The following is a 56,511-nucleotide window of genomic DNA, read 5'->3' as shown; positions in this document are numbered from 1 at the left end:
TGGGACTTCGCGCAGGCCGGCGGCCGCGTGGATCTGGGACGCGTCATCGTCGAGGGATTCGTCGACTTCGACTACGAGATCACCCAGCTCACCGTCCGCGCGGTCGATGAGAACGGCGCCGACGAGTCCTTCTTCTGCGAGCCCATCGGCCACCTCCAGAAGTCCGGCGACTACGTCGAGTCGTGGCAGCCGCAGCCCATGTCGCCGGCCGCCCTGGACGCTGCACGCGAGGTCGCCCGCACGGTCACCGCGGCCCTCGGCGGCCGCGGCATCTTCGGCGTCGAGCTCTTCGTGAAGGGCGACGACGTGTACTTCTCCGAGGTCAGCCCCCGACCGCACGACACGGGCCTGGTCACGCTCGGCACCCAGCGGCTGTCCGAGTTCGAGCTGCACGCCCGCGCCATCCTCGGCCTCCCGGTGGACACCACCCTGCTCACACCCGGCGCGTCCGCGGTGATCTACGGCGGTCTCGACGAGGTGGGCATCGCCTTCGAGGGTGTCGAGCAGGCGCTGCGCGTTCCGGAGACCGACATCCGCCTGTTCGGCAAGCCGGAGAGCTTCGCGAAACGCCGGATGGGTGTCGCCGTGTCGACCGGCCCGGACGTCGAGACCGCGCGGCAGCGCGCACGCGACGCTGCGAGCCGCGTGCGTCCGGTCTCGGCACGGTGACCGCCGGCGCCGAGGTCCTCGTCGGACTGGTCGTCCTGATCGGCCTGATCGGGATCGTCGTCCCGGTGCTCCCCGGTGTGGTCCTGATCTTCGCCGCGATCGGCGTCTGGGCCTTCGTCGTCGGCACCGCATCGGCGTGGACGGTGTTCGGCATCGCGACGGCGCTGCTGGTGGCATCGGGCGTCGTCAAGTACCTGTGGCCCGGTCGCCGGCTGAAGTCCGCCGGAGTACCCACCCGTTCCATCGTCGCGGGCGGCGTCGTCGGCATCATCGGGTTCTTCGTCGTCCCGGTCGTCGGGCTCTTCCTCGGATTCCCGCTCGGGGTGTACGCGGCGGAGCTGCCACGGGCGCGCACGTCGGGATCCGCCTGGCAGTCGACGGTCCACGCCACCAAGGCGGTGGGCCTGTCCATCCTCGTCGAGCTGTTCGGCGCGCTCATGGCGGCCGGCGTGTGGCTCGGCGCCGTCATCCTGCTGCAGTAGAGCCGAGGGCCTAGCGCTCCCGGTACCAGGCCCTTGCGTTCCTGAACAGCACTTTCTGGAGATCGCCGCCGACTGCCTCGGTCACCAGGTCGATGTCGGAGGGGACGAAGCGTCGCGGGGAGCGGGTGCCGGGCAGGTCGGTCCCGAACATCAGTGCCTCGGGGTTGACGGCATGGATTCTCCTCATCGCCTCCACCGGGTCGTGGCCGATGCGGCCGAAACCCGCCGCCTTGACGCGTGCTCCTCGGTCGACGAGATCGAGGAGGTACGGCATGGCGTCCTCGGCCATGCCGAGGTAGTCGATGCTGATGGCCGGCAGTTTGGACAGGACCGGTTCCAGGGACAGCAACAATCCGGCGTCCGCGTAGAACTCGGCGTGCCAACCGGCGATCTCGTGCGCGCGAACAGCCTGCTCGGTGAGGGTCGACACGTCGGTGTCGCCGCGCCGCAGGTTGAATCTGAGCGCTCGGACGCCGGCGTCGTCGAGCGCCTCGATGTCGTCGTCCTCGGCGTCCCACGGCAGGTGCGTGACGCCCACCCAGCCGTCGCCGAGTTCAGCCAGAGCGGCGAGCAGGAAGCTCTGATCGCTGCCCTGGAACGAGCCGGCGACGACGGCGCCGCCCACGACCCCCAGCCCGTCGGTCTCCTCGCGATAGTCGTCGGCGGTGAACACGGGGGGTTCGTAACCGCCGTTCGACACGAGAGGGAACCGCGGGTCGATGATGTGGACGTGGCTGTCGAACACGTCTGTCAGGATGCCTCATGATGTGATGAGGCGTACGTCACATTCGATCATCCGTCTCGTCGTGCGAGGAGCTACACATGAAGGCAGAGCCGACCGTGGTCCTGGAGGGCTACACCTACTTCGAGTGCCCACGGTGGCGGGAGGGCCGCATCTGGGTCTCCGACTTCTACACCCACCAGGTGCTGTCGGCGAACGAGGACGGCAGCGACGTCCGAGTGGAGGCCGAGGTGCCGCATCAGCCGTCCGGCCTCGGGTGGCTTCCCGACGGTCGGCTCCTGGTCGTCTCGATGCGGGACCAGACCGTCCTGCGGCGCGAGGAGAACGGCGACCTCGTGGTGCACGCGGACCTGTCCGCGCACGCGACCGGCAACGCCAATGACATGCACGTCGACGCCGAGGGGCGCGCCTACGTCGGGCACTTCGGTTTCGACCTCATGAACATGGCGCCGATCGAGACGGCGTCCCTGCTGCGGGTCGAGCCCGACGGCAGTGTGCACGAGGACGCCACCGATCTGCACTTCCCGAACGGCATGGCCGTCACCGCAGGCGGCGATCTCCTCGTCGACGAGACGCTCGGCAACCGGATCAGCGCCTTCGCGATCGGCGACGACGGAGTCCTCGGACCGCGCCGAGACTGGGCCGTGCTGGGCCCGATGCCCGAGTCGACGGACATGGCCGAGGGCATCGGCCAGGTGGTGGTGGCGCCGGACGGCTGCGCTCTGGCTCAGGACGGCACCCTGTGGGCGGCCGACGCTCTCGGGCAGCGCATCGTGCAGATTCGCGAGGGCGAGGGTGTGGTCGACGAGCTGACCTTCGACACCGGGGTGTTCGCGTGCGGATTCGGCGGCGGCGACGGCCGCACCCTGTTCGTCTGCGCCGCACCCGATTTCAACGAGCACGCCCGTAAGGACGAGCGTGAGGGGCGGCTGCTGTCCGTCCGGATCTGACACGCACGAAGCCCCGAGGACGTCCTCGGGGCTTCGGTGCGTCGTCAGGTGCGGACGGGTCAGGCCTTGTCGGGCTCGCTGGCGCGCAGCATGTCCTCGCGCTCGACGACCTTGACGCGCTCGCGGCCCTGCGGCTCGCCGAGGCTGCGCTCGTGAGCGTCGAGGCGGTACCAGCCGTCCCACGTGGTGAACGGGACCTTCTTCTCCTCGAGGAACGCGACGACGGCGTCCTCGGACGGGTCGGTGGCACCCGCGAACGACGGGGCGTCGGCGAGGAGGTTCGCGACGGTCTCGTTGGCGTCGCCCTTGGTGTGGCCGATGAGGCCGACGGGTCCGCGCTTGATCCAGCCGGTGACGTACGTGGCGTCGACCGGGGTGCCGTCGTTGTTCTTCACGCGGCCGGCCTCGTTGGGGATGGTGCCCGCGAGGTCGTCGAAGGGGAGATCGGCGATGTTCTGCGACAGGTAGCCCACCGCGCGGTAGACGGCCTGGACGTCCCAGTCGGTGTAGTTGCCGGTGCCCTTGACGTTGCCGGTGCCGTCGAGCTCGGTGCGCTCGGTGCGCAGTCCGACGACCTTGCCGTCCTGGCCGAGCACCTCGTGCGGCGACTCGAAGAAGTGCAGGAACAGCTTGTGCGGGCGGTCGCCCGCATCGCGGATCGCCCAGTCCTGCAGCGTGTTCGCGACCATGTCGACCTGCTTGGACTCGCGCCGTGCCTTCTCCGAGCCCTCGTCGTAGTCGATGTCCTCGGGAGCGACGATGACCTCGATGTTGGGGGAGTGGTCCAGCTCGCGGAGCTCGAGCGGCGTGAACTTCGCCTGGGCGGGGCCGCGGCGGCCGAACACGTGCACCTCGACGGCCTTGTTCGCCTTCAGGCCCTCGTAGACGTTCGCGGGGATCTCGGTGGGCAGCAGCTCGTCGCCCGTCTTGGCCAGTACGCGGGCCACGTCGAGCGCGACGTTGCCGACGCCCAGGACAGCGACCTTCTCGGCGTCGAGGGGCCAGGTGCGCGGTACGTCGGGGTGACCGTCGTACCAGGAGACGAAGTCGGCTGCGCCGTAGCTGCCGTCGAGGTCGATGCCGGGGATGTTCAGCGCGCGGTCCGCGTTGGCGCCGGTGGAGAAGATGACGGCGTCGTAGAAGCGGCGCATCGTCTCGAGGTCGATGTCGGTGCCGTAGTCGATGTTGCCGAGAAGGCGGACCTGCGGCTTGTCGAGCACCTTGTGCAGCGCGGTGATGATGCCCTTGATGCGCGGGTGATCCGGTGCGACGCCGTAGCGGATCAGACCGAACGGAGCGGGCATGCGCTCGAAGAGGTCGATGCTCACGCCGGGTCCGGAGACGTTGTGGTCCGACTTCATCAACGCGTCGGCGGCGTAGATGCCGGCCGGGCCTGCACCCACGATGGCCACTCGGAGCGGGCGGGTCTGGTCAGTCATCAGCGTGGATCTACCTAACATCGTCGTCGGCCGGGCGCCCATCGAGCTCGGAGCGGGCGTCGTGGCCGCAGGGAGGCGGACACCCCAGCATAAGTGACGAGGCGGCGCCTCCGGTGCGCCAGGTGGCCGTGACGTGTGCACAGAGAACTGGGTGAACATCGGGATTCGACCGAGTGATGCGGCGCACAGTCGGGCATGGATCGCGGACCGCCCGGGCTTGCGTCAGAGGACAGCTCGACAGTCAGAATCTTCGAAAGGCCGATCGACGTGACCGAACTCAGCCCCGAATCACCCCTGCTCCAGCCGCTCGAACTCGGCGACATCCACACCCGCAACCGTGTCTTCATGGCGCCGCTCACGCGTAGCCGCAGTGGTGACGACGGTGTGCCCGGTGACCTCGTCGTCGAGTACTACCGCCAGCGTGCGGGTGCCGGCCTCATCGTGTCCGAGGGAACCCAGCCCTCCGCCGTCGGCAAGGGCTACACCAACACCCCCGGTCTGCACACCGACGAGCAGCAGGCCGGCTGGGCGAAGATCGCGGACGCGGTGCACGGTGAGGGCGGCAAGATCGTCGTCCAGCTGATGCACGCGGGTCGCGTGTCCCACCCCGACAACTCGGGTCTCGAGGCCATCGCGCCGTCCGCCATCGCGCCCGGCATCGAGATGTTCACCAAGGGTGGGTCCAAGGAGATCCCCGCGCCGCGCGAGATCGCCGCGGACGAGATCGCCCGCGTGGTCGACGTGTTCGTCGACGCCTCGACCCGCGCCATCGAGGCCGGTCTCGACGGTGTCGAGCTGCACGCCGCCAACGGCTACCTGCTCCACCAGTTCCTGGCGGACGGCGCGAACCACCGCACCGACTCCTACGGCGGCAGCCCCGAGAACCGTGCGCGTCTCGTCGTGGAGATCGTGCGCGCCGTCTCCGCCGCCATCGGCGCGGGCCGGGTCGGCATCCGCATCTCGCCCGGAGGCACCGCGAGCGGCATCACCGAGGACGACACGACGGGTGCCTACGAGGCGCTGCTGTCACAGATCGACGGTCTCGGCCTGTCGTACCTGCACGTGCTCATCGACGCCGAGGATCCGTTCCTGGGCAAGCTGCGTTCGGCCTGGAGCGGCCCGTTCGTGCTCAACACCGGCTTCGCCGCGGTGACCACTCGCGACAAGGCCGAGAAGCTGGTGTCCGACGAGATCACCGACGCCGTCACGGTGGGCCGGCCGTTCATCGCCAACCCCGACCTGGTGACCCGGTGGACCCACGACACCGAGCTCAACACCCCGGACGAGAGCACCTTCTACGGCGGCGGCGCCGAGGGCTACATCGATTACCCGTCGCTCGAGGGCTGAGCTGCACCGAGCTGACATGATCGGAGCATGAGCTCCGAAGAGGATCCGAGACCCACCACCGCAGCGCCCTTCATCGCGGCCGCTGCGGTGGTGGTCGTCGTGGCGGTGATCATCGCGATCCTGTCGCTGACCGGGTCGCCCGACGAGAACGTCAGCGACAACCAGCGCGTCGGGACCGTCGTCGCCGCCTACGTCGAGGCCGTGAAGGCCGGCGACACCGCCGCCGTCACCGCACTGCAGTGCCCCGGCATCACCGATGCGCCGCTGGCCGACGCGGGCACCGAGGTGGATCTCGAGAACATCGAGGAGGTGCGGGTCAAGGGTGACGCCGCCGAGGCCGACGTGCGCGTCAGCCTCGACGGAAGCGAGCAGAGCCTCACCTGGAACGCGGTGCGGTCCGGCGACGACTGGCTGCTCTGCAGTCCCTGACGAGCCCTACTCGGCCGCGTCCTTGCTCGCCGTGCGTTCCGACGCCTGAGCTGCGAGACCGCCCTGGGTGCGCAGCGGAACCTCCTTGTAGAACAGGTTGATCACGAAGGCGAGCGCCAGGACGAACCCGGCCACGACGAAGACCGAGTCCATAGCGTCCGAGAATCCGATCTGGAACGGCGCCGCCACCGCGTCGGGCAGCTTCTGGATGAAGGACGTGTCGTCGAGGATGCCGCCGGCGGCCGATCCGTTGCCCTGCGCGAGCCCCTGTGCGAGGCCGGACACCGCGGGGTCGGTGCTGGAGGCGGCCTGGCCCACCGCATCGCGGAACTCGGGGGTCTCCGCGGCGGAGCGCAGAGCCGACGCGATGGCGTCGGTCACGCGCGAGAAGAGCAGGGACAGGAACACGGCGACGCCGATGGTTCCGCCGATCTGCCGGAAGAACGTGGCCGACGAGGTGGAGACGCCCATGTCCTGCGGCGGAAGCGCGTTCTGGATCGCGAGGGTGAGCGGCTGCATCAGATTGCCCAGGCCGAACCCGAAGCCGAACATCGCGACCATGATCATCCACAGCGGGGTGTCGTACCGGATGAACGAGAACGCGAACATGCAGACGGTCATGAGAGTCGTGCCGATGATGGGATACGGACGGTAGTGGCCGGTTCGGGAGATCATCTGGCCGGAGAAGACGGACGCGACCATGATGCCCAGCACCAGTGGGAGCATCTGGAACCCGGCGAGCGTCGGCGACGAGCCCTTGACCACCTGCAGGTACTGGGGGAGCAGCGTGATGCCGCCGAACATCGCGGCACCGGTGATGACCGAGAGCACGAGTCCGACGCTGAACGTCGAGTTGCGGAAGAAACGCATCGGGATGAGTGCGTTCGTCGTCATTCTGATCTCGATGGCGATGAAGGCCGCGATGCCGAGGACACCGATGGCGTAGCAGATCATGGCCCTGCCGGAGCCCCATCCCCACGTCCGTCCCTGCTCGGCGATGATCAGCAGGGGCACCAGTCCGACGGCCAGCGCCGCGGCGCCGCCCCAGTCGACGACCGCGCTGCCGTGTCGGCGCGGCAGATTCAGCACCTTGGCGACGACGAACAGAGCGACGATGCCGATGGGCACGTTGACGAAGAACACCCAGCGCCAGCCGGTGATGTTCAGGATCTCGGACTGGCCCGACAGCACGCCGCCGATGACCGGACCGAGCACGCTGGACGTGCCGAACACGGCGAGGAAGTAGCCCTGGTACTTCGCTCGCTCCCGCGGCGGGACGATGTCGCCGACGATGGTCAGTGCGAGCGAGAACAGACCGCCGGCGCCGAGGCCCTGGAACGCACGGAAGGCCGCGAGTTGGTACATCGAGGTGGCGAACCCGCACAGCGCCGATCCGATGACGAAGATGGTGATCGCGGTCAGGAAGAACTGCTTGCGCCCGTAGATGTCCGAGAGCTTCCCGTACAGCGGCGTGGAGATGGTGGCCGTGATCAGGTACGCGGTGGTGACCCATGCCTGGACGGAGAAGCCCTGCAGGTCGTCCGCGATGGTGCGGATGGACGTCGAGACGATCGTCTGGTCGAGCGCGGCCAGGAACATGCCGAGCATCAGACCGGAGATGATCGTCATGATCTGGCGGTGGGTGAACTGCCCCGTGTCGCCGCTCGTGTCCGGCTGTGGTGAGCCGGCGCCCGTGGCAGGGCGCAGTGTGTCGTCCGTCATCGGCTCATCTTGCCCCCTCGAGGCCGTACGCTGCGACTATCGGACATATCGGGCCGAGTCGACCATGTGAGAAACTGGTGTCGTGAGCTACGCAGGAGACATCACGCCCGAGCAGGCCTGGGAACTTCTCAGCACCGATCCGGAGGCCTCGCTCGTCGACGTCCGCACCCACGCCGAGTGGAGCTACGTGGGTGTCCCGGACATCTCGTCGCTGGACAAGCCGACGGCCTTCGTCGAGTGGGTCGGCTACCCGGACGGCGCGAGGAACGAGAACTTCGTCGACGAGGTCCGTGCCGCCGGGATCGAACGAGGCCCCGTGGTCTTCCTGTGTCGCTCCGGGCAACGGTCCATCGGTGCTGCCGAGGCCGCGACCGCTGCGGGGCTCGGACCCGCCTACAACGTGCTCGACGGCTTCGAGGGCGCGACCGACGCCGAGGGTCACCGCGGCAGCGCCGGGTGGCGCGCCGTCGGACTGCCCTGGCGGCAGAAGTGATCCCCACCGGCGGCGGGTTCTCCAAGCCCCTGCCCGACGGGGTCGGGCAGGGAACCCTCGGTGTCCGCGGCGGTCTGAACCGCTCGGGGTTCGAGGAGAACGCCGAGGCCCTCTATCTCAGTTCGGGTTTCGTGTACGAGAGCGCCGAGGCCGCCGAGCAGGCGTTCACCGGCGACATCGACCACTTCGTCTACTCGCGCTACGGCAACCCCACCGTGACGATGTTCGAGGAGCGGCTGCGGTTGCTCGACGGCGCCGAGGCGGCCTTCGGCACCTCGAGCGGTATGTCCGCGGTCTTCACCGCGCTCGGCGCACTGCTGAAGGCCGGTGACCGACTCGTCGCGGCGCGCAGCCTGTTCGGCTCGTGCTTCGTGGTGTGCAACGAGATCCTGCCGCGGTGGGGAGTCGAGACCGTGTTCGTCGACGGCGACGACCTCGACCAGTGGGAAGAGGCGCTCGCCGTGCCCACCACCGCGGTGTTCTTCGAGACGCCGTCCAACCCGATGCAGTCGCTCGTCGACGTCCGGCGCGTGACCGAGATGGCGCACGCGGCCGGCGCGAAGGTGGTGCTGGACAACGTCTTCGCGACGCCCGTGCTGCAGCGCAGCTTCGACCTCGGCGCCGACGTGGTGGTGTACTCGGGGACCAAGCACATCGACGGACAGGGGCGCGTGCTCGGGGGCGCGATCCTGGGATCGAAGGAGTACATCGACGGTCCGGTGCAGACGCTCATGCGTCACACCGGGCCCGCGCTCAGCCCGTTCAACGCCTGGACGCTGCTGAAGGGTCTCGAGACGATGCCGCTCCGCGTGCGGCACATGAACGCCTCGGCTCTCGCCGTCGCGGAGTTCCTCGAGGCGCAGCCGGGTATCGCATGGGTGAAGTACCCGTACCTGCCGTCGCACCCGCAGCACGACCTCGCGGTCTCGCAGATGAGTGGCGGCGGCACCGTCGTCACGTTCGAGCTCGAGGGCGGCAAGGCGCGCGCCTTCGAGTTCCTGAACGCGCTACGAATCATCGATATCTCGAACAATCTGGGTGACGCGAAGTCGATGACGACGCACCCCGCCACCACCACCCACCGGGCCATGGGCCCGGAAGGGCGTGCAGCCGTGGGAATCACGGACGGAGTCGTGCGTATCTCCGTCGGTCTGGAGGACCTCGAGGATCTGCTCGGCGATCTGGCGGGAGCGCTCGCTCGGTAGAGCCGAGTGCATCATCGGCCGGCTTCGGTGCGCTGAGCCGCGGTATCCGCGGCTCCGCGCACCCGGTCGAGGTCAGAGCCCGAAGGGCCTGAGCACCGTCGCGAACTTGGCCGTCGTCTCGTCCAGCTCGGCGCTCGCGTCCGAGTCCGCGACGATGCCGCCACCCGCCGTCGCGACCCCGCTGAGGCCGTCGGCGGCGATGTCCAGACAGCGAATGGCCACCATCCACTCACCGTCGCCCGACGCGTCGCACCACCCCACCGTGCCGGCGTAGAAGTCGCGGTTGCGGCCGGACTCCAGCAGATCGATGGTCTGGAGCGCCAGGTCGGTAGGGCTGCCCGCGACGGCGGGTGTCGGGTGCAGTGCGAGCGCGAGATCCAGTGCGGTGGTGGCGGGGTCGGCCAGAGTCGCGGTGATCGGGGTCGCGAGATGCCAGACGGCCGGCGTGCTGGTGAGGGTGGGGCCGTCGGGCACGGACACCTCCGAGCACAGCGGGGCCAGTGCCTCCGCGATCGCGTCGACGACGAAGCGGTGCTCGGCCAGGTTCTTGGCGCTGGCGAGGAGGTCGGCGCCCGCCTGCTCGTCAGCTACCGGATCCTGGTGCCGTGCAGCAGTTCCGGCGAACGGTCGGCAGATCACCTCGGTGCCGGTGCGTCGCACGAGGAGTTCCGGGCTCGAGCCCACCAGATGGCGGCCGAAGTACGGACCACCCGCCGCGGTGAGATCGACGGCGAAACCGTTGTGCATCGGATTCGCCTCGATGAGCGTGTCCGCGAACGCCGTCGGTGACAGCGGGGCGTCGAACACCAGCGTGATCGACCGCGCGAGCACCACTTTGCGTAGCGCTGATCCGGGATGGTTCAGCACCGTCAGGGCGCGCTGCACCCGCGCGACGTGCTTGTCGGGCGGCGGGTTCTGAGAGGCGATCACGGCTCCGGGGAGTGTGACCGGCTCCGGTGTGCGTGGCTCGTCGCGCCGGTCGAACGTCGCAGGCTCCACGAGCGCACACCGCGTGGATGCGTCGAAACCGATGGCCCCCACGAGAACCCGCGCGGACCCGTCCTCGAGGGCCTCGCGCGCGTCGTCGATGTGGTCGAACGCCTGCCGAGTGCCCGTCGCCTCGACGCTGCGGTCGGGTCGGGAGTAGACGAATCTCATCCGAACGGGTTCGCGGTGTGCCCGATGAGATCGGCGACCGACTCGATGACCCGGGTGGGCCGGAACGGGTACATCTCGACGCTCGCCGGGGTGGAGATACCGGTGAGCACGAGGATGGTCTGGAGACCGGCCTCGAGCCCGGACACGATGTCGGTGTCCATGCGGTCGCCGATCATCAGCGTGTTCTCCGAGTGCGCGCCGATGGCCCGCAGAGCGGACCGCATCATCAGCGCGTTCGGCTTGCCCACGTAGTACGGCTCGCGTCCGGTCGCGCGCGTGATGAGCGCGGCGACGGATCCGGTCGCGGGCAGCGATCCGTCGCGTGACGGGCCCGTCGCGTCGGGATTGGTGGCGATGAAGCGCGCGCCGCGTTCGACCAGCCTGATGGCGGTGGTGATGGCCTCGAAGGAGTACGTGCGCGTCTCGCCGAGCACCACGTAGTCGGGATCGATGTCGGTGATGATGTAGCCGATGTCGTGCAGGGCCGTCGTCAGGCCGGACTCCCCGACCACGTACGCGGTGCCGTTCGGTCGCTGGTTCCCCAGGAAGGTGGCGGTGGCCAGTGCCGACGTCCAGATCGACTCCTCGGGGATCTCGAGGCCGGTCCGGCGCAGGCGTGCCTGCAGATCGCGACGGGTGCGGATCGAGTTGTTCGTCAGGACGATGAACGGGGTGTTCGTGTCCTGGAGTTCCTTCAGGAAACGGTCCGCTCCGGGGACGAGGTGCTCCTCGTGCACCAGGACACCGTCCATGTCCATCAGGTACGTCCACGGGGGCGTCCCCGTCGCGGACGGAGCATCGGCAGGTCGCACGGCGTCGTCAGGACTCACTCTGTCGGGGCTCACGACACCATTCTGCCCCTCCGGAATCGTCGCGACCACAACGCGCCGCGGCGTCGGAGCCGACCCTTACAGTGGCCTGGTGCAGTGCGACGACCGAGTTCCGGTGATCCCGACCCTCCCCGACGCGCATCCACTGGACGATCCCATCCGATCGTCCCTCGTCGGCGCCCACTCACGATTCGCCGAATGGCGGGGCCGCATCGCGCGCTACCACTCCGAGGTGGCCGGATTCTTCGGTCACCCCGAGGACATGACGGCGCAGGACTGGGCCGATCTCGGCGCCCTGCTCCCGGTGGGTGAACAGGCCGCACTGCGGGGCGACGGCATCACCCCGCCCGACGGGTGGCGCGTTCTCGACCGCATCGGGCTGCTGCAGTTCGACGGATCCGCGCTGATGGTCGAGCCGGAACCGGCCGCGCAGGTGCTCACCGCCGACGACGTGCCGGAGATGCTCGATCTCGTGCACCGCACCCGGCCCGGCCCGTTCCGCTCGCGGACCATCGAGATGGGCACGTACCTGGGTGTCCGGGACGGGTCGCGACTCGTCGCCATGGCCGGGGAACGCATGCATCCCGACGGCTGGACCGAGATCAGCGCCGTGTGCACCGACCCCGATCACCGAGGGCAGGGCCTGGCCACCCGCCTGATCCGCGCTGTCGGGTACGGCATCCGGGAGCGGGGCGAGGTGCCGTTCCTGCACACGAGTGTGACCAACACCGGAGCCGTCGCGCTGTACGACACCCTCGGATTCGTCCTGCGTCGACAGACCACGCTCACCATCGCGGAGGTCGCCTGATGGTCGACATCCGCATTCTCGAGTCGCGGTCGGACCTGCTGGAATCGCAGCGTGTCTTCCGCGCCGCGATGGTGGGACTGCCCACGCTGCAGGTCACCGAGGACGAGATCGCGAGTCTGCGCGAGCCCGGTCGGACCTACGGTGCCTTCGACGGCGATCGTCTCGTCGGGACCACCGATTCGGCCCGCGGAACTCTGACGCTGCCGGGCGGTGCTCGGGTCCCCCATCTCGCCGTCACCCACGTCGGGGTGTTGCCGACCCACACCCGCCGCGGCGTCGTGTCCGCTCTGCTGCGGCGTCAGCTGCGGGACGCGCGCGATGCCGGTGGCGTGGTCGCCTCGCTTCGCGCATCCGAGGCGGTGATCTACGGCCGCTACGGCTACGGCGTCGCCACCTCGTCCGTGTCCGCGGAAGTCGTGACGGCCCGTGCGTCGGTGCGGGACGAGGCCGTGTCCAGCGGCACCGTCCGCCTCGTCGAGGACGGGGACGTGTTCGATGTGCAGGCCGGCATCGTCGCCGCGCACCCGTCGAGTCGACCGGGCACCATCACCCGACTGCCCGTCTGGTGGAACGCGTCGAGGTTGCGCGGGCGGACCGACACGGGTCCGGTGTGGAACGCGGTGCACTCCACCGGCGGGGTCGACGACGGATACGTCCGGTACCGCCCGCGCGACCCGCGGACGTGGTGGTCCGGGAACGACCGTCGGGTGGTCGTCGAAGACTTCCATGCGCCCGACGACGCGGTGTTCGCCGATCTGGTCCGCTTCCTCCTGCGGCTCGACCTCGTCGACCGCATCACGTTTCCCGCTCTGCCCGTCGACACCGTGCTGCCACTGCTGATGCACGATCGCCGATCCGTACGGCTCGATCGCACCGAGGACGAGACCTGGCTGCGCATCCTCGACGTGTCCGCGGCTCTGTCCGCGCGCACGTACGGGGCTGGGGACCCCGTGACCATCGCCGTGCAGGACCCGGACCTGCCGGAGAACGCCGGGACCTACGCCGTCGCGCCGGACGGCGTACGGGTGGTCGACGCGGCGCCGGATCTGACGGTGCACGTCCGAGATCTGGCATCGGTGCTGCTCGGCGGGACGTCGTGGTCCGCTCTGGTGACCGCGGGCCTGGCGCAGGGCGAGCCCGCGGCGGCCGATGCGTTGTTCCGGACCGCGTCGGCGCCCTTCGCCGGGGTCGGATTCTGACGCACATTCCCCTCCGATCTCTGCGATTCCAACCCGTGTGCCGGGTGGTTGCCCGATCAGTGGTCGTTCTGCTCCTCTCGACGGGGAACCGCGCGGAATCCCGCCGAGAAGTTGTGCGAGGGGAGCAGAAGCACCAGGTGGCATCAGCCGCTGACGAACATTCCACCCCGGACAATGGGAACGCACCCGCTCCGGTCCACTTCCGCGGCGACTGCGACATCGTCGCCGAAGCCGATTGCCTCGAGTTCTCGACCGGAGCTGCAGTCTCGCAACGCTGTCGCTGCATCACCGCGGATCGACAGCCACGCCGCCCGTGCTGACAGTGCCTCGGGCGAAGGCGAGTCCAGGCCGCGCTCTTCGTCGAGGGCCGCGAGCACCGCCCCCGCACCCCAGAAGTCCTCGATCGCCGGACGCAGCGACCCGTCGGGCCACTTCTCACCCGCCGCGACGACGGCAACCGTGGCATCCGGTGGTGTCGTCCGGGCGATCCATCGAGCAACCGCGGTCGCCGTGCGAAGGGACGCAGCGATCACCACGGGGGCGGCAGTCAAGGCCTCGGCAATGGTCGATCCGTTGGGGGAGGGAAGGACCAGACGTTGCGGCACCGGGTCGGCCGAACGAATCGACGATGCGGACAACGTGATTCGGCCGGGGCCCGACTGCGAGCGAGGGACGGCTACTGCTGCGCCGAAGCGTCGGGCGACCGCTTCGGCGTCACTCCACCGATGTGGCACCACCTGGATACCTCGGTCGATCGCGACACTGACCGTCGTGGTGAACGACAGCACGTCGACGACCACAGCGATGTCCGCGTCGGCGGCCATGGCGTGGGCGCCGCGCAGTCCCCACTCGAGACGTTCGCGGTATGCGTGCTGGCGATGTGCGGGGTTCACGGCTGTTCGGCCAGTTCGGTTCCGCGCAGCTCGTACGACTTCACGGCCCAGTAGATGCCGAAGGTCGACACGGCCACGGCTTCGACGACCAGCACCGCCAACGCGCCTTGGCGGAGAACGAGGACCAGTGCCAGCGCCGAGACAGGAGCGACGACCACGATCACGGCCACCGCCCGGTAGACCATGCGATAGCGGCGGATGCGGGCAGCAGAGTCCCGAGACGTGTCGAGAGTGTCATCGGCGCACCACCATACGGACGCGGCGAAGCTGATGAAGAAGCCGACGGCCGCTGCGGCATGGACCGCCATGCGGAGCCCGAAGTCGCTCTCGCCCGGCGGATCCGTGGGAACCAGCGCAACCGCGACGAGAAGCGAACCGGCCACGTTCAGCAGTCCGTTCTCCAGCGGGCCGTACCCGCGGTAGCAGATCAGCGTGATCCCGGTTCCGACGAGCACGCCGACGAACACGTCGCGCGCGGGGCTGTAGTAGTACTCGCTCATGGACCCGAGGACAGGCAGATCACCGTCGAGAATCGACCATCCGACAAGGATGATCGGCAGTCCGACCGCGAGGACGGACATCGCCGCGCGAAGGGCGAAGTAGGTGCCGACGATGTGTCGAGCCAAGGCGTCGGTGGGGTCGTTCGCGGCGGGGAGCCTGCTCATAGGACGACTCTAACGATCGTGTCGGAGGCTTGGTCTACCTTCGGGTGGACTCAGGGATCCGGGGGGAATTCATGATCGAATATGCAGTGCTCGAACCACCGACGGTGGCCGAGATACGCCAATTCGCAACGCGATTGAGCCTTGTCGACGACTACGAGACGGCCGCATCGGATATCGACGCCGTGAGGGCTCTGGAAGAGTTGAAGTCGGTGGGGGCTGCGGCGCAGGCTTCGGTGACCGATCATGTCTCAGCGGTGATTCGTTCCGATCGCCGCGACCGTGGGGTGGCGCAGAACAAGTGGGACGCCGGCATCGCGTCGCAGGTGGGTCTTGCGCGCCGTGAATCTCATCATCGAGGCGGCACCTATCTCGGCCTGGCGCGGGCGGTGGTGCAGGAGATGCCGCACACCCATGCCTTGATGCGCAGAGGCCTGCTGAACGAGTATCGAGCGATGCTCCTGGTGCGGGAGACCGCACATCTATCGGCGGAGGATCGGCGGGAAGTCGACCGACGTCTGTGTGCCGAGGCGGCAACCCTGGACGGGAAGGGAGACCTGCATATCGTCGCGATGGCCTCCGCCGTCGCACAGGAGTTGGATGCGGCGTCGGTGGTGAAGCGCAATGCTCGGGCGAAGTCTCAACGCCGGGTGAGTGTGCGGCCCGCACCCGAGTTCATGGCGTACGTGAATGCTCTGATGCCGATGGATCAGGCGGTGTGCGTCTACGCGACGCTCCGACGAGACGCCGACGCGATGGTGGGGTCCGGCCTGGCGGGAGATCGAACCAGGGACCAGGTCATGGCCGACCTGCTGTTCGAGCGCGTGACCGGAGCCTCCGCGGCACAGGGCGCCCCCGTGGCCGTGCAGATGGTCATGTCCGACGAAACTCTGCTCGCGGGCGGCGACGAGGCTGCCTACGTTCCCGGCTACGGCACCGTTCCTGCGGCGTCGGCCCGCAGACTCGTGGCGGACAGCGTGGACACCGGCGGGGCCGGGGCGACCTTGCGGCGCGTGTATGCGAACCCGACGACAGCTCACCTGACGGCGATGGAGTCCAGTGCGCGGACGTTCCCCGCAGGGCTGGCGTCATACATCGACATCCGGGACCGGACGTGCAGGACGCCGTGGTGCGATGCGCCGATCCGTCACCACGACCACATCACCCCACACCGGTTCGGTGGACCGACCACCGCCGACAACGGCATGGGCCTCTGCGCTGCCTGCAACTACGCCAAGGAAGCGGACGGATGGGAGACGACGAGGATCCGAGAGGATGTCGCCGGCCTGCACATCGTCCGCTTCCGCACCGCAACAGGCCACACGTACGACTCCGAGGCGCCGGCATCCCCGCGCCCGATGTCATCGTCGTCCGTCGAAGTTCGGCTCGACGACCTCATGACCGAGAGGCGGGCAGGATAGGTGTCGTCAGGTCGCGACGAGTGCGCACAGGGTTGCGCGCACGACGATTCGAACGTCGTTACTGATAGACATGACAGGAGTCGGATCCCTACCGGCTACGAGACAGGAGTTCGGTGTGGCACAGGAACTGAAGCTGGGATACAAGGCGTCGGCCGAGCAGTTCGGTCCACGTGAGCTCGTCGAGATCGCGGTGCAGGCGGAGTCGTCGGGCATGGATTCGGCGACCGTGAGCGACCACTTCCAGCCCTGGCGCCACGAGGGCGGCCACGCCCCGTTCTCGCTCGCGTGGATGACGGCCGTCGGCGAGCGCACGAAGACCCTGCAGCTGGGCACGTCGGTCATGACTCCGACGTTCCGCTACAACCCCGCCGTGATCGCCCAGGCGTTCGCGACGATGGCGTGCCTGTACCCGAACCGGATCATGCTGGGCGTCGGCACCGGTGAGGCCCTGAACGAGATCGCGACCGGATTCGACGGCGAATGGCCAGAGTTCAAGGAGCGGTTCGCGCGCCTGCGTGAGGCGGTGTCGCTGATGCGCGAGCTGTGGCTCGGAGATCGCGTCGACTTCGAGGGCGAGTACTACAAGACCAAGGGCGCCTCGATCTACGACGTTCCCGACGGTGGGGTCCCGGTGTACATCGCCGCCGGTGGCCCGGTGGTCGCGCGCTATGCCGGACGCAGCGGCGACGGCTTCATCTGCACGTCCGGCAAGGGCATGGAGCTCTACACCGACAAACTGATCCCCGCGGTGGCCGAGGGTGCGGAGAAGATGAACCGGTCCGTGGGCGACATCGACCACATGATCGAGATCAAGATCTCGTACGACACGGATCCCGATGCGGCACTGGAGAACACCCGGTTCTGGGCTCCGCTGTCACTGACGCCGGAGCAGAAGCACTCCATCGACGATCCGATCGAGATGGAGAAGGCCGCGGACGAGCTGCCGATCGAGCAGGTGGCCAAGCGGTGGATCGTCGCGTCCGATCCCGACGAGGCCGTCGAGAAGGTGAAGCCGTACGTCGACGCCGGTCTCAACCACCTGGTGTTCCATGCGCCGGGCCACGATCAGCGTCGGTTCCTGGAGCTGTTCAAGACCGATCTCGAACCCCGTCTGCGCCGACTGGGCTGACCGCTCGCGCGAGGATGCGGTGCAGGTGCGCCGCATCCTCGGTGCTCAGGTGCTGTAGGGATGGCGGTGGCGGATCGCTGATGTCGCCGACACGCTCCATGACCGCGCGGCCGTCGTCCGTGACCGTGACGCGCTTGCTGCGTCGATCGGCTTCCACCGTGCGCTGGACGTAGCCGCGCTTCTCCAGATCGTTGACGCACACCGTCGTCGCCGGGGCGTCCATCGCCGCGGCCGACGCCAGTTCGGTCATGGTGAGCGACCCCGACATCAGGCGGCGTAGTACGCGTACGCGGCTGAACGGCATGTCGACCTCGGCCGCCACCCGTCGGCGCCACGTGTCGCGGTTCTCGAAGACCAGCGAGGTCATCGCGGCCCAGGCCTCCTCGATCGGCCGGCTCCGGCCGTCAGGCACGAGCGGGCTCCGGTGTCCGGAACAGTGCGGCAACGTCGTCCGCGGTGCGCGTGGCCCGCCTGCTCGCGCTGACCAGACCCAGGCCCGCGACGATCACACCGATGGCGGCCAGAGCCCACCAGACCGTGTGGGTGGAGGCGGCGAACCCCGCGTCGATTCCGGCCGCGGCACCCGCGGTGGTGAGGCTCCCGCAGAGCGCGACGCCGATACTGACGCCGATCTGGCGGCTGGTCGACGCGACCGCCGACGCCGCACCCGCGCGATCGCGGGGCATCCCGCCGACGGCCGCGTTGGTGATGGGGGCGTTGACCAGCCCGAAGCCGACACCGAAGATCGCGAACATGACGAGCAGCGCGCTGACAGGGGTGGTGGCGGAGAGGCGGGTGAGGGTCAGACCGGCGACGGCGATGACCACACCGGCGACGGTCATCGAGGGGCGGGCACCCCACCGCGCCACCATCCGCCCGGACAGCGGCGAGCAGATCAGCGTGGCGAGTGCCAGCGGCAGGAAGGACGCACCCGTGCCGATCGCGCTGAAGCCGCGCACCTCCTGCAGGTACAGCGACATGAGGAACAGGAACGCCCCGTATCCGCCGAAGGCGCACACGGCGACGATCGTCGCCGACGAGAACGGGATGCTGCGGAAGAAGCGCAGATCGATGAACGGGTCGACGCGCCTGTTCTCGTAAAGGACGAACGCGACGAACGAGGCGGCGGACAGGGCGAAGACGGCGAGGGTGACGGGCGACGACCATCCGAGCGAGGGACCCTCGATGAGGCCGAACACGAGGGCGGCCAGCATGACGACACCGAGCAGCTGACCGACCGGGTCGAACGCGCGCACGACCGGGGATCGCGACTCGGGGACGAACACGGCGGCCAGGACGAAGGCCGCGAGGCAGACCGGGATGTTGATCCAGAAGACGGACCGCCACCCGGAGATCTCGATCAACAGTCCGCCGAGCATGGGTCCGAGGGCCATGGAGATGCCGACTACGGCGCCCCACATACCGATCGCCCGGGCACGCTCGGCCTTGCCGGTGAACACCTGCGTGATGATCGACATGGCGACGGGGTTGAGCATCGACCCACCGATCGCCTGGACCATCCGCGCGAGGATGAGGATCGGCGCGGTGGGGGCCAGGCTGCAGAGCAGCGAGCCGACGGCGAAGCTGACGAGTCCGATCTGAAAGATCCGGCGCCGCCCCACGCGGTCCGCCGTCGTGCCGGACAGCAGCAGCAGGCTCGCGAGCACCAGTGTGTAGACGTCGATGGTCCACTGGAGTTGGGACACGGACGCGCCGAGTTCGGTGCGGATGGCGGGCAGCGCGACGTTCACGATGGTGGCGTCCATCGAGACGATGAGCAGGCTGAGGCAACACGTGGCCAGCACGATCATCTTGTGACGCTGGTCGAGACCGCGTGACGAGACAGTTGTGGACACACAAGCATTATGCTTGCGTAGGCTAAGAAAGTGCAGAGTTGTTCCCGAGATCACAGCGCGACCGCGGGACATCGTCTCGGACGCCCGCGGCGGCGTGCCCATTAGGCTGAGACCATGGTCGCCGCGCCCGCAGACACGCCCAGCTCGCCCGTCTCCAGCATCTACATCGCGTCGCCCGAGGGTGACACCGGCAAGTCGACCATCGCGTTGGGGCTGTTGCGCATGCTCGGTGCCTCGACGGCTCGGGTCGGTGTGTTCCGGCCGATCGCTCGATCGTCGTCCGAGACCGACTACATCCTCGAACTCATGATCGACCACACCACCGCGGACACCACGTACGAGCAGTCGCTGGGCGTCACCTACGACGAGGTGCACGCGGATCCCGACGCCGCGCTCGCCGAGATCGTGCGCCGCTACCACGACGTCGCGTCCCAGTGCGATGCCGTGGTGATCGTGGGCAGCGACTACACCGACATCGCCAGTCCCAGCGAACTGGGATTCAACGCGCGCGTCGCCGTGAACCTGGGTGCACCGGTACTCCTCGCGCTGCGTGGCTCCGAACGCACGCCCGAGGAGATCGCCCACCTCGCCGACGTGTGCCGATCGGAACTGTCGACGCACCGCGCCCATCTGGCCGGCATCGTCGCCAATCGGTGCGATCCCGACGCGTTGGACGACGTCATCGCGCACCTCTCGACCGAGGACGTGCCGGCGTGGGCTCTGCCCGAGGTACCACTGTTGGTCGCACCGACCATGGACGAGCTGCTGCACGCGATGAAGGGCGAGCTCTACAGCGGCGATGCCGAACTGCTGCAACGGGAGGCCCTGCGCGTGATGGTCGGCGGCATGACGGCCGAGCACATTCTCGAGCGACTCACCGAGGGAGTCGTCGTCATCGCCCCGGCCGATCGCTCCGACGTCGTGCTCGCGCTCGTCAACGCCCACGAGGCCGAGGGATTCCCGTCGCTGGCCGGCATCGTCATGAACGGCGGGCTGACACCACATCCCATGATCGCCAAGCTCATCGAGGGTCTGCAGCCCCGACTTCCGATCCTCACCACCGACCTCGGAACCTTCGACACCGCGAGTGTGGCCGCATCGACCCGTGGGCGGGTGGCCGTCGGATCGCAACGCAAGGTCGACACGGCGCTGGCGCTCATGGAGCGCCACGTCGACGCCGCCGAGATCCTGGGGCGCCTCGACGTCGCGATGCCGTCGGTGGTGACGCCGCAGATGTTCGAGTATCAGCTCATCGACCGGGCCCGCGCCGACCGCAAGCACATCGTGTTGCCCGAGGGGTCGGACGACCGGATCCTGCGCGCGGCCGGACGACTGCTGCAACGGCAGGTGGCCGACCTGACCATTCTCGGTGACGAGGCGGCGATCACGCGCCGGGCCGGGGAGCTGGGGGTGGACCTGTCCGAGGCCACCGTGCTGGATCCGACGGACTCGGAGTACACCGACGACTTCGTCTCCGAGTATGTCGAGCTGCGCAAGCACAAGGGCATGACCGAGGACAAGGCCCGCGAGATCATGTCCGACATCTCGTACTTCGGAACGATGATGGTACACAAGGGTATTGCCGACGGCATGGTCTCGGGCGCCGCACACACCACGGCGCACACCATCAAGCCGTCCTTCGAGATCATCAAGACCATGGACGGGGTCTCGACGGTGTCGAGCATCTTCCTGATGTGTCTCGCGGACAAGGTGCTCGCCTACGGCGACTGCGCCGTGGTTCCCGACCCCACGTCGGAACAGCTCGCCGACATCGCCGTCTCGTCCGCGGCCACCGCGTCGATGTTCGGCATCGAGCCGCGCGTGGCGATGCTGAGCTACTCCACAGGGGATTCCGGATCGGGTGCCGACGTGGACAAGGTTCGGACAGCGACCGACCTCGTCCGTGACCGGGCGCCGGATCTGTTGGTGGAGGGGCCGATCCAGTACGACGCGGCCATCGACCCGTCGGTGGCCAAGTCCAAGCTGCCCGACTCCGAGGTGGCGGGCCGGGCGACCGTGTTCGTCTTTCCCGATCTCAACACCGGCAACAACACGTACAAGGCGGTGCAGCGCAGCGCCAACGCCGTGGCGGTGGGACCGGTCCTGCAGGGACTGCGCAAGCCCGTCAACGATCTCAGTCGAGGAGCCCTGGTGCAGGACATCGTGAACACCGTGGCGATCACCGCCATCCAGGCCCAGTCCGGTACCGACGGTCTCGAGGTCGCGAAGTGAGCACGGTGCTGGTCGTCAACTCGGGATCGTCGTCGGTGAAGTTCCAGGTGGTGGACCCCGACTCGGGACACAGTGTCCTGCAGGGCATCGTCGAGCGCATCGGTGACGCCGACGGGCGCGTGGCCGTCACCCGCGGCGACGACACGACGGAGAAGACGACCGACATCCCCGATCACGTCACGGGGCTCCGGCTGGCGTTCGAGATGATGACCGACGCGGGACTGCCCCTCGCGGAGGCGGGCATCACGGCGGTGGGGCACCGAGTGGTGCACGGCGGCACCGTCTTCAGCGAGCCGACTCTCATCGACGATTCGGTCGTGGCGACCATCGACGAACTCAGTGCGCTGGCACCCCTGCACAATCCGGCCAACCTGCGCGGGATCGAGGTGGCGCGCCGGGAGCTGCCCGACGTGCCGCAGGTCGCCGTGTTCGACACGGCGTTCTTCCACACCCTCCCCGCCGCGGCCTCGACGTACGCCATCGATGCGGCCACCGCCGCGAAACACGACATCAAGCGCTACGGCATGCACGGCACGTCCCACGAGTACGTGAGTGGCCGCGTGGCGGAGTACCTGGGACGGTCGCCGTCGGACGTGAACCAGATCGTGCTGCATCTCGGGAACGGCGCCTCGGCATCGGCCGTGCGCGGCGGCGTCGCGGTGGACACGTCCATGGGCCTCACCCCGCTCGAGGGTCTCGTGATGGGAACCCGCAGCGGCGACATCGATCCCGGCATCGTGATGCACCTGCGGCGCAGTGCCGACATGGACGTCGACGCCATCGACGAACTGCTCAACCGCCGCTCCGGTATCAAGGGCCTGAGCGGTGTCACCGACTTCCGTGAGCTCCGGCGCCTCATCGACGACGGTGACGAGGCCGCGGCCCTGGCCTTCGACGTGTACGTCCATCGCCTGCGGCGCTACCTCGGCGCGTACATGATCGAGCTGGGCCACGTGGACGTCGTCACGTTCACCGCCGGCGTGGGCGAGAATTCGGCCGAGGTGCGCGCAGCGGCCCTGGCGGACCTCGAGATGTACGGGATCGAGCTGGACGAGGAGCGCAACACCGAGCGCGGCAAGGGAATCCGGGTCATCTCGACGGACGATTCCCCGGTGACGGTGTTGGTGGTGCCCACCAACGAGGAATTGGCCATCGCCCGCGCCGCGGTGGCCCTGATCGGCTGATCAGAAGAGGGACTTGGGCCGGACCGCGTTGGCCAGGTCCACCAGGGCGAAGCGGTGCGAGCGGGTGCGCGCGGTCCGGGCGAGGGATCGCAGAGCGGTCTCGGCGCCCGTCCGCAGGCCGTCCCGTGTGAAGGGCACGCCGAGCAGCGGCACCGTCGACTCGGGCGTGTGCCCGGACTCCATCCACTCGAGCGCGGTGCCCAGGACGACCGTCCGCAGTTGCAGCGCACGGGGTTCGCGCGCCGGCAGCGCCTCGACGCGCCGCGCCGCCTCGTAGAGCGCACCCTCGTCCATGTCGGCGGCGGACCCCGAGAGCAGTGTCAGCACCCCGGTCATGCGTGCCATCGAGTAGTGCCGTGACGTGGCGGGCACCAGGTCGAGAGTCATGATGGCGTCGAGCAGCGCACCGCGTTCCGCGAGCCGCCGGGCGAGACCGAACGCGGCGCTGACGATGGTGCGATCGGTCCGCCACACCGTGGTGTACATCGTCTCGGCCAGCGCGCACCACGTGTCGTGGCCGTCGTCGGAGGTCTGTTGCGCCAGCAGTTCCGCCGTCGCCGCGAGCGCGAGCTTGGGTGCGACCTCGCCGGGCATCGCGGAGAGCACCGAGTCGAACTTGTCGGCGGCGTCGACGAAGTTGCGGCACAGCAGCGCGATGGTGCCGCGGTGCCAGTCGACGCGCCAGTTGCCCGTCACGTCGTCCAGCCTGCGCATCACCTCCGCGGCCGAATCGCCCTCGCTCAGATCGAGATACGCGCGGGCCTCGGTCAGCACCGCTTCCACGGACCCGACCGAGTCGTCGCCCACGGTGCGATCGAGGCCGTTTTCCCGGGCGAGGCGCAGCGAGTCGAGCGTCTGGTGCGGTTCGCTGTGCACGGCCGCGGCGATGAGTTGTGCGCTCGGGTCCGACGTGTCGATCAGGGGGACGGGAAGCGCGGCCACCACGTCGCGTGGATCCAGCCTGGCCACGCGGTGCCGTCCGTCGATGTACACATCGGTGACGGCGACCTGCTCGTCGGTGCCGAAGGTGGTGCGCTGCGGGCTGAACACCGATGACAGCGACGGGTGGCTGTCCCCCGTCTGCTGCGAGAGGATCTCGCGCAGAACACCACTGAGCTGACTCGCGGCCTCGTCGGCGCTGCGGAACCGGGTGAGCGGGTCGGCGGCCGTCGCGCGTCGGAGCAGCCGGGCGAAGAACTGGTACTCCTGCAGAACGGGAGCGTCCTCGGGGATGCCGTCGACGTACCGCCCGTGCTCCGAGGCGATGTCGAGCGTCAGGACCGCGAGAGTGCGCCCCACGGTGAAGATGTCGGAGGCCACCGTGGGTCCGGTCCGCACGATCTCCGGCGCCTGGTACCCGGCCGTGCCGTACAGATAGCCGTAGTCCTCGAGCTGGCTCACCGCGCCCAGGTCGATCAGCTTGATCTGGTCCTGTGTCACCATGACGTTCTCGGGTTTGAGATCGTTGTACGCCAGGCCGATGGAGTGCAGGTAGGCCAGCGCGGGCATCACCTCGAGGAGATAGGCGATGGCCTCCTGCACAGGCAGTTTGGTGCGCGCCGGGTTGTCGGTCATGATCTGGCGCAGCGTGCGGCCGCCGACGTACTCCATGACGATGTACCCCGTCGACGACGGCGTCTCCCGGGAGCCGGGCGCGAGGGGGCGGGGATGCTCCACGAAGTTGTAGATCTTGACGATGCCGGGGTGGGTCACCTCGGCGAGGAACTGGCGTTCCGCCATCGCCACCGCGTGCGCCTCGGCGTTGCCGAAGTGCAGCAGGCCCTTGAGCACGACCCATCGATCGCTCACGTTGCGGTCGATGGCGAGGTAGATCCACCCGAGTCCGCCGTGCGCGATGCAACCCTGCACCTCGTACTGACCGGCCACCATCTCGCCGGGTTCGAGCAGCGGGGAGAAGTCGAAATGCGTTCCGCATCTGTCGCAGTCACCCGACGGATGAGCGGGTCGGCCGTCGACGCTACGTCCGACGGGGGCGTTGCACTTCCAGCAGAACCGCTTGCTCTCCGGGACGCGGGGGTCCGACATGACCGCGGTCGCGGGATCGACCTCCGGAATGCGTGGCAGTTCCACCAGCCCACCCCCGAGGCGGCGGCGCTTTCCGGTCCGCACACGGCGGCTCGGCCGGGAGGTGCGCCCGGTGGTGTCCTCGCGCAGCGCGGCCCGCGTGGCATCGTCGTCCTCGGGGCGCACCGAGGCCCTCGTCGCGCCGGAGTCCTGTTCGCGCAGTGCGGCGCGGGTCGCGTCGGGATCCTCGTCGCGCAACGAGGCCCGGGTCGCCTCGAGATCGGGTTCGGTACTCATGATCAACCGTTGTAGGAGGGGAAGGGCGCGCCGGGAGACGGGCCGAGGACGGACAACCACTGGGTGTAGATGCGGTTCCAGGTGCCGTCGCCGCGAATGCGTTCGAGCGTCTTGTTGATGACGCGCACGAGGTCGTCGTGACCCAGCGTCACGCCGATCCCGTACGGCTCGGCGGCGATGGAGAACCCGACGATCTCCAGATACGGATCCTGGGCGGCGAGTCCGGCGAGGATCGCGTCGTCGGTACTGACGGCGTCGACACCGCCCTGCTGCAGCACCACGAGACAGTCCGCCCAGCTGGGCACGCTGACGATCTGTGCACTGGGTTGCAGACGTTGGATGCGCAGCAGTGACGTGGTTCCCGCCGCGGCGCACACGCGCCGACCGCCGAGGTCGCCGACGCCCGTGATACCCGAGCCCTTGACGGCCAGGACCCGTTGGTCCGCTTGGTAGTACACGGTGGAGAAGGTCACCCGCTCGCGCCGGGCACACGTGATGGTCATGGTCTTGACGACGATGTCGACCTCGCCCTCGGCCAGGGCGTCGATCCGCTCGGCGGAGGCGAGGATGCGGTACTCCAGCCGGTCCGGGTCCCCGAACAGATCCCGGGCGACCTCGCGGGCGATGTCGACGTCGAAGCCGACGATCTCACCGCTCACGGGATCGCGGAAGCTGAACAGATTGCTGCCGGTGTCCAGCCCGACGACGAGGCGCCCGCGGGCGCGGATCGCGTCGACGTTCGGAGCGGGCACGGGTGCGCCGTCGGGAGCCGCGTAATTGGGCCGCAGGCTCGCGCGGGGGTCGCCGCAGTCCTCCGCCGGTGGCATCGGTGCGCCCGGGGTGACGCCGGTGGCCCCGTCGGGCAGCGGTTCGGCGACGGTGGCGCGGTCCGGCGCCTCCGGCACCGGCGTGGTGTCCGCGCAGCCGGTCAGGACGAGGAGGAGCGCGGCAGCGATCACGGCCGCGCGGCGGGCCGTCCGTCCCGACGCGCCGCGCATCACAGGTACTCCCGGATACGCGACCACATACCGCCCACGACGGCGAGCACGGCCAGGCCGCACACGATGCCGGTGCCCACGGTGAGGCCGGCCAGCACGCCCGACGCACGCTGGACGTCGTCTCGCAGAGACGCGCGGGACGCCTCGATCTCCTCGACGAGGGCCGAGTCGAGCCGACCGAACACGTCGCTGGAGTCGCCGGCAGCCGTTCCGGTGGCGATGGTGACGGCCGTGTCGAAGTCGCCGCCGTCCAGCGACGCGTTCATCCGATCGTGCGAGGTGGTCCAGAGCGACACCAGCGCGCGGGCGTCGTCCATCCGGGGGCTGTGCGTGTCGTCGTCGTGCGCGAGCGTGCCGAGGGTGTCGGCGAGGCCGGACACCGCGTCGGAGTACGACTTCTCGTAGTCGGCGAAGCCGCCGCGTCGCGTCATGCCGATGGTCTCGTCGGCGCGCGCCTGCTGGGCGAGGATCCGGCTGGTGGTGAGCAGGTCCAGCGGCTCGGCACCGCGCACCAGAGCGCGGTCGGTGGCGGTCGAGGAGATGAGTCCCGCGACGAGCATCCAGCCGAGCAGCAGGACGACGCCCACCGTGGCTCCCGCGAAACCGACGTTGACGGTGCGCTTGGTCTTCCGGCTCAGGAACATCTGCGCGCCGACGAGCACGAGCACGGTGATGCCCAGCACGACGAACGCCGACCAGGGCGGCGTCGCGAACTGGCGCTGCGCATCCGACACGTCACCGGACTTCTCCGCGTGCAGTTCCTCGGCCCACGGCAGGATCGTGTTCTGCATGAGGGTGGACGCCTCGGCCAGATAGGCGGAACCCACCGGGTTGCCGACGCGGTTGTTCGTCCGCGCGGTCTCGATGATGCCGGCGTACAGCGGCAGATTCGTGGAGATCGTCGCGAGAAGTTGCCGCGACGTCGCGTCGTCGCTCGCGAGTCCGGTGGACGCGCGGACCACCTCGCCGGCCGCCGCTCCGAGCGAGTCGGTGTACCGACCGCGAACGTCGCCGGGTTCCAGGCCGCCCGAGAGGAAGGCCGTCGCCGCCGTCGCGTCCGCGACCGACAGCTGCACGTACAGGTTCTGCGCCGCATCGGACAGCGGTTCGGTACGCGCGAGCAGCAGTTCGAGGGTGCGCTGGCGGTCGGACACCGACAGCGTCGTCACGAGAGCGGTGGTCACGAGCGTCGCGACGACCAGCAGACCCACTGCCAACAGGCGGACGGGAGTGGAACGGAGGAACTCCGACCGTTCGGAGCGGGTGTCGACGGGCGCGCGCAGAGTCAGCGCACTCGTCTGCTGTGACACCTCGACCCCTTCCCGCGCGATCGGTCGCCCTCATGTCCGGATTCGAGCATAGGCCCACCGTGGTCCGAGCACAGGCGACGCGAGGAGCAATAGGGTGGGGGAATGCGGACGGTGGACCATGCGCGGTGACGGGGACGGCTGGGTGTTCAGCAGCGACGGGAGCCGGCACTGGGGACGACACGGTGCGGCCGGTCTGCTGTTGCGGGCTCCGACCGAGTCGGCAGGCTCCGTGGTGCTGCTTCAGCACCGTGCGGCCTGGAGTCATCAGGGCGGGACGTGGGCATTGCCCGGTGGTGCCAGGGACAGTCACGAGAGCGCCGTCCACGCGGCCGTGCGCGAGGCCGGCGAGGAGGCGGGCATCACCGACGACCTGCTGACCGTGCGGGACGAGCACGTCACCAAGGTCGAGGACTCGGGATGGTCCTACACCACCGTGATCGCCGACGCGGAGCACGAGCTCGACACGGTTCCCAACGGTGAGAGCACCGAATTGCGGTGGGTCGCCGAGCACGAGGTGGACCTGCTGCCGCTGCACCCCGCCTTCGCGGAGAGCTGGCCGTCGTTGCGCACCGTGCCCGTCCGCGCGGTCCTGGCCGCCGACGCCCCCGACGAACTCCCGGCGCGCACCGTGCGGCTCGCCGTCGGCAGCTTCGGGTGGATCGTCGACACCGTGCGGGCCGAGAACGTGGACGCGGCGCTCGCAGCCGTCCGGAACGACACCGAACTGCGCATCGTCGTCGTGACGGCCGACGACGCGGTGCGCTCGGCAGTTCCCGCCGACGTCATCGTCCTGTCGCCGGCCGGACTCTGACGGTCAGACCGACGGCAGCAGATCGAGCAGTCGACGGGCCGCCGCCTCGGGGTCGCGAGCCTGCGTGACGGCCCGCACCACCGCGATGCGGGACGCGCCCGCCTCGAGCGCCTGCGTGACGTTGTTCTCCTCGACCCCGCCGATGACGAACCACGGCCGGGTGGGATGCGACTCGGCGACCTCGCGCACGACGTCCAGGCCCGCGGCCGACCGATTGGGCTTGGTGGGAGTGGCCCACACCGGACCGGTGGCGAAGTAGTCGACGCCGTCCTCGATGTCGGCGAGCGTGGCCTGCGCCCGGTTCTGGGTGGAGCGCCCGATGACGACGTCCGGGCCCACGATGCGGCGCGCGTAGTGCACCGGCAGATCGTTCTGGCCGAGGTGCAGCACGTCGGCGCCCGAGGCGAGCGCGAGATCGGCGCGATCGTTGACGGCCATCAGCGCGCCGTGGCGACGGCAGGCGGCGGAGATGACGGCGAGAGCGGCGAGCTCCTCCTTCGCCTCGATGGCGCCGTACTTCTTCTCCCCGGCCGACCCCTTGTCGCGGAGCTGCACGATGTCGACGCCCCCGGACAGCGCCGCGTCCACGAACTTGGCCAGGTCGCCGGTGTCGCGGCGGGCGTCGGTGCAGAGATACAGCCGGGCGGTGGCGAGCCGCTCGCGGGCGGTGATCCTCGAAGTCGTCACGAGTGTGAATGTAGTACCACCTGTACTGCGGGGAGGCCGGAGGCCGGTCGGGTCATCAGCCGGCAAGGCCGGAGGCCGGTCGGGTCATCAGCCGGTTAGTGTGAAGGGGAACGAACACGGGAGTCCCGGCCGGGGCTGAGAGTGGGCGAGAGCGCCCAGACCGTAACCACCTGACCCGGGTCATGCCGGCGGAGGAAGTGAGTTTCATGCAGCGATCCGTCTCCGTCGTGGGCGGCGGGGTGATCGGCCTCTTCTGCGCCCGCGCCGCCGCGGCGGCGGGATGGTCCGTCACCCTGCACGACCCGACGTTCGGGGCGCGCGCTGTCGGCGACGGCGCCGCCAGTTGGGTGGCGGGCGGCATGCTCGCTCCGCTGTCCGAGGGCTGGCCCGGCGAACACGCACTCCTGGCACTCGGTTCCGCGTCGCTGCGGCGGTGGCACGATCCGGTGCTGCGTGCTGACCTCGCGGGTCGAGGCGTCGTCGTGTCGAGTGGGTCGTTGACCGTCGCGTTCGACTCGGCCGACGCGGCGGACCTGCGCACCGTCGCCGACTGGGTGGGTGCGCAGGGCCACGATCTCGAGATCCTCTCGCGCAGCGAGGTGCGCACTCTGGAGCCGTCGCTGTCTCCGCGCGTTCGTCTGGGCCTGTCGGCGCCGGGGGAGTTGTCGGTGGACAACCGGGCGTTGGTGCTCGCGTTGGAGTCCGCGGTCCGCGACCGGGGAGTGCAGATCATACGTGCTCCCGTCACCGACCTCGATGCGCTCACCACCGATCGTGTGGTGGTCGCCGCGGGGTGGTCGACGTCCCGTCTGCTGCCGGGCGTCCCGGTGCGGCCGGTGAAGGGCGAGATCCTGCGCCTGCGTGCGCGCTCCGGCTCGGCGAGCGCGCCGACGCGGACCGTCCGCGCGAGCGTCAACGGTCGCGCGGTGTACCTGGTACCCCGCGGCGACGGACTGGTGGTCGGTGCGACGCAGTACGAGCACGGCGACGACACCGCCGTGACCGTCGCCGGCGTGCGCGATCTCCTGGCGGACGCCGAGGCCGTGTTCCCTGCCGTCGGTGACTACGAGTTGGCGGAGACGGCGGCGGGTCTGCGACCGGGGAGCCCGGACAACATCCCCGTGGTCGGGCGGCTGGACGACCGTGTGGTCGTCGCCGCCGGCCACGGTCGCAACGGGGTGCTGCTCGCGCCCGTCACGGCGGACGCCGTGGTGGCAGAACTGGAGGGCGAGCCGTTGGCGGAAGCGGCATGCGCTCTCCCCGAACGGTTTCCGAGTCTCACGCGAACTCGGGCACGGTAGGAGACGAACATGATCGCAGTGGGTGTCACCGTCAACGGTGCGGATCACGACCTCGAGCCCGGCACGACGGTGCAGGACATGCTGACCCAGCTGGGTCTTCCCGAGAAGGGTATCGCCGTGGCGGTGGACGGAATCGTGCTGCCGCGCTCGCGGTGGGGCGAGGACGTGGGCCGCGGCTGGACCATCGAGGTGCTGACGGCGGTGCAGGGTGGCTGATCAGCTGACCATCGCCGACCGCACCTTCTCCTCCCGCCTGATCATGGGGACGGGGGGCGCGGCCAATCTCGCGGTGCTGGAGGAGGCCCTCGTCGCATCGGGGACGGAACTCACCACCGTGGCTCTGCGCCGCGTCGACGCCGCCGGCGGCACCGGGGTGCTCGATCTCCTCACGCGCCTCGGCATCGCCCTGCTGCCCAACACGGCGGGATGTCGCGGCGCCGCCGAGTCGGTGCTCACCGCGCAGTTGGCACGAGAGGCGTTGGAGACGAACTGGATCAAGCTCGAGGTGATCGCCGACGAGCGGACCCTCCTGCCCGACGCCATCGAGCTGGTGCGCGCCGCGGAGCAGCTCGTGGACGATGATTTCGTGGTGTTGCCCTACACCACCGACGATCCGGTGCTCGCGCGTCGCCTCGAGGACGTGGGGTGTGCCGCGGTAATGCCGCTCGGATCGCCCATCGGCACGGGTCTGGGCATCGCGAATCCGCACAACATCGAGATGATCACCTCGGCTGCGGGGGTTCCCGTGGTGCTCGACGCCGGGATCGGTACGGCGAGCGACGCGGCACTCGCCATGGAGCTGGGGTGCTCGGCGGTGCTGCTCGCCACCGCGGTGACACGCGCTCGCGATCCGCGAATGATGGCCTCCGCCATGGCCGATGCGGTGCGCGGCGGACGATCGGCGGCGCTGGCGGGCCGGATCCCGAAGCGGTTCTGGGCGCAGGCATCCTCGCCCGACGTCGACTGACCACCACCGGGGGCGGCTCAGGGTCGCGTCATCCCTTCGGATGACCCGGGTCGAGACCCGGGAGCGATGTGGTCGGTGGTTCTGCTCGGGCATCCTGATGCACATGATCGAAGTGACAGGTTTGACCAAACAGTTCGGCGCGAAGAAAGCCGTGGACGATCTCTCCTTCACGGTGCGCCCGGGTATCGTGACGGGCTTCCTCGGCCCCAACGGTGCCGGCAAGTCCACCACGATGCGGATGATCCTCGGACTCGATCAGCCCACGTCCGGCACGGCACTCATCGAGGGCCGGCCCTACCGCGAGCTGAAGAATCCCATTCGCACCGTCGGCGCTCTGCTCGACGCGAAGTGGGTGCACCCCAACAGATCCGCTCGCGCTCATCTGCAGTGGATGGCGGCCTCCAACGGCATTGCCACGTCCCGCGTCGACGAGGTGCTCCGCCTCGTCGGCCTGTCCGAGGTGGCCAAGCAGAAGGCCGGTGGGTTCTCGCTCGGCATGTCGCAGCGACTCGGTCTGGCCGGTGCGCTGCTCGGTGACCCGAAGGTCCTGATGTTCGACGAGCCGGTCAACGGACTCGATCCCGAGGGCATCGTCTGGATCCGCAAGTTCATGCAGCGACTCGCCGCCGAGGGGCGGACCGTGCTGGTGTCCTCGCACCTGCTCTCCGAGATGGCGCTCACCGCAGAACAACTGATCGTCATCGGCCGTGGCCGGCTCATCTCGGACTCGTCCGTGCAGGAGTTCGTCGACCGCGCCTCGGAGGCGTCGGTCCGCGTCCGCAGCCCCCAGCTCGACGCCCTGCGCAGCGCGCTCACGTCGGCAGGTCTGACGGTCAAGGAGCCCAGCAGTCTCGATCAGGTGCATCCGACTCTCGTGGTGGCCGAGTCCACCACGGAGGCGATCGGCGAGATCGCCGCGCGCAACAACATCGTCCTGCACGAGCTGGCGTCCCAGCACGGTTCGCTCGAGGACGCGTTCATGAAACTCACCGGCGACGACGTGCAGTACCACGGCGCCGGTACCGACAACGACGTGAGCGGGCAGGCCGGAGGCCGGTCGGATTCAATGGGAGGGGCACTGCGATGAGTGTGCTTGCAGCGGAACGAATCAAACTCACCTCGACGAAGTCGCCGTGGTGGTGCACCGCCATCATCGTGGCGCTCGGGCTGGGCATCGGGGCCGTCATCGGCATCACGGCCAAGTCGACGGTCACCACCGTGCAGAACGACATCGCCGCCGGAAACGACCCCGGCTTCGAGCCGTACCTGCCGACCCTCGCTGACGCGGTCGCCGGCGTCAGCGGATTCGGCGTTCTCGTACTCATGATCCTCGCGGCGCTGTCGATCACCAGCGAGTACCGCTTCGGCATCATCCGGACCACGTTCCAGGCCATCCCCAGCCGCGCCTCGGTACTCGGCGTGAAGGCACTGCTCATCGGCGTCTTCGGCGCGGTGTTGTCCCTGGTGCTCACGCTGGGCGCGTTCTACATCGCGAAGGCGACGGCCGGTCCCGATGCGGGCGCCGCGCTGGTGCTCGAGGGTTCGGATGCGTGGCGCGCCGTCTACGGTGTCCCGATCTACGCCTTCCTGTGCGTCGTCCTCGCCGTGGGAGTCGGTGCGCTGCTGCGACAGTCGGCCGCCGCGATCGCGCTTCTGCTCCTGTGGCCGCTGCTGATCGAGTCGTTGTTCAACCTGTTCGGCAGCATCGGGCGCGACATCATGCCCTTCCTCCCGTTCATGAACGCGAACAACTTCCTCGGCTCGCCCGGCGGAGTGGAGTATCACTGGGGACCGTGGGGCAGCCTGGCCTACTTCGCAGCCTTCGTCGCCGTCGTGTTCGGCGCCGCAGTGGTGGTGGTGAACAAGCGAGACGCGTGACCGCTCTGCCGTTAGGGTGACGTTCATGCGGACGACACGATCGACCCTGTCCCTCGCGATCTGTGCGGCGGGAGTGCTCGCCCTGTCGTCCTGCTCCTCCGGCTCGTCCGGTGAGGGAGCCACCCCGTCCGAGGAACCCGTGGCTGCACCGGTCACGGGTTCCTCGCTGTCCGAGGGCGTCACCCTCGATGCGGTGGTGGGCCACCTGCAGGAGCTCTCCGACATCGCCGACGCCCACGACGGGAATCGCGCTGCCGGCACCGCCGGGTACGACGCGAGCGTCGACTACGTGGCCGGCAAGCTCCGGGACGCCGGCTTCGACGTCGAGACGCCCGAGTTCTCGTTCGACAGTTACACCCTCGACTCGGTGGCACTGCGCGCCGCCGACCGCGACGTTCCGGTCAGTGCGTTCACCTACTCCCCGGCCACGGCCGCCGGCGGGGTCTCCGGTCCGATCGTGGCGGCCCCCGCCGACGACTCACCCGGCTGCGAGGCCACCGACTACGACGGCCTCACGCTGACCGGCGCGGTCGCTCTGGTCCCGCGCGGGGTGTGCTCCTTCGCGCAGAAGGGGCAGATCGCCGCCGAGCGCGGCGCCGCCGCGATCATCGTGTCCAACAACGAGGACGGTCCGCTCGACGCCGGCACGCTCGGCGCGAAGGAGGATGCGCGCATCCCGTCGGTGGGTGTCAGCCGTGAGGACGGTGCCGCCCTGGCCGCGGCCCCGACCACCGCGCAGATCACGCTGGCCGCGGAGACCGAGACCACGACCAGCCGCAACATTCTCGCGCAGACAACGACGGGGTCCACCGAGAACATCGTCATGGCGGGAGCGCATCTCGACTCGGTCCCCGAGGGCCCGGGCATCAACGACAACGGCACCGGTACCGCCGCCGTGCTCGAGTCCGCGCTGCAGATGGGTGGCTCGCCGGACGTGACCAACGCCGTGCGCTTCGGGTTCTGGGGCGCGGAGGAACTCGGTCTGGTCGGATCCACGAAGTACGTCGAGGGACTGTCCGACGAGGACAAGGCCGCGATCGCGCTCTACCTGAACTTCGACATGGTCGGGTCGAACAACGCCGGCTACCTCGTCTACGACGGAGACGATTCGGATCAGGTCGGTGAACCCGCCGGCCCCACCGGCTCGGATGCGATCGAGCGCGTGTTCGAGGAGCAGCTCACGACGCAGGACGCCGACGGCACCGACTTCGACGGGCGCTCGGACTACGGCCCCTTCATCGAGGTCGGCATTCCCTCGGGCGGTGTCTTCAGCGGCGCGGACGACGTGAAGACCGAGGGGCAGGCCGCGCGCTGGGGCGGGACGGCGAACGAGCCCTTCGACCCGAACTACCACACCGCCGAGGACACGCTCGAGAACGTCGACCGGGAGGCTCTCGGCATCAACTCGAAGGCCGTCGCCTACGGCATCGGCACGTACGCCGAGTCGGTGACGGGCCCGAACGGCGTCCCCGTGGGTGCCGATCGAGACGCGGCCCGTCAGGCCGAGTGACGTTTACTGTCACTCGGAGTAACGACAAGATAAGGTCGAGCGGTGAAGATCAGCGCTGGTGACGCCGCCCGTCGGGCCGCCGAGGCTGCCCGCACCGTCAACCGGACGCCGCGGGTGGTCGAACTGGTCCGCCGCGTACGCGGGGTGCTGCCCGGTGATCCGTCGTTCGGCGATCCGCTCTCGACGGCCGGACCCGGAGCCGCGCGGATGGTCGCGCGAGTCACCGACCGGCTGCAGGGCGACGCTCCCGGCGCCTCGAAGGAACTCTCGCTGGGTGCGCTCCAGGTGTGGCAGGCGGTGCTCGAACGCGCGGGTCGTGGGCGTGGTGAGCGCGAGGTGACCATCGTCTTCACTGATCTCGTCGGCTTCTCCACGTGGTCGCTCTCCGCCGGAGACGCCACCACGCTGGTGCTGCTCAAGCAGGTGGCCCGTGCGGTCGAGCGGCCGATGCTCGACCGCGGCGGTCACATCGTCAAACGTCTGGGGGACGGGCTGATGGCCGTCTTTCCCAGCGCGGACAACGCGGTGCGGGCCGTCTTCGAGGCACAGACGGCGCTGGCCCGTGTCGACGTGAACGGCTACACGCCGCGGATGCGCGTCGGCATCCACACCGGCTGTCCGCGCGCCGTCGGATCGGACTGGCTCGGCGTCGACGTCACCGTGGCCGCGCGCGTCATGCAGACCGGTGCCGACGGCAACGTCATGATCTCGAACGTCGCGCTGGATCTGGTGTCACCCGAGGTGTTGGACACCGTCGGGCTGGCCACCAAGCCCTACCGGCGCGGGTTGTTCTCGCCGAAGCTGACCGGTGTGCCCGAGGACCTACGCATCAGCCGACTGGTGCAGTCGCCAGAGCGGTGAGACCGGGCCGTGCCCGTGGCCGAGGTCGTACGCGGCCTCGAGCGACTTCGTGACCCACTCCTTCGCGAACTCGAACGCGTCCGGCACCGCGTAGCCGTGGGCGAGGGCGCAGGCCAGCGCTGCAGCGAGGGTGTCGCCGCCACCGTGATCATTGCCCGTGTCGATCCGAGGGTTCGTGAACTCGAGCATCCGCTCGCCGTCGAAGAGCAGATCGGTGCTCGACGACGAGGTCCGCAGGTGTCCGCCCTTGACGACGGCCCACTGGGCGCCCAGGGCATGCAGTGCCTCGGCGGCCCGTCGTGCCGTCGCCTCGTCCTCGACGTCGATGCCGGTGAGCAGCCGGACCTCGTCGAGGTTGGGCGTGACGATCGTGGCAAGAGGAATGAGTCTGGTGCGCAACGCATCCAGTGCATCGGCGTGCAGGAGGGAATCGCCGTGCATCGACGCCGAGACCGGGTCCACGACGAGGGGCACCGAGCCACCGCGGCCGATCCCGACCTCGGTGCACACGTCGGTGACGGCCTCGATGATGGCGGTGGACGCCAGCATCCCCGTCTTGGCCGCGCCGATGCCGATGTCCGACACCACCGTTCGCACCTGGTCGGCCACCACGGCCGGCGGGATCTCGTGAAAACCGCTGACTCCCACCGTGTTCTGCACCGTGACGGCGGCGACCGCGACGCAGGCGTGCAGTCCGCACAGCGCGATGGTGCGCGAGTCGGCCTGGATTCCGGCGCCGCCGCCGGAGTCGGTGCCGGCGATGGTGAGGACGCGCCGCGGCGTCGTCCCGGAAGGTGCCAGAGGCAGCGTTGTCACATGCCGAACTGTACTCGAGCGCTTTTCCCGTGAGTTCGCCACATATTCACCCGCTCCCCCGGCGGAGACGCGAATCCTGTGCAATAGTGGTCTACGTCACATGCACCCATGTGATGCACACGACCGCGGCGACGAGGCTGCACGTGTCCCGCCCCGCGCCCGGGTTCGCACAGGAACCGGGTGAGCCCCACGGCCGCCAGGAGAAGATGATGCTGTCGGATGCGCCCGTCACCGATGTGACAGACAACCCGCACCAGAACCGGTTCGAGCTCCGGCTCAACGGTGACCTCGTCGGGATCGTCGGGTACTTCCCCGTCGACTCCATCGGACGCGGTGCGCGTCGTCAGCCCGTCGTCAGTTTCATGCACGCCGTCATCACCGAGGACTTCGGGCATCGCGGCCTCGCCGCCATCATGGTCCGCAACTCCCTCGATGCTGCTCGCGGCTACGGGTGGAAGGTGAAGCCGGTCTGCACCTACGTGCAGCGCTTCGTCGCCGAGAACCCCGAGTATCGCGACATGGTGACCGCCGACTGATCTCGACACCGTGACGACTTCGTCGCGATTGCGCATCAACAGTCCCAGGAACACCATCCGTCACAACATCGGTGGTGAACTGTTGTCATGGACACCAGTCTCGTGTCGGACGATCCGAGCAACTCGCGCTTCGTCCTGACCGTCGGCGATGCGCTCGTCGGCATCCTCGCGTACGAGGTCGCACCCGACAGCGACACGGTCGTGCTCCAGCACACCGTCGTCAAGGAGGAGTTCGGCGACCACGGGTGGGCAGCGGTCCTCGTGCGCGGCGCCCTCGACATCCTGCGCATCGGTGACCTGTCGATCTGGCCGCAGTGCTCCTACGTGCGCCGATTCATCGGTGCGAACATCGAGTACCTCGTCATGGTGGCCGATCAGGCCCCGGCCGGCTCGGTCACCGCGGCGTCCCCGCCCAGCTCCACGACGACCGGCGCGTGGTCGCTGGCGCCCTTCCCCTTGCGCTCCTGACGATCGATCGACGCGTCGGTGACCTGCGCCGCGAGTGCGGGTGAGGCCAGCACGAAGTCGATGCGGAGCCCTTCGCGGCGCGGGAAGCGCAGCTGCGTGTAGTCCCAGTAGGTGTAGACACCGGGCCCGGGGGTGAACGGTCGCACCACGTCCGCGAACCCTTCGTCGACGATGGCTCGGAACGCGTCGCGCTCCGGTCCCGAGGTGTGCGTGCGGCCCTCGAACAGCGCCGGGTCCCAGACATCGTCGTCGGTGGGGGCGACGTTCCAGTCACCGACCAACGCGATGCGTGCCTGCGGATCGGCGGCGAGCCACGACCGGGCGTCGTCGCGCAGCGTCGCGAGCCAGTCGAGCTTGTAGCGGTAGTGCGGGTCCTCGAGGGACCGTCCGTTGGGGACGTACAGGCTCCAGACGCGCACGCCCCCGCAGGTCGCGCCGATGGCCCGAGCCTCGTCGGCGGGCGGGACCTCCGGGTCCTTGCTGAACCCCGGCTGGTTCTCGAACCCGATCTGCACGTCGTCGAGCCCGACGCGTGACGCGATGGCGACACCGTTCCACTGACTCGTGCCCACGTGCGCGACCTGGTACCCGATGTCGGTGAAGCGCTGGTAGGGGAACTGCTCGTCCTTGCACTTCGTCTCCTGGATCGCGAGAACGTCGACGTCGGAGCGCCCCAGCCAGTCGACGATGCGGTCGACTCGCGAGCGGACGGAGTTCACGTTCCAGGTAGCCAGGCGCACGGTGAGCGACCCTAGCCCGGGGCGGTGACACCCTCCGGGCTCGCGTAGCGGTAGCGATGATGCTCGGTGAAGCCGAGGCGCTCGTACAGCGATCGCGCCTCGTCGTTGTCCACCTCGACCTGGACGTAGGCGTGCGTCGCACCCCGGGCGTCTCCCCACCGCATCGCCTCGGCACACACCGCGGCCGCGTGACCGCGCCGACGCTCCTCGGGCCGAGTGGCCACCGCGGTGATGCCGACCCAGCGTCGCCCGGTCGGCGATGCGGTGGCGGCAGCGCGGGCGACCGCGGCGTCGCCTCGTCGGAGGAATGTCACGACGCCGTCGCGGACCGCGGTGAGCAGATCGGGGCGATCCCGGTAACGAGGATGGTGCGCCAGCCATCGGTCGTCGGGCACGGCGATGCGCTCGGTGTGCGTGTCCGGCCCGGTCGACGACGGGATCGGCAGCGTCAGCACCAGCGCCTCGGCCGACAGGTTCCATCCCGCCGGGGGCCGGAGTAGTCGGTCCGGTAACGACAGCGAGGGCTGCAGGTCCCGGTCGTGATACCAGGCGGCGACGGCCGGTAGGTCGATCACCGACGCGTCAGGACGCAGGGGACTCGCGGAATTGCCCCGCCGGGTCACGCCGGCGCCGGCGCGGAGCAGCCATCCACCGATCCACTCCTGCTCGAGGCCCGGCCACGCATCGGCCGCCGCGCTCTCGAGCCCGCGGATCTCCGAATTGCGGACGGGCCGAGGGGCCAACGCCTTGAGTGCGACGATCCGCTCGGTCGGCACGGTCACCGGGTCACCGGACTCCGGCTGCACGGTCACCGCGGTGCCGGACGCCGTGAGGACGCCGATCACGTCGGTGAACGGTGGGGTCGACCCGTCCGGCAGGCGGTATCGCACCACCACCCGCGAACCCGGAACCGGGGCGTCCGGAGTCACTCGTCGTCGTCGTGGCCGAACGGATCCGCGACGGTGCCGGGGATCCAGCTCAGCCCGGGTACGCCCCACCCGTTCTTCTTGATGGCCTTCTTCGCCGCCCGCGCGTTGCGGCCGACCAGGACGTCGACGTAGAGGAACCCGTCGAGGTGGCCCACCTCGTGCTGCAGCATGCGCGCGAAGAAGCCGTGCCCCTCGATGTCGACGGGCTCGCCCTTCGCGTCGGTTCCGGTGACCCGCGCCCACTCGGCCCGACCCGTCGGGTGCTGCTCGCCGGGAACCGAGAGGCACCCCTCGTCGTCGTCGTCCGGATCGGGCATCGTCTCCGGGATCTCCGACGTCTCGAGAACCGGGTTGATCACCTCGCCGCGGCGGCGCGTCACCGTGCCGTCCTCGCTGTGGTCGGGGCAGTCGTAGATGAACAGTCGGAGCGGTTCACCCACCTGGTTGGCGGCCAGTCCGACACCCTTGGCGGCCTCGAGCGTGTCGTACATGTCCGCGATCAACGTCTCGAGTTCCGCGGGCGACGCCGTGACCTGCTGGGTGGGGGTGTGCAGCACCGGGTCACCGACGATACGGATGGGGAGAATTGCCATGGTCCAGAAGGATACTGCCCGCCCGGTGGACAAATTCTGGTCCGGTCGGCCGGTCCGAGACGCGCCGCGGTGTCGCCGCATCGCGAAGCCCCGTCCGTGGTTAGATTGGCGGCGAACGACACGGATGTGATTCACCGCCGTGCGCGGACCTCTTCGGGTCCGGGGGACGCGCGAGAACACGGTCACGACCGGGTTCACACGGCACAGCCCGAGGTCGACGGCAGAGCTCGCGAGACGCGATGCCGAGGGCGGCACAGACGACAGGAGTGAGATGGACAGCGCTGCAGCGCGAAGTCACGGGCGAGCCGACGGGGCCGACGAGCCGAGTGACGGACTCTCCCGCCGGGAACACGACATTCTCTCGTTCGAGCGCCAATGGTGGAAGTACGCCGGCGCGAAGGAAGAAGCGATCAAGGAACTGTTCGACATGTCGGCGACCCGCTACTACCAGGTGCTCAACGCTCTGGTGGACAAGCCGGAGGCGCTGGCCGCGGACCCGATGCTCGTGAAGCGCCTGCGCCGTCTGCGCGCGAGCCGGCAGAAGGCACGCGCTGCGCGCCGACTCGGCTTCGAGATCTGACGGGGGTCGTCCCGCGCCGCCCCGGGCAATCCGGTTCGGCCGAGTCGCTAGGCTCGCAGCGTGACTGATCAGACCCCCGCGAGCACTCCGAGCCCGGACTCGTCCGGCCCACCCTTGCGAGCGCTGGCCATGGTTCTGCTGTCGCTGGCCGTCGTCTTCGCAGGTCTCGGCTTCTTCTCGCTCACCGGCTCGGGCGAGGACACGCCCACCTCGACCGCAGCGGCCGTGACCACCACCGCCGCTGCGGCAGCACCCGCCGCGCCGCAGTCCGACGCGAGCGCTGGGTCCGCCGCCACGACGACGACCAGCGCGCCGTCCTCCACCACCGCCGCGGCACAGTCGCTGCGCGTGCTCAACAACAGCAATGTCAGCGGACTGGCCGCCGAGGTGGCGCAGACGCTCGAGTCGGCCGGTTTCACGGTCGGCGAGACCGGCAACTACAGCAGCGGCACCATCGCGGCCTCCACGGTCTACTACGACCCGTCGGTGCCCGGTCAGCAGGCCGAGGCCGAACGCATCGCGACCACACTGGGCTTCGGTGTCGAACCTCGTTTCGAGGGCATCGAGTCCTCCACGCCCGGCATCATCGTCATCGTCACCGGGTGACTAGAGTTCAGGTCAGCACGTCCCCACACATCTAGGAGACCCCCACCATGGCCAGCTGGAAGCGCAGCCGAGTCGCACCTCGTCACCTCGTCGTGGCGCCTCTCGCCGCAGTAGCCCTGTTCGGCATGGTGGCCTGCAGCAACGGCGAGGAAGCCAGCGACGTCGCCGGCACGACTCCGCCCGTCTTCACCAGCTCCGCGGCACCCGCGGGTTCCGAGCACGGCGAGGAGTCCCACAGCGCGGGTGGCGAGGGTTCCGAGGGCGAGGGCTCGGCGACCGAGGCCGCGATGACCGGTGACCTGCGCAGCCCCGAGGGCGAGACCATGGGCACGGTCTCCTTCGCCGAGGTCGACGGACACCTCGAGGTCACCGTCGAGGCAGAGGGTCTGACCCCGGGCTTCCACGGCCTGCACATGCATCAGAATCCGGTGTGCGAGCCCGATTCGGTCGCTCCCACCGGCGGCGAACCCGGCGCGTTCCTGTCCGCCGGCGGACACCTCCAGGTGAACGGCAACACCGGCCACCCGGCCAGCGGCGACCTGACCTCGCTGCAGGTGCGCGAGGACGGCACCGCCGACCTCACGACGACGACCGACTCGGTCACGCTCGACGACCTGCGCGGCGGCGTCGCTGTCATCGTCCACTCGGGCGCCGACAACTTCGCCAACATCCCGACGCGCTACACGCTGCCCGACGGCCAGCCCGTGCCCGACGCGACGACGCTCAGCACGGGCGACGCCGGCAGCCGCGTCGCCTGCGCGGTCGTCGAGTCCGAGTAGACGGGCACGTCCCCCTGAAGAACGAGTCGAGATCGACCACGGTGCCGTTCGCCGGGTCGGAGCGTCCGACCATCGGCGTCGAGTGGGAGATCGCGCTCGTCGACCGCGTCTCACGGGATCTGTCGAACACCGCGTCCGAGGTGATGGACGGTGTCGTCGAACTGGCGGGTGCGCACACGCCGCGCGTGACGAAGGAACTCCTGCGCAACACGGTCGAGTTGGTGACCGACATCTGCGACACCGTCGGCGAGGCGATCGACGATCTGAGCGAGTCGCTGGATCTGGTGCGCCGCGCCGCGGATCCGTTGGGAGTCGATCTGTTCTGCGCCGGGACACACCCCTTCGCCGAGTGGTCGTCGCAACAGCTCACCGCCGCACCGCATTACGACGAGCTGATCGAGCGCACGCAGTGGTGGGGTCGGCAGATGCTGATCTGGGGTGTCCACGTCCACGTCGGACTCCGCTCGGCCGACCGAGTCTTCCCCATCCTCAACTCGATTCTGCTGCAGTACCCGCACCTGCTCGCGCTGTCCGCGTCGTCCCCGATGTGGGCCGGGTCGGACACCGGCTACGCCAGCAACCGCGCGCTCATGTTCCAGCAACTCCCCACCGCGGGACTGCCGTTCCAGTTCGAGACCTGGTCGCAGTTCGAGGGTTTCGTGCACGACCAGATGAAGACCGGCGTCATATCGCAGCTCGGCGGCATGCACTGGGACATCCGTCCCGTGCCGCGGCTCGGCACCATCGAGATCAGGGTGTGCGACGGGGTGTCCACCAAGCGTGAGCTCGGTGCCCTGGTCGCCCTGATCCACTGTCTCGTGGTGCATCTCGACGAACGGCTCGATGCCGGCGAGCCGTTGCTCACGATCCCGCCGTGGCACGTGCAGGAGAACAAGTGGCGCGCCGCGCGGTACGGGCTGGACGCCGAGATCGTGCTCGACGCCGACAGCAACGAGCGCCTCATGACCGACGATCTGAACGATCTGCTCGAGAAGCTCACCCCGATCGCCGTGCGGCTGGGGTGCGCGGACGAACTGGGCCACGTCGCGGACATCCCGCGTCGGGGTGCGTCCTACCAGCGGCAGCGTGCCGTGGCGGAGACGTCGGGGGGCGACCTCATCGCCGTCGTCGACTCGCTGATCTCCGAACTGCTCTGATCTCCGAACTTCGCCGAGATCCGAACGTCGCTGCTCAGGCCCGGTCGTTGCGTTCGTCGTCGCGGAGATCGTCGACCATGAAGAGGTCGTCCCTGCTGCTGTGCTCACGGTAGGCGACCTGCCCCACGGTGTGCGCGATGATCGGCGCCGTGAGCACCGTGAAGACGCCGACGAGGAAGATCATCCAGATGTCGACGTTGCCGCGCAGGCTGATGAACGCGCCGATGAGAATCAGAATCAACCCCACCACCTGAGGTTTGGTGGCGGCGTGCATGCGGGACAGTGTGTCCGGGAAGCGGACGACCCCGATGGCCGCGGTGAGCGCGAGGATCGATCCCAGGATGATCATCGTGCCGCTGATGATGTCGGCGACGAGCTTCATCGCTTCTCCTGCCGTCTGTCGCGTGATTCGGTGTCGTGCGGGGGATGAGGTGTGCGTGCTGCGGCAGCGGCGGCGGCCTTCCTCTTCTCCGGGGTGTCGGAGACGCGGAATCTCGCCACACTGACCGATCCCACGAAGCCGACGACGGAGAGCGCGACGATGGACGGAACCAACGTGGTGTCCCGGCTGTAGACGGACCACACCATGACACCGCACACCGTCAGCGCGATGATGGTGTCCACCGCGACGAGTCGGTCCAGGGAGTCGGGCCCGGCGAGTAAGCGGTAGGCCGTGATGACGGCGGCCGCGAGGAGCAGGACGCCCGAGATGGTGAGAACGACGGTCACGGGCGGTCCTTCTTCCGGGAGTCACCGGTCGTCCGGGAGTAATCCGTGGAGATGTCGTCGATCGTGTCCGCCACGGAGTCGACGTCACTGTCGTCCGTCGGCGCGACGATGCTCGCGGGATGCCACTCGAGGTCACGCTCGAATGCCGCGATGAAGGCCGACTCGTAGGTGCGGACGATGGTGCGGAACTGGTCCACGGCATCGGGTTTGCCGACATCGAGGACGTGAATGTAGAGGACTCGATCCTCGCGGTCGATGTCCAGCACCATCGTGCCCGGAACCATGTTCAACGCGTCGACCATGAAGGTGAGTACCAGATCCGACTTGATCTCGACGGGATACCGCAACACCGCGTTCACCGGTGGTGGACCGGGACGGATCGCCGCCCACGCGACCTGAACACTGGACTGAGCGGCGTAGTAGACCAGGACGACCACCAGTCGGACCACCGACAGCGGGTGCACCCGGCCCTCGACCGGAACCCTCGGCAGTGCCAGGACAGTCATCACGAAGAGTCCGACCACGATCCCGCCGAGAACGTTCGCCGGGGAGAGGTTGCCCCACAACAACACCCACACCCCGGTGAGCCACGCCAGCAACGCAGCCTTGAGGGCTATGTCACGACCCATGATGGTCATCGTCCCCCCTCCTCCGACGCGTCGCGTCCGTCCGCGTAGGTGACGGGGTCCTCCACCGTGCCCAGAACAGCGGTGATGTACACGTTCCGATCGCGGAGGTCCTCCGCGGCCCGATCGCTGATGCCGATGAACGGGCCGGCGAAGACGGTCAGGGACAGGCCGACAGCGACCAGGCCGATCGTCGGGACGAGCATTCCCACCGGCATCCGGCCCGGGTCGACGCGCGAGTCGAAATCCACGTCGCTGGCGTTGTCCAGTAGCGCGGTCGGAGAGTCGTCGGACACGCCACCTTCCGGCGCGTCGGCGCGCGCCCGCCAGAACGCCTTGGTCCACACACGGGCCACGACGTAGAGGGTGAGGAGGCTGGTGACCGTGCCACCGGCGACGAGTATCCAGGCGAGAGAGCTCGCCTTGTCCGCGCCGGCTTGCAGTAGTGCGACCTTGCCGATGAAACCGGAGAACGGCGGAATGCCACCGAGATTGAGAGCGGGGACGAGAAACAGGACCGCCAACAACGGGCTCGCTGCGGCCAGACCGCCGAGGCGACGCAGGGATGACGAACCAGCCTGACGCTCGATGAGGCCGACGACGAGGAACAGCGTCGTCTGCACCAGAATGTGGTGCGCCACGTAGTACACGGAGCCGGACAACCCCGCCTTGGTGGACAGCGCGACACCGAAGATCATGTAGCCGATGTGCGAGACCAGCGTGAACGAGAGCAGACGCTTGATCTCGCTCTGCGCGATCGCGCCGAAGATGCCGATCACCATGGTGAGCAATCCGGCGACGAGCAGCACGTTGTCCATCGCGCCGTCCGGGAACAGCAGCGTGTGGGTGCGCATGATGGCGTAGACGCCCACCTTGGTGAGCAGGCCGGCGAAGACCGCGGTGACCGGGGCGGGAGCTGTCGGGTAGGAGTCTGGGAGCCAGGCCGACAGCGGGAAGACCGCGGCCTTGATACCGAACGCCACCAACAGGATCGAGAAGATCGCGAGCCGCGTGCCCTGCGGGATGTCGTCGAAGCGCAGCGCGAGCTGGGCGAAGTTCAGGGTGCCCGTGGCCGCGTACGTGGCGGCGATGCCCGCCAGGAAGATCATCGACGAGACGACGGAGACCATGACGTATGAGACGCCCGCGCGCACGCGTTCGGCGCTGGCGCCGAGCGTCAGCAACACGAACGACGCGACGAGCAGGACCTCGAATCCGACGTACAGGTTGAACAGATCGCCCGCCAGGAACGCATTGCTGACGCCCGCGGTGAGGGCGAGGTAGGTGGGCAGGAAGATCGAGACGGGCTGATTCGCGTCGCCGTCCCGGATGCCCTGGCCCACGGCGTAGACGATGACCGCCAGCAGCACGATGGACGACACGACGAGCATCAGCGCGGACAGTCGATCGACCACCAGCGTGATGCCCATCGGGGCCTCCCACCCACCGACCTGGAGAGCCGTGGTGCCGTCGCGGTCGGCCAGATAGAGGAGCACGCAGGACACGGCGGTGACCGCGACGAGCGCCGCGATGGTGACCGCTCGCTGCGCGCGCGGCTTGCGGCCCAGCACGAGGCACAGCGCCGCGGCGAGAAGTGGGATCACGACGGGGAGGGGTGTGAGGGTCCCGATGATCGTCGGTGACAGCGTCATCGGGAGTCACCCGCCGGCGAGGAGACGTCGTCACGGTCGCGGAACTTGCCCTCGTGGAGATCCTCGTAGCACTCGAGGTCTTCGCGGTTGGCGATCTGGTCGAGAGGAATCGGGTTTCCGTCCTTGTCGAAGGCGTCTCCGGCCTCGCCGGGCTCGCCGGTGATCGGGTCGTCGGACTTGTCGCGGTCGGGAGCGTCCGCGAGGCTGCGACGCGTGAGGACCTTGGTGTCCTCGGGGTCGTTCTCGACGACGTCCGCGACGTTGATCGTGTACGACCGGTAGGCCAGGGCCAGCACGAAGGCGGCGATGCCCATCGTGATGACGATGGCCGTGAGGATCAACGCCTGCGCCAGTGGATCGGCGTCGCCCTCGGCCACCTCGGACACACGTCCCACCACCGGCGGATTTCCCGGACCGCCGCCGGCGGTGAGGATGAGGAGGTTGACGCCGTTGCCGACCAGCAGCAGGCCCAGGAGCATGCGGATGATGCTGCGCTCGATCAACAGGTAGACGCCGGTGGCGATGAGTCCGGCGATGATGACGAGCATTCCGATGTTGGCGGTCACTGGCGACTCAATTCGATCTGGGCGTCGAGACGCGCGCCGAGGCTGCGGAGGACGTCGAGGACGAGGCCGACGACGATGAGGTAGACACCGAGGTCGAAGAACAGAGCCGTGACCATCTTGATGTCACCGAGAACAGGCAACGTCACTTCGAAGGTGGCCGACGAGAGAATGGGCGCTCCCAGGAAGAGGGATGCCACGGCTGTTCCGCCGGCGAACAGGAGACCGATGCCGAGAATCTTTCCGGCATCGAACGGGAGGGTCTCACCCAGTTCGTAGCGACCACCGGCGAGGTACCGCAGCACCAGTGCGAGACCCGCGGTCAGTCCGCCGGCGAACCCGCCGCCGGGGGCGTTGTGGCCGGCGAAGAAGAAGTAGATGGACAGCATCATCACCGTCGGGAACACCAATCGGGTGGTGATCTCCAAGACCAGGACGCGGTGCTTGGGGTCGATCAGATCGCTGCCGCTGAGCCACGTGATCTCGGACGCGACCTGCTGGCTGTCCATCGCCGACGGGGCGTCGGACACGCGCGGTGCGCTGCCGAAGCGCCGGTTACGGAAGACCAGACTCGCGACCCCGGTCGCGGCGACGAGCAGGACGGAGATCTCGCCGAAGGTGTCCCAGGCGCGGATGTCGACGAGGATCACGTTGACGACGTTGCTGCCGTCGCCGTAGTCGTACGCCAGGTCCGGGAGCAGTTCGGCGATGGGCCTGGTCGAGCGCGCATTCATCGCGTAGGCACCGATCAGCGTGACCGTGACGCCGACGAACACGGCCAGGGCGGCGCGCGCCGGCTTGCGGCCGAACGAGCGACCCTCGTCGATCTCGGCCGGCAGTTTGCGGAGCACGAGGACGAACACGACGAGTGTGAGTGTCTCGACGAGGAACTGGGTCAGCGCGAGGTCCGGCGCACCGTGCACCGCGAAGATCAGACCGCAGCCGTAGCCGGTGACACCGACGAGCAGCACCGCCGCGAGTCGGTTACGCATGATCGTGGCGCCGATGGCCGCTGCGACCATGATGCCGCCCACGATGATCTGGTACGGCGAGTCCGCGAGGCGGATGTCGACGCCGTCGCGGGTGTAGACGATCAGCGAGACGAGAGGGAACAGAGCCAGTGTCGCGAGAACTGTCGCCAGAGTGCCGGGGAGGGAGCCGCGCTGCGTGGTTCCGGTGAGGCGCAGCGACAGTAGATCCATCAGGTAGAGGACGCGGTCGTACACCCGATCGGCGTTCAGCGGCACGGCCGGGACGGTCCGCGCGATGGCCTTGTGCACCCGGTAGAGCAGAACGCCGACCAGGATGACGACGACGGTCAGACCCAGCGGGAGGTTGACGCCGTGCCACAGTGCGAGGTGGTAGTCCTCCGCACCGTAGGAGGGCAGGGTCTTGCTGTACGGCGCGATCAGGGTGTCCACGACGGGCGCGGCCAGACCCGCCACCAGCCCGAGGGCGGCGAGGAGCACGGGCGGGAAGAGGAAGAACCACCCCGGTGCGTGCATCGAGGCGACAGCCGCGCTGGGCTGCCGCAGCTTCTTGCGGCCGAAGGCGCCCCACACGAAGCGCAGGCTGTAGGCGACGGTGAGGATCGAGCCGACGACCATCGCAGCCAGTACCAGAGCAGACGAGAGTGGACCCATCGCGTCCGAGTCGAGCGTCGACTCGAACGCGGTCTCCTTGCCGAGGAATCCGAGGAACGGCGGGAGGCCCGCCATGCTCGCCGCCGCGATCACGGCCGTCGCGGCGAGAACGGGTGACCGGTCCCCGAGGTGCGCGAGCTTGCGCACGTCGCGGGTGCCGGTCGAGTGGTCGATGATGCCCACCACCATGAACAGCGCGGCCTTGAAGAAGCCGTGGGCGAGGACCATCGCGAGGCCCGCGAGCATCGCGGTCCGCGAACCGATGCCGACGATGGCGACGAGGAAGCCGAGCTGGCTCACCGTGCCGAAGGCGAGCACGAGCTTGAGGTCGTACGCCCGCAGTGCGCGGTAGCCGCCGACGAGCATCGACGCCAGACCGAGCGTGAGGATGGTGAAGCGCCAGGGCCCCGCATCGGCGAAGCCCGGTGCGAGCCGCGCCACCAGGTAGATGCCGGCCTTGACCATCGCCGCGGCGTGCAGGTACCCGCTGACGGGTGTCGGCGCGGCCATGGCGCCGGGCAACCAGAAGTGCAGGGGCACGATGGCCGACTTGCTCAGCGCGCCGACCAGGACGAGGACCAGGGCGGTGCCCGCCAGCCAGCCGCGCGGAGCCGCCTCGATGACGTCGGAGAGGTTGTAGCTGCCCACCGTCTGGCCCAGCACGATGATGCCGACCAGCATCGCGAGACCGCCGGCCGTGGTGACCAGCAACGCCTGCGTCGCGGCACGTCGACTCGAGGCGCGCTCGGCGTAGTGCCCGACCAACAGGAACGACAGCACCGTCGTCAGTTCCCAGAAGATGTAGAGCATCAGCATGTTGTCGCTGGTGACCAGCGCGAACATGACACCGGCGAACGCGACGAGCTCCGCGGCGAAGATGCCCAGACGGGGCTCGTCGTCCTCGAAGTAGCGAGCGCAGTACAGCAGGATCAGTGCGCCGATGCCGAGCACCAGCGTGGACATGACCGCGGCCAGTGAATCGAAGCGCAGGTCGATGTTCATGGAGAGTCCGGGAACCCACTCGATGGACAGTCGCTGCTCGGTGTTCCAGTTCGCAGCGACCCAGCCGAGCGAGGCGGCGGGTACGGCGGCGAGCGGAAGAAAAGCCTGTCGTCCCCACAGACGCACGAGAAGCGGCGCGATCAGCGCGGCCACCGTGTGGGCAACGAGAATGGAAAGCAAGAGGCACTCCGTCGTGGACGTCGGGGCGGCGGGGTGTCGGACGCACGAGACGTCGTCCACTCCATACTACCGGTGCGGGTCGACGCGCTCGCCGTCAGAGATACCCACCCCCCGTACGGGTATGGTCTCCGGGCGATGACCGAACCGCTGCGCACCGCCGCCCTTGCCCTCGTCCGTGACGGTCGGATGCTGCAGGCGCGATCGGTCGGCAAGCGTGCGTTCTACATGGTCGGTGGCAAGATCGATCCCGGTGAGACACCGCTCGAGGCGTTGCACCGCGAGGTGCGGGAGGAACTGGGCGTCGACGTCGTCGAGTCGTCGGTCCACCTGCTGTGTGTCGTCGAGTGCCCGGCGTTCGGCGATCCACTCGGCCGTGATCTGCACATGACGTGCTTCTCCGCCGGCCTCACCGGCGAGCCGCGAGCGACCAGCGAGATCGCCGATCTGCGGTGGTTCACCGTCGCCGAGTACGCCGCCATGCCGGACGTCGCGCCGGGATCGATGCGCGTGTTCCGGCACCTCCAGGCGCAGGGGCTGGTGATCTAGGGATCGCGCCGTGCCTCACCGTCCACAACTCGGGCGGATCGACGGGATCCCGTCGATCCGGTGGAGTTGTGGACGCTCACGCACGGGGTGCAGGGGGCTCGGCGTCCGGCTCGGGGGCATCTGTGCGCCGGGACAGCCACACGATGCGCAGCGTGCAGAGCGCGGCGACCCCGAGCAGGAGGTAGGCGGAGGTCGAGCTCACCTCGTTGAGCGGCACTCCACCAGGTACCAGATCGATTCCGGTCGCCGGCCCCACGTCGATTCCCGAGTCGGCCAGGAGTTGATCCAGCGCATCGACATCGAGGTCCGCCTTCGGCACCGGCGCCGCCGCAGCGACGAGGATCGCGAGCCCGGGCAGCGCCGCCGCCAACGGCCGTACCGACGCGTGCGGATTCGCGGTGACGGAGGTCAGGGCGATCGGAATCAGCGCGGCCACCACCCCGAGCACGGCAGCGGACACCTCGTCGACGCTCACGAGGGCGGCGACCATCGGCAGCGCGGTGAGGGCCAGGGCGGCGAGCCAGGACGTGATGCGTCCGACGGGGAGCCGCCAGGCCAGGACGGCGCCGAGGACGAGTCCGCCCACGCCCACCACGGTGAGCAGCCAGGAGTCGAGCAGGGTGCGGGCGCCCACGTTCCACATCGCGACGGCAGAGGCGGTGACGAGGACCGCGACCAGCACCGTTCGAGCATCGGCGGCCTCCCACCGTGCGGCGACGCGGTCCACGACGACGAGTGCCACGATCACCACGACGACGGCTTTCCACACTGCGTACTCGCCGGTGCCGACGATCTCGACGCCCACCCGGCAGACGACGGCGACGATCACCGCGTAGACGGTGAGCCGCACCAGTTCGCGAGCGGTCGGATCCTCGTCGGGATCGGCGGCCGGTCGATGCAGAACGGCGGCGACGATGCACGCCGCGAAGGCGGAACCGATCAACCACCAGGCCGGTTCGCCGAACACGCTGGTGCTGTCGAGACGCGTCGCCACGAACGCGGCGGACGCGGCGGTCGTTCCGACGGAGGCGAGCAGCGTTCCGCCGAGCACGCCGGTCGCGAGGGCCACCCATCCGGCGGCGGATCGTCGGGTGGCGTGCAGGACGAGGCCGACCAGGACGCCGGCCGCGCACGACTTGAGGATGTGCAGTGCGGTGAAGACGGCCAGGCTCGCCGCTTCGGGAATCGCCACCTTGGTGAAGGCGAGCACCACGACCAGCAGAGCCGCGCACACCCAGGGGGCGATGCGCGTCGGCATCCGCAGCCCGACGGCCAGCGCGACGGTGACCACCACCAGCACCTGCCCGACCACGGTGGCGGTGGACTGGGTGGACGACCACCCGATGAGATCGTCGACGGTGGCCGCGAACGGCCAGGTGTCGCTGCGGGGGCCGGACCACGCGAGAGCGCCGAGAGCTCCGACGAGCGCGGCTGCGAGGAGTGCGGCGGCGAAGGCGATGTGGTGTCTCACCCGCGGCGCCGTCGGATCAGTTCGGCGCCGACGGCGCACAGAGCGAGGCAGGTCACCGTCACCAGTGTCCCTGCCGTGGGCTCGGTGAGGGTGACGGACCCCGACTGCAGGGTGAGTGGCGTGTACGCCGTCCAGCCGAAGTCCGCCGAGATCGGGGACGAGGGCATGGTCGTCAGAGCGAGGGGCACGAGCAGGCCTGCGCCGACGACGGCGGGGGGTGCCGGCACGTCGACGGACGCGGCGCCGGCCCCGACGACGGCGCCGGTCGCGAGCGCCGCCGCGATGACGGCCACCCCGGTGAAGGACGTCCCGAGATGGATCGCCGTCACCACGGCCGCGCAGCACAGGATGGCCAGCGGGGGACCCACCGCGGGTCGTGCACGGGCGCCTGCTGCCGCGCCCACGGCGCAGGCGAGCGCGACACCGACGACGAGGACAAGGGGGAGGGCCGTGGTGCCGGCCGTCGTGAGGACGACGACGGAGGCGGGCCGCGTCGACAACCACAGCACGGTGCCCGCGACGACGAGGATGCCGCCGCTCGGCAGTGCCAGAGCGACACCGACGAGAATCACGGTGACGACGATCGTCGACACCGACCACGTGGCCGTCGTGGTCACCGCGCCCAGCCCGGCGGCTCCGGCGGCGGCCGTCAGGTTCGTGACCAGCACCGGAACAAGTCCGACGAGGGCGATGATCACCGCCGTCAGGGCGGTGCGAGCCGAGGGACTCAGAGTCGAGGAACTTCGGGACGAGTGTTGCGTCCGCGACCGCAGAGCGATCGCGAGAACCGTCACCACCATCGCGGCGACGAGTGCGATCGTGCGGGACGTCGTCGTGTCGGTGTCGACGTAGGAGGCGTATCGCCGCGGTATCGCGACGACGGTGATGCTCAGGACCAGAGAGACGGTCGACGCGACTCCGAACGCAGCGACCCACAGGCGTCGGACCGAGGCGAGGACGGCGAGCGCGCCGAGGACGACGCCACTGCCGAGCGCCCCCAGCAGTGACAGGACGGCCGAGGATCCGAGAGTGCCCACGACCAACGCTGCGCCGCCGACGGCAGCGAGGACCGCGGGTGCAGCTCTGCTCGATCTCCCCGTGAGCAGCGCGGCCACGGCGACGGCGGCCACCACTGCTGCTGGGCCGTTGCCGGTGTCGGCGACGAGATCGGGCGACGTCACGGCGTGCACCGCGGCGCCCGCACCGACGACGAGGGCGATCGGCGTCGACACGGCGTCGAGACGTCCACCGGATGCGCTCACGCGGCGAACCTATCGGTCTTCATCCCGTTTCGGGAATCGACAGCGGCCCCCCTCGGTTGCCCCGAGCATGACTCTCGCAACGAAGGCCACGACCCTCCTCGAACTGCACGTCCCCGGAAACCCGGTGATCCTACCGACCGTGTGGGACGCCTGGTCCGCGAACCTCGCGGTGAGCGCGGGTTTCACTGCCCTGACCGTCGGCTCGCATCCCGTGTCCGACTCGATCGGCAAGCCGGACAACGAGGGCATCACGTTCGACGAGCTGCTCACTCGCATCCGCCAGATCACCGCCGCGGTCGACGTGCCGATCTCCGTCGACATCGAGTCGGGCTACGGCGAGGACCCGAAGCGTCTCATCGAGGGCCTGATCGACGCGGGCGCCGTCGGCCTGAACATCGAGGACACCGTGCACAGCGAGGGTGGCCGTCTGCGTGAGGCGCAGGAGCACGCCGACTTCGTGGGTGCACTGCGCGCAGCCTCGGATGCCACCGACGTCCACGTGGTGATCAATGCCCGTACCGACCTCTTCGTCAAGCAGATCGGTGACGAGAACGATCGCGTGGATCGCGCCATCGCCCGCCTGAAGCTGGCTGCCGCTGCCGGTGCCGACGTGCTCTACCCGGTCGGCTTCCACTCGGGCGACGACCAGAAGCGACTCACCGCGGAGCTCCCGCTGCCGGTCAACGCCATCGGCCACCCGGTGAACAACTCGAAGTCCGCGCTCGCACAGCTGGGTGTCGGCCGTGTCAGCTTCGGCCCGATCTTCCAGATGGTGCTCGCCGAGCGTGCGAACGAGGTGCTCGCCGACTGGGCGTGAGCTAGGTCCTCGTGCTGTAGGCCTCGAGAGCGGCCACCTGGACGGGATCGAGTGACGGCCGGACGGCGTCGCGCGCAGTCGCGACGTCGTTCGCTGTCACCACGGCGGTGTCGACGTCGCGGCGCATCGCGGCGAGAGCCGCCTCGCGCAGTAGTGCCGCACAGTCCGCGGCGGAGTACCCGTCGAGATCCTCGGCCAGAGAGTCGAGATCGACGTCGTCCGCGAGCGGCACCGACGCTCCGGCCGTCGCGAGGATCGCGCGACGCGCCTCGGCGTCGGGCGGCGGTACGAACACCAACTTCTCCAGTCGTCCCGGCCTCAGCAGTGCCGGGTCGATGAGCTCGGGCCGGTTGGTCGCACCCAGGATCACGACGTCCTGCAGCGGCTCGACACCGTCCATCTCGGTGAGCAACGCGGCCACGACGCGATCGCCGACGCCGGAATCGCTGCTCTGCCCGCGGCGCGGCGCCAGGGCGTCGACCTCGTCGAGGAAGATGAGCGACGGTGCCGAGTCCCGTGCGCGCCGGAACAGTTCGCGAACGGCCTTCTCCGACGAGCCGACCCACTTGTCCATCAGCTCCGCGCCCTTGACGGCGTGCACGCTGAGTTGCCCCGAGCTGGCGAGGGCCCGGACGACGAACGTCTTTCCGCACCCCGGCGGGCCGTAGAGCAACACGCCCCGCGGCGGCTCGACACCGAGCCGCGCGAAGGAATCGGGATGGCGCAGCGGCCACAACACCGCTTCCGTCAAGGCCCGCTTCGTCTCCACCATGTCGCCGACGTCGTCGAGGGTCAGGCTGCCGACCGCGAGTTCCTCGGTGCCCGACCGGGAGAGCGGCCGGATCACCGACAGCGCCGCGACGAGATCGTCCTGCGTGAGTACGGGTTCGGTCGAGTCCCGGTGGGCACGCACCGCGGCCCGGACGGCTGCCTCCCGGCAGAGGGCTGCGAGGTCCGCGACGACGAATCCGGGTGTACGCAGGGCGATCTCGGCAGGGGCGATCTTTCGGGTCGGAACATCACGCAGCAATGCCTCGAGCAACGCGGCGCGCTCGACCGACCCCGGAAGCGGGAGTGTGAGCTCACGATCGCACAGATCCGGCGCACGCAGACGCGGATCGGCCGCGTCCGGCCGCGACGTCGTGCAGATCAGGACGGTTCCTGGTGTCTGCACCACCTGTCGCAGGCGATCGAGGACGAGAGTCGACACCGGATCCGCCGCGGAGCCCCGCCCGTCGGCGGACAGGGGGAGCAGCGCATCCACGTTGCCGACGAGAAGCACTGCACCGGTGGGACTGTCGGTCAGTCGATCGGCCGCGGCGACCACCGCGGCCAACCGGTCCTCGGGGGCGAGCGACCCGACCGACGGACCGTCGATCTCCACCAGCCTGCGACCGGCGGCGACGGCGCGGACGAAGGTGGACTTGCCCACGCCGCCCGGCCCGGTGACCAGGACACCGAGCTGGGCCGACGCGCCGAGAGTGCGGAGCAGCTCGGGCCGATCGAGCGAGAGTTCGAGCCACTCCGTCAGTTTCGCCGCCTGATCGCGTACGCCGACCAGGTCGTCCACCGGAATCGCGGGCTGGGGCGGAGCTTCGACGGGTTCGGGTGTCGCGCGGTCGTTCGACTGGCCGCGGGCGGCGGCGCCGCGCGTCACGGCCGTCGTGGGCTGGATGCTGACGATGCCGGCCGGGTCGGTCGACGTGACAGTGAGCAGTTCGGTGGTCCACGCGACACCGACCGTGCGCGAGAGCGTCTGCGAGACCGACGCGGTGGAGGTGCCCGGCCCCAGGTCGCGGGGCAGGAGCGACACGGCGTCACCCGCGACGACCACCTTCCCCAGCAGCGCGCGGCGCAGCGTCGTGTCGTCGAGCGCTGTGGTGGTCGCGGATCCGTGCACCAGGACGGTGCGTGCCGCCTGCACCGAGACGGGCGCGACGACCACCGACGCGTTCTCCGTCAGCCCCGCGTTCGACATCGTCACGTCGTCGAGCAGCACGGTCCCCGTGGGCGTTCCGGACGGTGCCTTTGCCACCACGGTGGCGGTACGCCTCGCGCCGATCAACTCGACGGCGTCCCACTCGCGCAGTCCCAACGCGGTGAGCACCTCCGCGTGCACGCGGACGACGCCGCGGCGGGCATCGGCGGCGGAGGTGGTGAGGCGAACGGTCAGGGCGAGATCGGGGGTGCTCACTCCTCGAGCCTATCGAGCCGGTCGGCCCGGGCTCTCGCTCCAGCGGGTGCGGCCGGCCCGTTTATGCTGCGCGCATGACCCGTGCCGCCCTCGTCTTCCACGAACGTGACCACGCCCTCGGCGTCCGGAACGTCGGCTCGATCGGCCCGGCTCTCCGGACAAGCGGGTTCGAGACGACGACCTTCTCGTTCGAGGGTGACAGCCGTGATGCGGACCGGCCCGCTGCCTCGTCGTTCGACCTGATCGTGCTGATGGGCTCACCCGATGCCGCCTACGATGATGCGCTCCCGTGGCTGGCGGAGGAGATCGCCTGGCTCGGTGATGCTGTCGCGCAGCGCGTTCCGGTCCTCGGTGTGTGTTTCGGTGGTCAGCTGCTCGCGCGGGTGCTCGGCGGGACCGTCACCCGTGCGGCCGAGTCGGAGCACGGATTCGTGACCGTGCGGACGGAGTGCGACGAGCTGATTCCGCAGGGCCCCTGGATGCAGTTCCACGACGACACGTTCACACTCCCCCCGGGCGCCGAGCCGCTCGCGACCACGGCAGCCGCACTGCAGGCCTTCGTCTCGGGACCGCACATCGGCCTGCAGTTCCACCCCGAGATCACGGTCGACGTGTTCGAGTCGTGGATCGAGGGGTGGGACGCACGGGGAGTACGGGCGGAGGTGGAGTCGAGCGTGGACGTCCCCGCGATCCGCGCCGAGGTCGCGCGACGGGAGCAGACCTCCATCGAGGCCTGCTCCCGATTGATCGACGCGGTCCTCGCTCGTGCGGGAGTGTCCCGCTAGATCTCGTCGCGCGGCGGGACGTCGGCTGCTCGGGCGCTCGGCGACCGGAGTCGGAGCCGAGCCGAACTCGCCGTGGCGCGGGTGGGACGACGCCGCCGGGCGATACCGGTGCGTGCCGGGCGGTCCTTGCGCATCGCTCGTCGTACGGCCCGTCGCTCGGCGGGCTTGGCCTCCCATGTCTCGGGACGTGCGGCCACCCAACGCTGCGACCGCACCGCGAACGGGATGTGGAGCAGGTACAGCACGATCAGAACCATGAGCAGCACGAACGGGAACGTGATCAGTGCCGCGCCCGCCAGGCCGACGAGGATCAACAGCAACGTCGCCATCCTCGGCGGAACC

56 protein-coding genes, 1 pseudogene and 1 riboswitch (2 of these 58 only partly in view) are annotated in these 56,511 nt (G+C 69.2%); of the genes and pseudogenes, 30 read left to right on the top strand and 27 right to left on the bottom strand.

Annotation, left to right across the window (positions count from 1 at the left end; all coding sequences use genetic code 11):
* Together purT and JOE30_RS02290 are read left to right on the top strand one after the other, a co-directional pair.
* Positions 1–669, top strand: the 3' portion of a protein-coding gene (gene purT, locus JOE30_RS02295; RefSeq protein ID WP_204869224.1) for a formate-dependent phosphoribosylglycinamide formyltransferase. 561 nt of this gene lie to the left of the window's left edge; only the last 669 of its 1,230 coding nucleotides appear in the window; the start codon falls outside the window, past its left edge; its stop codon occupies positions 667–669.
* Positions 666–1,151: a DUF456 domain-containing protein gene (locus tag JOE30_RS02290; RefSeq protein ID WP_204869223.1), complete on the top strand. Its 486-nt coding sequence runs from the start codon at positions 666–668 to the stop codon at positions 1,149–1,151. The genes purT and JOE30_RS02290 overlap by 4 nt, the downstream gene beginning before the upstream one ends.
* Before the next feature lie 10 nt (positions 1,152–1,161).
* On the opposite strand, the gene JOE30_RS02285 is transcribed toward JOE30_RS02290, so the two are convergent.
* Positions 1,162–1,896 carry an amidohydrolase family protein gene (locus JOE30_RS02285; RefSeq protein WP_204869222.1) on the bottom strand — a complete coding sequence of 245 codons (735 nt, stop codon included), beginning with the start codon at positions 1,894–1,896 and terminating at the stop codon, positions 1,162–1,164.
* A 77-nt stretch (positions 1,897–1,973) separates the two neighbouring features.
* On the opposite strand from JOE30_RS02285, the gene JOE30_RS02280 reads away from it, so the two are divergent.
* A complete protein-coding gene (locus JOE30_RS02280) occupies positions 1,974–2,843 on the top strand; it encodes an SMP-30/gluconolactonase/LRE family protein (protein ID WP_204869221.1) in 870 nt (289 codons plus the stop codon).
* A gap of 59 nt (positions 2,844–2,902) precedes the next feature.
* On the opposite strand, the gene JOE30_RS02275 is transcribed toward JOE30_RS02280, so the two are convergent.
* Positions 2,903–4,282 (bottom strand): FAD-dependent oxidoreductase, encoded by a 1,380-nt coding sequence (locus JOE30_RS02275; protein ID WP_204869220.1) that lies wholly within the window; start codon positions 4,280–4,282, stop codon positions 2,903–2,905.
* A gap of 267 nt (positions 4,283–4,549) precedes the next feature.
* Here JOE30_RS02275 and JOE30_RS02270 point away from each other — a divergent pair, with 267 nt between their 5' ends.
* Complete coding sequence (locus JOE30_RS02270; protein WP_307806032.1) at positions 4,550–5,629, top strand: alkene reductase; 1,080 nt, start codon at positions 4,550–4,552, stop codon at positions 5,627–5,629.
* 27 nt (positions 5,630–5,656) lie between these two features.
* On the top strand, positions 5,657–6,058 hold the full coding sequence (locus JOE30_RS02265; RefSeq protein WP_204869218.1) for a hypothetical protein: 402 nt from the start codon (positions 5,657–5,659) through the stop codon (positions 6,056–6,058).
* Between the two features lie 6 nt (positions 6,059–6,064).
* Here the strand turns inward: JOE30_RS02265 and JOE30_RS02260 are convergent, their stop codons facing one another.
* Positions 6,065–7,780, bottom strand: coding sequence for an MDR family MFS transporter (locus JOE30_RS02260; protein ID WP_204869217.1), 1,716 nt, complete (start codon positions 7,778–7,780; stop codon positions 6,065–6,067).
* An 82-nt stretch (positions 7,781–7,862) separates the two neighbouring features.
* Here JOE30_RS02260 and JOE30_RS02255 point away from each other — a divergent pair, with 82 nt between their 5' ends.
* Together JOE30_RS02255 and JOE30_RS02250 are read left to right on the top strand one after the other, a co-directional pair.
* Positions 7,863–8,273: a rhodanese-like domain-containing protein gene (locus JOE30_RS02255; protein ID WP_204869216.1), complete on the top strand. Its 411-nt coding sequence runs from the start codon at positions 7,863–7,865 to the stop codon at positions 8,271–8,273.
* On the top strand, positions 8,273–9,478 hold the full coding sequence (locus JOE30_RS02250; protein ID WP_204870698.1) for an O-succinylhomoserine sulfhydrylase: 1,206 nt from the start codon (positions 8,273–8,275) through the stop codon (positions 9,476–9,478). Before JOE30_RS02255 ends, JOE30_RS02250 begins: the two co-directional genes overlap by 1 nt.
* A 72-nt stretch (positions 9,479–9,550) precedes the next feature.
* Here the strand turns inward: JOE30_RS02250 and JOE30_RS02245 are convergent, their stop codons facing one another.
* Together JOE30_RS02245 and JOE30_RS02240 are read right to left on the bottom strand one after the other, a co-directional pair.
* Entirely contained in the window at positions 9,551–10,636 is a 1,086-nt protein-coding gene (locus JOE30_RS02245; protein WP_204869215.1) for an isochorismate synthase MenF, read from the bottom strand.
* Positions 10,633–11,394 carry an HAD-IIA family hydrolase gene (locus JOE30_RS02240; protein WP_204869214.1) on the bottom strand — a complete coding sequence of 254 codons (762 nt, stop codon included), beginning with the start codon at positions 11,392–11,394 and terminating at the stop codon, positions 10,633–10,635. The genes JOE30_RS02245 and JOE30_RS02240 overlap by 4 nt, the downstream gene beginning before the upstream one ends.
* A gap of 163 nt (positions 11,395–11,557) precedes the next feature.
* Between JOE30_RS02240 and JOE30_RS02235 the strand changes: the two genes are divergently transcribed.
* Both JOE30_RS02235 and JOE30_RS02230 read left to right on the top strand, forming a co-directional pair.
* Positions 11,558–12,274, top strand: a complete 717-nt coding sequence (locus tag JOE30_RS02235; RefSeq protein WP_307806031.1) for a GNAT family N-acetyltransferase — start codon at positions 11,558–11,560, stop codon at positions 12,272–12,274.
* Positions 12,274–13,473, top strand: coding sequence for a GNAT family N-acetyltransferase (locus JOE30_RS02230; protein WP_204869212.1), 1,200 nt, complete (start codon positions 12,274–12,276; stop codon positions 13,471–13,473). The genes JOE30_RS02235 and JOE30_RS02230 overlap by 1 nt, the downstream gene beginning before the upstream one ends.
* A gap of 143 nt (positions 13,474–13,616) precedes the next feature.
* Here the strand turns inward: JOE30_RS02230 and JOE30_RS02225 are convergent, their stop codons facing one another.
* Together JOE30_RS02225 and JOE30_RS02220 are read right to left on the bottom strand one after the other, a co-directional pair.
* Positions 13,617–14,366 (bottom strand): 2-phosphosulfolactate phosphatase, encoded by a 750-nt coding sequence (locus JOE30_RS02225; RefSeq protein WP_307806030.1) that lies wholly within the window; start codon positions 14,364–14,366, stop codon positions 13,617–13,619.
* Positions 14,363–15,031, bottom strand: coding sequence for a hypothetical protein (locus tag JOE30_RS02220; protein ID WP_204869211.1), 669 nt, complete (start codon positions 15,029–15,031; stop codon positions 14,363–14,365). Before JOE30_RS02220 ends, JOE30_RS02225 begins: the two co-directional genes overlap by 4 nt.
* Before the next feature lie 71 nt (positions 15,032–15,102).
* Here JOE30_RS02220 and JOE30_RS02215 point away from each other — a divergent pair, with 71 nt between their 5' ends.
* Positions 15,103–16,449 (top strand): HNH endonuclease signature motif containing protein, encoded by a 1,347-nt coding sequence (locus JOE30_RS02215; RefSeq protein WP_204869210.1) that lies wholly within the window; start codon positions 15,103–15,105, stop codon positions 16,447–16,449.
* Positions 16,450–16,564: 115 nt separating this feature from the next.
* A complete protein-coding gene (gene fgd / locus JOE30_RS02210; protein ID WP_204869209.1) occupies positions 16,565–17,578 on the top strand; it encodes a glucose-6-phosphate dehydrogenase (coenzyme-F420) in 1,014 nt (337 codons plus the stop codon).
* Here fgd and JOE30_RS21155 read toward each other — a convergent pair.
* Both JOE30_RS21155 and JOE30_RS02200 read right to left on the bottom strand, forming a co-directional pair.
* Positions 17,538–17,990 (bottom strand): MarR family winged helix-turn-helix transcriptional regulator, encoded by a 453-nt coding sequence (locus JOE30_RS21155; RefSeq protein ID WP_204869208.1) that lies wholly within the window; start codon positions 17,988–17,990, stop codon positions 17,538–17,540. The genes fgd and JOE30_RS21155 overlap by 41 nt on opposite strands.
* Positions 17,983–19,434 (bottom strand): DHA2 family efflux MFS transporter permease subunit, encoded by a 1,452-nt coding sequence (locus JOE30_RS02200; RefSeq protein WP_371831697.1) that lies wholly within the window; start codon positions 19,432–19,434, stop codon positions 17,983–17,985. Before JOE30_RS02200 ends, JOE30_RS21155 begins: the two co-directional genes overlap by 8 nt.
* A gap of 114 nt (positions 19,435–19,548) precedes the next feature.
* Between JOE30_RS02200 and pta the strand changes: the two genes are divergently transcribed.
* Both pta and JOE30_RS02190 read left to right on the top strand, forming a co-directional pair.
* Positions 19,549–21,666 carry a phosphate acetyltransferase gene (pta, locus tag JOE30_RS02195; RefSeq protein ID WP_204869207.1) on the top strand — a complete coding sequence of 706 codons (2,118 nt, stop codon included), beginning with the start codon at positions 19,549–19,551 and terminating at the stop codon, positions 21,664–21,666.
* Positions 21,663–22,850, top strand: a complete 1,188-nt coding sequence (locus tag JOE30_RS02190; protein WP_204869206.1) for an acetate kinase — start codon at positions 21,663–21,665, stop codon at positions 22,848–22,850. Before pta ends, JOE30_RS02190 begins: the two co-directional genes overlap by 4 nt.
* Here the strand turns inward: JOE30_RS02190 and JOE30_RS02185 are convergent, their stop codons facing one another.
* The 3 genes from JOE30_RS02185 to JOE30_RS02175 are packed head-to-tail and all read right to left on the bottom strand — an operon-like array spanning position 22,851 to position 27,480.
* A complete protein-coding gene (locus tag JOE30_RS02185; RefSeq protein ID WP_204869205.1) occupies positions 22,851–25,172 on the bottom strand; it encodes a serine/threonine-protein kinase in 2,322 nt (773 codons plus the stop codon). It abuts the gene before it with no gap.
* Positions 25,173–25,174: 2 nt separating this feature from the next.
* Complete coding sequence (locus JOE30_RS02180) at positions 25,175–26,170, bottom strand: glutamate ABC transporter substrate-binding protein (RefSeq protein ID WP_204869204.1); 996 nt, start codon at positions 26,168–26,170, stop codon at positions 25,175–25,177.
* Positions 26,170–27,480 carry a hypothetical protein gene (locus JOE30_RS02175; protein ID WP_307806029.1) on the bottom strand — a complete coding sequence of 437 codons (1,311 nt, stop codon included), beginning with the start codon at positions 27,478–27,480 and terminating at the stop codon, positions 26,170–26,172. The genes JOE30_RS02180 and JOE30_RS02175 overlap by 1 nt, the downstream gene beginning before the upstream one ends.
* A 118-nt stretch (positions 27,481–27,598) precedes the next feature.
* Between JOE30_RS02175 and JOE30_RS02170 the strand changes: the two genes are divergently transcribed.
* Complete coding sequence (locus JOE30_RS02170; RefSeq protein ID WP_204869203.1) at positions 27,599–28,291, top strand: NUDIX hydrolase; 693 nt, start codon at positions 27,599–27,601, stop codon at positions 28,289–28,291.
* 3 nt (positions 28,292–28,294) lie between these two features.
* Here JOE30_RS02170 and thiE read toward each other — a convergent pair whose 3' ends face one another.
* Positions 28,295–28,978 carry a thiamine phosphate synthase gene (thiE, locus tag JOE30_RS02165; protein WP_204869202.1) on the bottom strand — a complete coding sequence of 228 codons (684 nt, stop codon included), beginning with the start codon at positions 28,976–28,978 and terminating at the stop codon, positions 28,295–28,297.
* Between the two features lie 106 nt (positions 28,979–29,084).
* Positions 29,085–29,192, top strand: a riboswitch (TPP riboswitch).
* On the opposite strand from thiE, the gene thiO reads away from it, so the two are divergent.
* The 7 genes from thiO to JOE30_RS02130 all read left to right on the top strand — a co-directional run bounded on the left by thiO (position 29,185) and on the right by JOE30_RS02130 (position 35,495).
* Entirely contained in the window at positions 29,185–30,279 is a 1,095-nt protein-coding gene (gene thiO, locus JOE30_RS02160) for a glycine oxidase ThiO (RefSeq protein ID WP_204869201.1), read from the top strand. Its footprint overlaps the riboswitch before it by 8 nt.
* 9 nt (positions 30,280–30,288) lie before the next feature.
* Positions 30,289–30,495: a sulfur carrier protein ThiS gene (gene thiS / locus JOE30_RS02155; RefSeq protein WP_204869200.1), complete on the top strand. Its 207-nt coding sequence runs from the start codon at positions 30,289–30,291 to the stop codon at positions 30,493–30,495.
* Positions 30,488–31,246 carry a thiazole synthase gene (locus tag JOE30_RS02150; RefSeq protein ID WP_204869199.1) on the top strand — a complete coding sequence of 253 codons (759 nt, stop codon included), beginning with the start codon at positions 30,488–30,490 and terminating at the stop codon, positions 31,244–31,246. Before thiS ends, JOE30_RS02150 begins: the two co-directional genes overlap by 8 nt.
* A 103-nt stretch (positions 31,247–31,349) precedes the next feature.
* A complete protein-coding gene (locus JOE30_RS02145) occupies positions 31,350–32,333 on the top strand; it encodes an ABC transporter ATP-binding protein (protein ID WP_204869198.1) in 984 nt (327 codons plus the stop codon).
* Positions 32,330–33,124, top strand: coding sequence for an ABC transporter permease (locus JOE30_RS02140; protein WP_204869197.1), 795 nt, complete (start codon positions 32,330–32,332; stop codon positions 33,122–33,124). Before JOE30_RS02145 ends, JOE30_RS02140 begins: the two co-directional genes overlap by 4 nt.
* A gap of 25 nt (positions 33,125–33,149) precedes the next feature.
* A complete protein-coding gene (locus JOE30_RS02135) occupies positions 33,150–34,634 on the top strand; it encodes a M28 family peptidase (RefSeq protein WP_204869196.1) in 1,485 nt (494 codons plus the stop codon).
* Between the two features lie 42 nt (positions 34,635–34,676).
* A complete protein-coding gene (locus JOE30_RS02130; protein ID WP_204869195.1) occupies positions 34,677–35,495 on the top strand; it encodes an adenylate/guanylate cyclase domain-containing protein in 819 nt (272 codons plus the stop codon).
* Here the strand turns inward: JOE30_RS02130 and thiD are convergent.
* Positions 35,457–36,311 (bottom strand): bifunctional hydroxymethylpyrimidine kinase/phosphomethylpyrimidine kinase, encoded by an 855-nt coding sequence (thiD, locus tag JOE30_RS02125; protein ID WP_204869194.1) that lies wholly within the window; start codon positions 36,309–36,311, stop codon positions 35,457–35,459. The genes JOE30_RS02130 and thiD overlap by 39 nt on opposite strands.
* A 209-nt stretch (positions 36,312–36,520) precedes the next feature.
* Between thiD and JOE30_RS02120 the strand changes: the two genes are divergently transcribed.
* On the top strand, positions 36,521–36,847 hold the full coding sequence (locus tag JOE30_RS02120) for a GNAT family N-acetyltransferase (RefSeq protein ID WP_027506238.1): 327 nt from the start codon (positions 36,521–36,523) through the stop codon (positions 36,845–36,847).
* An 87-nt stretch (positions 36,848–36,934) separates the two neighbouring features.
* Positions 36,935–37,315, top strand: coding sequence for a GNAT family N-acetyltransferase (locus JOE30_RS02115; protein WP_204869193.1), 381 nt, complete (start codon positions 36,935–36,937; stop codon positions 37,313–37,315).
* Here the strand turns inward: JOE30_RS02115 and JOE30_RS02110 are convergent.
* The 3 genes from JOE30_RS02110 to JOE30_RS02100 are packed head-to-tail and all read right to left on the bottom strand — an operon-like array spanning position 37,222 to position 39,577.
* Positions 37,222–38,055 carry an exodeoxyribonuclease III gene (locus tag JOE30_RS02110; RefSeq protein ID WP_204869192.1) on the bottom strand — a complete coding sequence of 278 codons (834 nt, stop codon included), beginning with the start codon at positions 38,053–38,055 and terminating at the stop codon, positions 37,222–37,224. The genes JOE30_RS02115 and JOE30_RS02110 overlap by 94 nt on opposite strands.
* 11 nt (positions 38,056–38,066) lie before the next feature.
* Entirely contained in the window at positions 38,067–38,984 is a 918-nt protein-coding gene (locus JOE30_RS02105) for a GNAT family N-acetyltransferase (protein ID WP_204869191.1), read from the bottom strand.
* Complete coding sequence (locus tag JOE30_RS02100; RefSeq protein WP_027506240.1) at positions 38,981–39,577, bottom strand: peptide deformylase; 597 nt, start codon at positions 39,575–39,577, stop codon at positions 38,981–38,983. The genes JOE30_RS02105 and JOE30_RS02100 overlap by 4 nt, the downstream gene beginning before the upstream one ends.
* A gap of 271 nt (positions 39,578–39,848) precedes the next feature.
* Between JOE30_RS02100 and JOE30_RS02095 the strand changes: the two genes are divergently transcribed.
* The 4 genes from JOE30_RS02095 (at position 39,849) to JOE30_RS02080 (ending at position 42,699) form a co-directional block, all read left to right on the top strand.
* A complete protein-coding gene (locus tag JOE30_RS02095) occupies positions 39,849–40,157 on the top strand; it encodes a DUF3263 domain-containing protein (protein WP_027506241.1) in 309 nt (102 codons plus the stop codon).
* Positions 40,158–40,286: 129 nt separating this feature from the next.
* Positions 40,287–40,763, top strand: coding sequence for a LytR C-terminal domain-containing protein (locus JOE30_RS02090; RefSeq protein ID WP_204870691.1), 477 nt, complete (start codon positions 40,287–40,289; stop codon positions 40,761–40,763).
* 47 nt (positions 40,764–40,810) lie between these two features.
* Entirely contained in the window at positions 40,811–41,542 is a 732-nt protein-coding gene (locus tag JOE30_RS02085; protein WP_204869190.1) for a superoxide dismutase family protein, read from the top strand.
* A gap of 41 nt (positions 41,543–41,583) precedes the next feature.
* On the top strand, positions 41,584–42,699 hold the full coding sequence (locus JOE30_RS02080) for a glutamate--cysteine ligase (RefSeq protein ID WP_204869189.1): 1,116 nt from the start codon (positions 41,584–41,586) through the stop codon (positions 42,697–42,699).
* 34 nt (positions 42,700–42,733) lie between these two features.
* On the opposite strand, the gene mnhG is transcribed toward JOE30_RS02080, so the two are convergent.
* The 6 genes and pseudogenes from mnhG to JOE30_RS02050 form a co-directional block, all read right to left on the bottom strand.
* On the bottom strand, positions 42,734–43,081 hold the full coding sequence (mnhG, locus tag JOE30_RS02075; protein ID WP_204869188.1) for a monovalent cation/H(+) antiporter subunit G: 348 nt from the start codon (positions 43,079–43,081) through the stop codon (positions 42,734–42,736).
* Positions 43,082–43,176: 95 nt separating this feature from the next.
* Positions 43,177–43,428 (bottom strand): annotated as a pseudogene (locus JOE30_RS02070) (monovalent cation/H+ antiporter complex subunit F); the annotation flags it as partial.
* Positions 43,425–44,066, bottom strand: coding sequence for a Na+/H+ antiporter subunit E (locus JOE30_RS02065; protein ID WP_239532461.1), 642 nt, complete (start codon positions 44,064–44,066; stop codon positions 43,425–43,427). The gene JOE30_RS02065 and the pseudogene JOE30_RS02070, both read right to left, overlap by 4 nt.
* Positions 44,063–45,706: a Na+/H+ antiporter subunit D gene (locus JOE30_RS02060; protein WP_204869186.1), complete on the bottom strand. Its 1,644-nt coding sequence runs from the start codon at positions 45,704–45,706 to the stop codon at positions 44,063–44,065. The genes JOE30_RS02065 and JOE30_RS02060 overlap by 4 nt, the downstream gene beginning before the upstream one ends.
* A complete protein-coding gene (locus JOE30_RS02055; protein ID WP_204869185.1) occupies positions 45,703–46,272 on the bottom strand; it encodes a Na(+)/H(+) antiporter subunit C in 570 nt (189 codons plus the stop codon). The genes JOE30_RS02060 and JOE30_RS02055 overlap by 4 nt, the downstream gene beginning before the upstream one ends.
* Positions 46,269–49,094: a Na+/H+ antiporter subunit A gene (locus JOE30_RS02050; protein WP_204869184.1), complete on the bottom strand. Its 2,826-nt coding sequence runs from the start codon at positions 49,092–49,094 to the stop codon at positions 46,269–46,271. The genes JOE30_RS02055 and JOE30_RS02050 overlap by 4 nt, the downstream gene beginning before the upstream one ends.
* A gap of 135 nt (positions 49,095–49,229) precedes the next feature.
* Between JOE30_RS02050 and JOE30_RS02045 the strand changes: the two genes are divergently transcribed.
* On the top strand, positions 49,230–49,640 hold the full coding sequence (locus JOE30_RS02045) for an NUDIX domain-containing protein (RefSeq protein ID WP_204869183.1): 411 nt from the start codon (positions 49,230–49,232) through the stop codon (positions 49,638–49,640).
* A 76-nt stretch (positions 49,641–49,716) separates the two neighbouring features.
* Here the strand turns inward: JOE30_RS02045 and JOE30_RS02040 are convergent, their stop codons facing one another.
* A complete protein-coding gene (locus JOE30_RS02040) occupies positions 49,717–51,111 on the bottom strand; it encodes a hypothetical protein (RefSeq protein WP_204869182.1) in 1,395 nt (464 codons plus the stop codon).
* Complete coding sequence (locus tag JOE30_RS02035; RefSeq protein ID WP_204869181.1) at positions 51,108–52,373, bottom strand: hypothetical protein; 1,266 nt, start codon at positions 52,371–52,373, stop codon at positions 51,108–51,110. The genes JOE30_RS02040 and JOE30_RS02035 overlap by 4 nt, the downstream gene beginning before the upstream one ends.
* Before the next feature lie 67 nt (positions 52,374–52,440).
* Here JOE30_RS02035 and JOE30_RS02030 point away from each other — a divergent pair, with 67 nt between their 5' ends.
* A complete protein-coding gene (locus JOE30_RS02030) occupies positions 52,441–53,190 on the top strand; it encodes an isocitrate lyase/phosphoenolpyruvate mutase family protein (protein ID WP_204869180.1) in 750 nt (249 codons plus the stop codon).
* A gap of 1 nt (position 53,191) precedes the next feature.
* On the opposite strand, the gene JOE30_RS02025 is transcribed toward JOE30_RS02030, so the two are convergent.
* Positions 53,192–55,384: an AAA family ATPase gene (locus tag JOE30_RS02025; protein WP_204869179.1), complete on the bottom strand. Its 2,193-nt coding sequence runs from the start codon at positions 55,382–55,384 to the stop codon at positions 53,192–53,194.
* Positions 55,385–55,458: 74 nt separating this feature from the next.
* Between JOE30_RS02025 and JOE30_RS02020 the strand changes: the two genes are divergently transcribed.
* Positions 55,459–56,169: a type 1 glutamine amidotransferase gene (locus JOE30_RS02020; RefSeq protein ID WP_204869178.1), complete on the top strand. Its 711-nt coding sequence runs from the start codon at positions 55,459–55,461 to the stop codon at positions 56,167–56,169.
* On the opposite strand, the gene JOE30_RS02015 is transcribed toward JOE30_RS02020, so the two are convergent.
* On the bottom strand, positions 56,166–56,511 hold the 3' portion of the coding sequence (locus tag JOE30_RS02015; RefSeq protein WP_239533254.1) for a phosphatidylcholine/phosphatidylserine synthase. It continues 509 nt past the right edge of the window; the window shows 346 of its 855 coding nt (coding positions 510–855); the start codon falls outside the window, past its right edge; the stop codon is at positions 56,166–56,168. The genes JOE30_RS02020 and JOE30_RS02015 overlap by 4 nt on opposite strands.

The organism is Rhodococcus sp. PvP016, from assembly GCF_017832185.1.
Classification (GTDB): Bacteria; Actinomycetota; Actinomycetes; order Mycobacteriales; family Mycobacteriaceae; genus Rhodococcoides.
The sequence above is the reverse complement of the archived record's forward strand: the minus strand, read 5'-3'. Positions and strand labels throughout refer to the sequence as shown.

Coding starts and splice junctions, on each gene's coding strand:
- thiO (WP_204869201.1), top strand. CDS start 29,185: ATGCAGCGATCCGTCTCCGTCGTGGGCGGCGGGGTGATCGGCCTCTTC.
- JOE30_RS02240 (WP_204869214.1), bottom strand. CDS start 11,394: ATGGACATGGACGGTGTCCTGGTGCACGAGGAGCACCTCGTCCCCGGA.
- JOE30_RS02280 (WP_204869221.1), top strand. CDS start 1,974: ATGAAGGCAGAGCCGACCGTGGTCCTGGAGGGCTACACCTACTTCGAG.
- JOE30_RS02135 (WP_204869196.1), top strand. CDS start 33,150: ATGCGGACGACACGATCGACCCTGTCCCTCGCGATCTGTGCGGCGGGA.
- thiS (WP_204869200.1), top strand. CDS start 30,289: ATGATCGCAGTGGGTGTCACCGTCAACGGTGCGGATCACGACCTCGAG.
- JOE30_RS02265 (WP_204869218.1), top strand. CDS start 5,657: ATGAGCTCCGAAGAGGATCCGAGACCCACCACCGCAGCGCCCTTCATC.
- JOE30_RS02065 (WP_239532461.1), bottom strand. CDS start 44,066: ATGACCATCATGGGTCGTGACATAGCCCTCAAGGCTGCGTTGCTGGCG.
- mnhG (WP_204869188.1), bottom strand. CDS start 43,081: ATGAAGCTCGTCGCCGACATCATCAGCGGCACGATGATCATCCTGGGA.
- JOE30_RS02090 (WP_204870691.1), top strand. CDS start 40,287: ATGGTTCTGCTGTCGCTGGCCGTCGTCTTCGCAGGTCTCGGCTTCTTC.
- JOE30_RS02020 (WP_204869178.1), top strand. CDS start 55,459: ATGACCCGTGCCGCCCTCGTCTTCCACGAACGTGACCACGCCCTCGGC.
- JOE30_RS02120 (WP_027506238.1), top strand. CDS start 36,521: ATGCTGTCGGATGCGCCCGTCACCGATGTGACAGACAACCCGCACCAG.
- JOE30_RS02030 (WP_204869180.1), top strand. CDS start 52,441: ATGACTCTCGCAACGAAGGCCACGACCCTCCTCGAACTGCACGTCCCC.
- JOE30_RS02085 (WP_204869190.1), top strand. CDS start 40,811: ATGGCCAGCTGGAAGCGCAGCCGAGTCGCACCTCGTCACCTCGTCGTG.
- JOE30_RS02230 (WP_204869212.1), top strand. CDS start 12,274: ATGGTCGACATCCGCATTCTCGAGTCGCGGTCGGACCTGCTGGAATCG.
- JOE30_RS02100 (WP_027506240.1), bottom strand. CDS start 39,577: ATGGCAATTCTCCCCATCCGTATCGTCGGTGACCCGGTGCTGCACACC.
- JOE30_RS02275 (WP_204869220.1), bottom strand. CDS start 4,282: ATGACTGACCAGACCCGCCCGCTCCGAGTGGCCATCGTGGGTGCAGGC.
- pta (WP_204869207.1), top strand. CDS start 19,549: ATGGTCGCCGCGCCCGCAGACACGCCCAGCTCGCCCGTCTCCAGCATC.
- JOE30_RS02095 (WP_027506241.1), top strand. CDS start 39,849: ATGGACAGCGCTGCAGCGCGAAGTCACGGGCGAGCCGACGGGGCCGAC.
- JOE30_RS02245 (WP_204869215.1), bottom strand. CDS start 10,636: ATGAGATTCGTCTACTCCCGACCCGACCGCAGCGTCGAGGCGACGGGC.
- JOE30_RS02215 (WP_204869210.1), top strand. CDS start 15,103: ATGATCGAATATGCAGTGCTCGAACCACCGACGGTGGCCGAGATACGC.
- JOE30_RS02145 (WP_204869198.1), top strand. CDS start 31,350: ATGATCGAAGTGACAGGTTTGACCAAACAGTTCGGCGCGAAGAAAGCC.
- JOE30_RS02060 (WP_204869186.1), bottom strand. CDS start 45,706: ATGACGCTGTCACCGACGATCATCGGGACCCTCACACCCCTCCCCGTC.
- JOE30_RS02260 (WP_204869217.1), bottom strand. CDS start 7,780: ATGACGGACGACACACTGCGCCCTGCCACGGGCGCCGGCTCACCACAG.
- JOE30_RS02170 (WP_204869203.1), top strand. CDS start 27,599: ATGCGCGGTGACGGGGACGGCTGGGTGTTCAGCAGCGACGGGAGCCGG.
- JOE30_RS02045 (WP_204869183.1), top strand. CDS start 49,230: ATGACCGAACCGCTGCGCACCGCCGCCCTTGCCCTCGTCCGTGACGGT.
- JOE30_RS02115 (WP_204869193.1), top strand. CDS start 36,935: ATGGACACCAGTCTCGTGTCGGACGATCCGAGCAACTCGCGCTTCGTC.
- JOE30_RS02180 (WP_204869204.1), bottom strand. CDS start 26,170: ATGCGCGGCGCGTCGGGACGGACGGCCCGCCGCGCGGCCGTGATCGCT.
- JOE30_RS02185 (WP_204869205.1), bottom strand. CDS start 25,172: ATGAGTACCGAACCCGATCTCGAGGCGACCCGGGCCTCGTTGCGCGAC.
- JOE30_RS02220 (WP_204869211.1), bottom strand. CDS start 15,031: ATGAGCAGGCTCCCCGCCGCGAACGACCCCACCGACGCCTTGGCTCGA.
- JOE30_RS02140 (WP_204869197.1), top strand. CDS start 32,330: ATGAGTGTGCTTGCAGCGGAACGAATCAAACTCACCTCGACGAAGTCG.